The organism is Burkholderiaceae bacterium, from assembly GCA_024235995.1.
In the GTDB taxonomy this organism is placed as follows: domain Bacteria; phylum Pseudomonadota; class Gammaproteobacteria; order Burkholderiales; family Burkholderiaceae_C; genus Ottowia.
Genome location: JACKLI010000001.1, coordinates 3,087,467 through 3,144,429, shown reverse-complemented (window position 1 = coordinate 3,144,429; position 56,963 = coordinate 3,087,467). Strand labels below are relative to the sequence as shown.

Below are 56,963 nucleotides of genomic sequence, written 5' to 3'. Positions count from 1 at the left end.
TGGGTTGATTCAGATCTATAGCCGTAATACCACCGCTGGAGTTTCAGGTTGGACGTTGCAGGAAACCCAACAGTGCCCCAATACTGCAGTCTGGACGCAGTGCACCGTCGACTTCACGATCCCTGCAGACGCGCAGCAAGTGGCGTTTTTGCTGGCACCCGCACCGGACAGCGCCGCCGCAGGCTACATATCAGTTGATTTTGATGATGTCGACCTGTCTGGCTTGTTTCCTGTCATCGTCGCCAACGATGACAGCTACACCGTGCCCAATACCGGCTCCACCACCACCAGCGTGGTGGACAACGACACCGTCGATGGCGCTGCGGCCATTGTGGGCACCAACGTCAGCGTCCTGCCTGGTACCGCGCCGACACCGGCGGCCGGCTCGATCAGTATGGGTACCGACGGCACCATCACGGTCGCGGCAGGCACGACGCCGGGCAGCTACAGCTACCCTTACCAAGTCTGCGCGCTGCCAGCGCTGAACCCAGCTGTGTGCGCCAGCGCGGTGGCCACCATTGTCATAGCCGCTGCCGCGACACCTGCACCCGTTCCAACCCTCGGACAGTGGGCATTGTTGTTGCTCTCTTCGGTATTGCTGCTGCTCGGGATGCGTGCTTTTAGGCGCTGCGATTGAGGCTGACCGGATTGCAGAGCTGAAAAGCAACGCTTCTTCGAAGCCAATCTCTGGCGGGCGGAGCCGCTGCTGCACAAGCGCCGCCTCGGTAAGGTTTGGCTCTTGCCTAGTATAGACAGAGTGCCAGTCGTCGGTCGAGTCAGGTGCGGGCCTGTAGGCGCCACGCCTCGCCCACTCCCGCATCAGCGCCGGCCCTTCAGATCCATTCGACGTACAGCTACACCACCACGTCGGCGCTCGCGTTGATTCTGGCCTGCGCCTCGGCGCTGCTGAAGAGGCCGCCGACGCCGATGATCGGAAAGCCCGGCCCCAGCGCCGCGCGTAGCTGGTTGACGACGCGGTTGCCGGCTTCACGCGCCGACTTCCTATAAGGCCTTGAAACGCTGCGCGTACAGGCGGCTGACCACCAGCCGTTCCGGGTGGCCGCGCAGGGCCAGGTGCAGGCGCCCGGACTCGTCGCGCTGCACGGTGTCGATGGCGTCGGCGCTCACCACGGTGCCGCGGTGGATCTGCCAGAAGCGCTGGGCGTCCAACTGCGGCAGCAGCTCTTTCAGCGGCGTGCGCAGCAGGTGCTCGCCGGTGGCGGTGACCACGCGCACGTATTTGTCGGCGGCCTGGAAGAACAGCACCTCGGCCACCGGCACCATCCGGATCACGCTGCCGCCCGCGCCGGCGGGGCTGACGGGCAGCTGTTGCAAGGGCGGCTGCGCGGCGGCGCCGGGTTGCAGCGCGGCCAGCAGGCGGTGCAGCTGCTCGGCGGTGGCCTGCAGCCCGGCATCGTCGGTTGCTGCTTGATTGATAGCGCTTTGCGCGCGCCCAGCCAGCACGAGCTGCAGTTTTTGCACCGATTTCTGCAGGCGCTCGGGCTGCACGGGCTTGAGCACGTAGTCCAGCGCCTGCGTCTCGAAGGCCTGCAGCGCGTACTGGTCGTAGGCGGTGACGAAGGCCAGGGCCGGAAAGGGCTTGGCGCGGCTGTCCCAGGCGTCGGCCAGCTCGGCGGCCGCGTCCAGCCCGCTCAGGCCGGGCATGCGGATGTCCAGCAGCAGCACGTCGGGTTTGAGCCGCAGCGCCTCGCGCACCGCGCTGGCGCCATCGCCCACGGTGGCGACGACCTGCAGCTCGGGCCAGGCGCGCGCCAGCTCGGCCTGCAGCGCGGCGGCCAGCAAGGGTTCGTCTTCGGCGATCAGGGCGGTGGGCATGGCGGATCAGGCGATGGGAAGCGTGATGCGCACGGTGGTGCCGGCGCCGGGCTGCGACTGCACGGCCACGCGCCCCTGGCCGGCGGTGGCTGAGGCCACGCGCTCGCCCACCTGCGCCAGGCCGAAGTGGCCGGCGCGCGGCGGTGCCTGGGGGTCGAAGCCGGCGCCCGTGTCGCGCACCGTCAGGACCAGCTCGCCCGCCTCGCGCCGTGCCGCCACCTCGATGCGCCCGCCTTCCACGCGCGGCTCCAGCCCGTGGCGGATGGCGTTTTCCACCACCGGCTGCAGCAGCAGCGTGGGCACGGGCCGATCGCGCAGCGCCGCGGGCAGCTCGAGCGTGTACGCCAGCCGCGGGCCCATGCGCACGGCCATCAGCTCCAGGTAGTCGCGCAGGCGGTCGAATTCGTCGGCCAGCGGGTGCGCAGGCGCGCGCGAGGCGCCCAGCGTGGCGCGCAGGTAGCCGTCCAGCCGGTCGAGCATGTGCTGGGCGCGCGCCGGCTCGACGCCGATCAGCGCGCGCAGGTTGGCCAGGGTGTTGAACAGCATGTGCGGCTCCAGCTGGCTTTGCAGCAGCATCAGCCGCGCCTGCGCCGCGTCGCGCTCGGCGGCGGCGATGCTGGCCTGCAGGGCGGCCTGGCGCCCGCGCGTGAAGAAGTAGAAGCTGGCGACGAGGCCGGCGACGATGGCGATCGCCAGTCCAATCGCCTGGTCGCGCGCCGGGGAGGCCACGGTCTCGCCCAGCAGCGCCGCGGCCAGCCGGTTGCCGCCGGCATAGCCCACGCCGATGCCCACCACCGTCAGCAGCACGCCGCGCCAGCCCTTGGGCCAGCCGTGGCCGGGGCGGCTCGGGTCGCGGTGGCAGTGCTCGGCGGGTACCAGCAGGCGGCCGAACTCGATCACCGTCCAGATCAGCAGGCCGATCGACACCGAGTACACCAGTTGCGCGCCGTAGCCGGCCTGGGGCCAGATCAGGGTGGTGAACACCGCGATCAGGCAGCAGAAGACCAGCACCTGCAGGCCGTGGCGCAGCACGTCGAGCCAGAAGGCGCGGCTCATCCATTCAGCTCCTGCTCGCGCACCGGCGCCGGCGTCACGGCCTGGCCGGCCTGCCCCGAGCGCCCGCGCGCCGAGAACATGGCGCCGCGCGCCGGCCGCTGCGGGGCGAAGCGCGCCATGCCCACGTCCTGCGCCATGTCGATGTACACCGCCTCCATGCCGCCGCGCCTCAGGTAGCTCTCGTGCCAGAAGCCCGTGCCGCCCGAGTCGTGCAGAAACCGCTTCCACCAGATGCGGTGCGGGTCGGAGCGCGTCCAGGCCTCCAGCGAATCGAAGTCGCGCCAGTACTGGCGCATGCCGGCGTGGAGCGGCCAGAGCGAGAACAGAAAGTTTTCATGCAGCAGCAGTCCTTCGGGCCGGTCGGCCACGGACCGGGCGATTTTGGGGCCGAAGCCCCGCAGGGTCTTCAGGCCGGCCCAGGCGTTGACGCGCATGCCCAGGTAGACCACGACCAGGTCGGGCCAGGCGCCGAGGTCGACGCTGCGTCGGTTGGCGGTGGGTTTCATGGCGGTCAGCGAATCTCGCGCTGGAGTTTGTCACGCTCGGCCTGCAGCAGGCGCTCGTGCAGGCCGGCGCCGCCGGCAGACAGCCACACCACCAGCCCGTGGATGGCCAGGCCCAGGCCCCAGCCGGCCAGTGGAAAGAGGAACCAGGGCCGCCCGCTGCTCAGCGAGATCAGCGCCAGGCCGGCGTTGACGCACACATAAACCAGGGCGTGCACATACCAGCCCATCTTGGCGCCGGCACGCTTGCGCGCCAGGCGCTCGCGGGCGGCTTCGTCGTCCGCCGGATGGGCGGGCCGTGAATCGATATCGCGGTCGTGGCGAGACATGGCGCACTCCCTTCAGGCGGCAACCAGCGGGGCGGCGGATTTTTGCAGGCGCAGCACGCGCAGGGTGCGCGCGGCGATCCAGCCCGACAGCAGGCCGTACAGGCCGGTGACGGCCAGGGCAAAGCCGGCATCGCGTGCCAGCGCGGGCTCCAGCGCCAGCTGCACGCCGACGGTGTACTTGATGAGAAACACGCCCAGGATCAGCGCCATCGGCGCCCACGAGCCGGGCAGGTGAAAGCTGCGCGCGCCGGCGTTCCAGGTGGTGCCGGCAGGCGCCGCGCCGCGCAAACCCAGCGCCAGCATGGCGGCAAAGCAGGCGGCCCACAGCAGCAACAGCTCGGCCAGGCGCCCGCTGGCGGCAAAGGCCGACTGCACGCCCCACAGCGCCAGGCCCAGCATGGCCGCGGGCAGCAGCGCCAGGCGCGCCGGGCTGGCGCTGCGCTCGCGCGTGGCCGACAAGCCCAGCACGATCAGCGCGGCCAGCAGGGCGCCGACCCAGGCGGGGGTGCCGCGCACGATGTCGAGCGCGGCTTCGGGGTGTTGGCTGAGCAAGGTGGTGAGCAGCATGGGGTGTCCTGTGTCGAAGTGGATGAATGGCGCCATGGTGCAGGGCGCCGCCGTGCCGGGCCAGCGGCATGCGACCAAAGGCCGTGGGCGGGCGCGAAATGCAGCCGCGGCGGACGAAACGCGGCGCCGGCCCGCGCCCGCGCCTCGGGTGCCGGAATATGGACAAAACAAGCCTTTGGCGCGCATAGAATATGCGCCGCAAGCTACAAAACACGTAGCGATACGAGAGGTTTCAGTTGGATACCGCACTGATGATCAAGGCCGCCCTGATGGGCATCGTCGAAGGCCTGACCGAGTTCCTGCCCATCTCCAGCACCGGCCACCTGATCCTGGCCGGCAGTCTGCTGGGCTTTGCCGACGCCAAGGCCAAGGTGTTCGACATCGCGATCCAGACCGGCGCCATCCTGGCGGTGGTGATCGTCTACTGGCACAAGATCTGGGACACCCTGGTCGCGCTGCCCGGCAGCCGCGCGGCGCAGCGTTTTGCGCTGAACGTGCTGATTGCCTTTTTGCCCGCCGTGGTGCTGGGGCTGCTGCTGGGCCAGGCCATCAAGGCGCACCTGTTCACGGCGCCAGTGGTGGCCGCCACCTTCATCCTGGGCGCCTTCGTCATCCTGTGGGCCGAAAGCCGCCCGCAGAGCGCCGCCCGCGTGCAGAGCGTGGACGACATGACGGCGCTGGATGCGCTGAAGGTCGGACTGGCGCAGTGCGCGGCCATGATCCCGGGCACCAGCCGCTCGGGCGCCACCATCATCGGCGGCATGCTGCTGGGGCTGTCGCGCCAGGCGGCGACCGACTTTTCCTTCTTCCTGGCCATTCCCACGCTGATCGGCGCGGGCGCGTATTCGCTCTACAAGGAGCGCGCGCTGCTGTCCTGGGCCGACGCACCGCTGTTCGGCGTCGGCCTGCTGCTGTCCTTCGTCAGCGCCTGGGTGTGCGTGCGCTGGCTGCTGCGCTACATCGCCAGCCACAGCTTCGTGCCCTTTGCGTGGTACCGCATCGCGTTTGGCGCGGTGGTGCTGCTGACCTGGGCCATGGGCTGGGTGACCTGGGCCGATTGAAGCCCGGGCTTTACATTTCTTCATCGCCCATCGACCGGGCGGGCAAGGCGGGCCGCTACGATGGGGTTTGCACGGGCCCGACCGCCCGCGCAGTGCCGTGCCCTCGAACGATGGATTGCCCCGCATGACGCCCGACCCCAGCCTTGCCCCTTCGCCACCACCGCCCGCGCGCCGCCGCCGCTGGCTGGGGGTGGTGCTGACGCTGCTGCTGATCGCGGTCATGGTGGCCGGCGCGGTGGCCCTGGTGCAGCGGGCCCGCGCGCCGGCGGCCGGCGGCGCGCCCGGCGGCTTTGGTCCGGGGCCGGGCGGCGGTGGCGGAGGCGGCGGGGTGACGGTGGGCGCCACGCGCGCGGTGCAGGGCGATCTGCCGGTGCTGATCGATGCGCTGGGCACGGTCACGCCGCCCATCACGGCCACCCTGGTGCCGCAGGTGTCGGGCGTGCTGACCGAGGTGCTGTTCACCGAAGGGCAGATGGTGAGCAAGGGCCAGGTGCTGGCGCGCATCGACGTGCGCCCCTATGAGCAGACCCTGCTGCAGACCCGCGGCACCCGCGCCCGGGACGAGGCGCAGCTGGCCGCGGCCAAGGTGACGCTGGGGCGCTACCAGACGCTGCTGGCGCAGGACTCCATCGCCCGCCAGGACGTGGACACGCAGGCCGCGCTGGTCAAGCAGCTGGAGGGCGTGGTGGAGGCCGACCGCGCCAGCGAGCGCGCCGCCGCGCTGAACGTGGACTTTGCCAGCATCCGCGCGCCCATCAGCGGGCGCATCGGGCTGCGCGCGGTCGATCCGGGCAACCTGGTCAGCAGCAGCAGCGCCACCGGCATTGCCAACATCACGCAGATCACGCCTATTGACGTGGTCTTTACCGTGCCGCAGGACCGCGTGCCCGCCGTGCTGGCGGCGCAGCGCAAGGGCAGGTTGCCCGTGGTGGCGCTGGACCGCGGCCGCACCACGGTCCTGGCCGAGGGGCAGTTTCTGACGCTGGACAACCAGGTCAACACCACCACCGGCACGGTGCGCGCCAAGGCGCGTTTTGCCAATGCCGACGGCGCCCTGTTTCCCAACCAGTTCGTCAATGCGCGGCTGCAGCTGGGCACGGCGGCGGGCGTGCTGGTGCCGGTCACCGCCGTGCGCACCGGCCCGCAGGGCGACTACGTGTACGTGGTGGACGACGAGCGCATCGCCCACATGCGGCCCGTGACGCGCGGCATGGCCGCAGTCGATCAGGTGTTGATCGCGCAGGGCCTGCAGGCCGGCGAGCGCGTGGTGACAGAGGGCGGCGACCGGGTCAAGGACGGTGGCAAGGTGCAACTGCCCGCCGATGCGCCGGCGGGCGGCGGCAAGCGCGGCGGGGCCAGCGCGGCGGCGTCGGCATCGTCGGTGGCGGCGCCCGCGGCCAGCGCCGCCAGCCGCCCGGCCTGGCTCGACCGCCTGCCGCCCGAGCTGCGCCAGAAGGTGATGGCCATGCCGCCCGAGGAGCGGCGCGCCTATCTGGAGCAGCTGCGCGCGCGCCGGCAGGCCGGGCAGTAAGGGCGCGGCGAGGGTGCGCCCATGAACGTCTCGCGCCTGTTCATTCAGCGGCCCGTGGCCACGGCGCTGTTCATGCTGGCCATTGTGCTGGCCGGCCTGGTGGGCCTGCGTTTTTTGCCGCTGGCGGCGCTGCCGCAGGTGGACTACCCCACCATCCAGGTGCAGACGCTGTACCCCGGCGGCAGCCCCGACGTGATGAGCCGCACCGTGACCGCGCCGCTGGAGCGCCAGTTCGGCCAGATGCCCGGCCTGGCGCGCATGAGCAGCGTCAGCAGCGCGGGCGTGTCGATGATCACGCTGCAGTTCGCGCTCAGCCTGAAGATGGACGCCGCCGAGCAGCAGGTGCAGGCGGCCATGAACGCGGCCGGATCGCTGCTGCCGGCCGACCTGCCCGCGCCGCCGGTGTACGCCAAGGTCAACCCGGCGGATGCGCCCATCATGCAGTTGGCCGTTACCTCCGACAGCCTGCCGCTGACCGAGGTGCAGAACATGGTCAACACGCGGCTGGCGCTCAAGATCAGCCAGATCGACGGTGTGGGCCTGGTCACCCTGGCCGGCGGGCAGCGCCCCGCCGTGCGCGTGCAGGGCAATCTGGAGGCGCTGGCGGCCATGGGTCTGGGGCTGGACGCGCTCAGCAGCGCCATCAGTGCTGGTAATTCCAGCACCGCCAAGGGCAACTTCGATGGGCCGCAGCGCCAGTACAGCATCAACGCCAACGACCAGTTGATGACGGCCGATGACTACCGCGAGCTGATCGTGGCCTACGTGGGCGGCGCGCCGGTGCGGTTGAAAGACGTGGCGCGCGTCATCAACGGTTCGGAGAACGACCGCCTGGGCGCGTGGACGGGCGTGAAGGGCGCCGCCAGCGGGCTGGCACCGGCCATCATCCTGAACGTGCAGCGCCAGCCCGGCGCCAACGTCATCGCCACGGTGGACGCCATCAAGCGCCAGCTGCCCGCGCTGGGCCGCGGCCTGCCGCAAAGCGTGCAGCTGACGGTGCTGACCGACCGCACGCTGGGCATCCGCTCCTCGGTCGAGCACGTGGAGATGGAGCTGGTGCTGGCCGTGGTGATGGTGGTGCTGGTGATCTTCGCCTTCTTGCACAGCCTGCGCGCCACGCTGATTGCCTCCATCGCCGTGCCGATTTCGCTGCTGGGCACCACGGCGGCCATGTATCTGCTGGGCTACTCGCTCAACAACCTGAGCCTGATGGCGCTGACCATTGCCACCGGCTTCGTGGTGGATGACGCCATCGTGATGATCGAGAACATCTCGCGCCACCGCGAGCTGGGCAAGACCCCGCTGCAGGCGGCGCTGGCGGGCGCGGGCGAGATCGGCTTCACCATCATCTCGCTCACGGTGTCGCTGATCGCGGTGCTGATTCCGCTCTTGTTCATGCAGGAGGTGATCGGGCGGCTGTTCCGCGAATTCGCCGTCACGCTGGCCATCACCATTCTGTTCTCGGCGCTGGTGTCGCTCACCCTGGTGCCCATGATGTCGGCGCGCATGCTGGAGCCGCTGGGCGAGGCCCACAACCGCATCGGCGCCTGGATCCAGGCGCGCATGGACCGGGTCATCGCCCGCTACGACGGCGGCCTGCAATGGGTGCTGGCGCACCAGCCCTTCACGCTGCTCGTGGCGGTGCTGACGCTGGCCGTGACGGTGCTGCTGTACGTGGTCATCCCCAAGGATTTGTTCCCGGTGCAGAGCACGGGCCAGTTGCAGGGCCAGGTGCAGGCCGCGTCCGACGTGTCCTTCGAGCGCATGTCGGCGCTGCAGGGCGACGCCGCGCGCCTGGTGCTGCAGGACCCGGCCGTGCTCTCGCTCAGCTCGGTGGTGGGGGTGGATGCGGCCAACAACAGCCGGCTGTCCTCGGGCCGCATGGTCATCAACCTTAAGCCGCACGTGCTGTTTGGCGACTCCGAGGCCGCCATCATGCAGCGCCTGCGGCAAAAAGTGGCCGAGCAGGTGGCGGGCGCCACGTTGTTCCTGCAGCCCACGCAGGACTTGACCATCGACTCCGACACTGGCCCCACGCAATACCGGTTCGACCTAGAAGGCGTGGACACGGCCCTGGTCAACCAATGGGCGCAGCGCCTGGCCCAGCGCCTGCAAGGCGTGCCCCAGCTGCGTCACGCCACCACCGAATCGGGGGCCACCGGCCCAGCCGCCATGGTCAAGGTCGACCGCGACGCCGCCGCCCGCCTGGGCGTCACCACCAGCGCCCTGGACAGCGCGCTGTACAACGCCTTTGGCCAGCGCATCGTCTCCACCATCTTCACCGAGACCAACCAGTACCGCGTGATCCTGGAAGCCGCGCGCGGCGACGCCACCAGCCTGCAATCGCTGCGCGACATGCCGGTCAAGACGACAGGCGGCGGCACCACGCCGCTGGGCGCCATCGCGCAGATCGTCGAGGAGCCCGCGCCGCTGGCGGTGCAGCGCGTGGGCCAGTACCCGGCCGCCACCGTCGGCTTCGACACGGCGCCCGGCGTCAGCCTGGGCGCGGCCGTGCAGGCGGTGCGCGACGCAGCGCAGGCCGAGGGCTTGCCGGGCGCGATCACGCTGCGCTTCACCGGCGCCTCGGGAGCGTATCAAAGCTCGCTGGACAACCAGCTGTGGCTGATCCTGGCGGCGGTGGTGTGCGTGTACATCGTGCTGGGCGTGCTGTACGAGAGCTACGTGCACCCGCTCACCATCCTGTCCACCCTGCCCTCGGCGGGGGTGGGTGCGCTGCTGGCGCTGCTGCTGACCGGCCATGCGCTGGACGTGGTGGGCATCATCGGCCTGGTGCTCTTGATCGGCATCGTCAAGAAGAACGCCATCATGATGATCGACTTCGCCATCGAAGCCGAGCGCGGCCAGGGCAAGTCGGCGGTGGAGGCCATCCATCAGGCGGCGCTGCTGCGCTTTCGCCCCATCCTGATGACGACCTTGGCCGCGCTGGCCGCCGCCGTGCCCCTGATGCTGAGCTGGGGCGACGGGGCCGAGCTGCGGCGGCCTTTGGGCATTGCGATTTTTGGTGGCTTGGTGCTGTCGCAGCTGCTGACGCTGTTCACCACGCCGGTGATCTACCTGTGGTTCGACCGGCTGGGGCAGCGGCTGGGGTGGGGCAGGGCGATTGAAGACGATGAATCCGGTCTTGCTCCGGTGGGGCGCGAGGAGCCATCGCCATGATCGGGCCTGGCTTTGCTCCCTCGCCCCTTTGGGGAGAGGGTTGGGGTGAGGGGCTTGCGGCGTTGGATGGGTCGCTGTTGTTTGCTTCGCTGCTGACTCTGGATGCATCGGCTGGCCGGGATGTGCGCCCGGCGGCGCACCTACTTTCTTTTGCGTCGCCAAAAGAAAGTAGGCAAAGAAAAGGCGACCCCAAGTCTGCGACCCCTGCGCTGCGCTTCGGGGCAGACCTGCGTCACAGCGTTTGCGGGGTGCGCGGTGGAACTCGCTGCGCGCCAAGGCGCTTCGCTCAAACAACCCCCGCGAGTCAGAGCACGAACGCGTGCATCCTGCGGTGCACGCGCCACCCCGCAAACGCTGCGCCACAGGCGCAGCCACAGGGGGTTGAAAACCATACGGGCCATCGCTGTGCTCGGCCCCATTCCAGGCCGAGCGCAGCGATGGCCCGGATTGGATTTATCCACCCCTCTGGCCGTGCCGAGAAGCGCAGGGCGTGGGGCGGGCATGGGCAGCGCAGCATGCCCATGCTTCGTGCTCTGACTTGCTGCGGTTGTCTGAGCGAAGCGCGCCAGCGCGCAGCGAGTTCCGCAGCACCGCCCCATGACCGAGCATCGCAGGCTGCCCGCAGCGAAGCGGAGGGACACGGCCAGTGGGGTCGCCTTTCTTTTGCCTTCTTTTCTTTGGCGACGCAAAGAAAAGAAGGTGCGCTGCCGGGCGCACATCCCGGCCAGCGGAAGCTTGTAGCGTCAACGACGAAGCAATCGCCAACAACCCGTCCAACGCCCAGCCCCTCACCCCAGCCCTCTCCCCAGAGGGGCGAGGGAGTAAAACCCAAAGCGACGAGGGTGTGAAGTGAACCTCTCGCGCCCCTTCATCCAGCGCCCTATCGCCACCGTGCTGCTCACGCTCGGCCTGGCGCTGGCCGGCATCGCGGCGTTTTTCGCGCTGCCGGTGGCGCGTCTGCCGGCGGTGGACTTTCCGGTCATCTTCGTCAGTGCCAACATGGCCGGCGCCAGCTCGGCCGACATGGCGCGCACCGTGGCCACGCCGCTGGAGCGCACGCTGGGCACCATCGCCGGCGTCAACGAGATGACCAGCAGCTCCAGCACCGGCTCCTCGCGCGTGGTGCTGCAGTTCGACCTGGGCCGCAACATCGACAGCGCCGCGCGCGACGTGCAGGCCGCCATCAACGCCGCCCGCATCGACATGCCGGCCAACCTGCGCACCAACCCCACCTACCGCAAGGCCAACCCGGCGGCGCAGCCCTTCCTGATCCTGGCGCTCACGTCCAAGACCCGCACCCCGGGGCAGATCTACGACGCCGTCAACAACATCCTCAACCAGCGCCTGCTGCAGGTGCCGGGCGTGGGCGACGTCACGCTGGGCGGCGGCTCGCAGCCTGCCGTGCGGGTGGAGCTGGACCCGTTTGCGCTGTCCAACCTGGGCATCAGCGGCGACGACGTGCGCGCCGCGCTGCAGGCCAGCAGCGCGCTGCGGCCCAAGGGCGTGGTGGAGCTGGGCGACGCCGCCGATGGCCGCGCCCTGCAGGTGCTGACGCCCGCGCCGCGCCTGCGCGCCGCCGACTACCGCGACCTGATCATCGGCATGCGCAACGGCGCCGAGGTGCGCCTGTCGCAGGTGGCGCGCGTGACCGACGGCGTGCAGGACACGCGCACGCGCGGCATGTTCAACGGCCAGCCGGCCATCGTGGTCAACATCACGCAGCAGCCCGACGCCAACCTGATCGAAACCGCCGACGCCATCAACGATTTGCTGCCGCAACTGCGCGAGCAACTGCCGCCCGACATCGAGCTTCAGGTCGCCATCGACCGCACCGGCTCGGTGCGCTCCTCGGTGCGCGAGGTCGAGATCACGCTGGTGATCGCTGTGCTGCTGGTGGTGGCCGTGGTGGGCCTGTTCTTGCGCAACCTGCGCGCGGCGCTGATCCCGGCGGTGGCCACGGTGGTGTCGCTGCTGGGCACCTTCGGCGTGATGTTCGCGTTGGGCTTTTCGCTCAACAACCTGACTTTGATGGCGCTCACCGTGGCCACCGGCTTCGTGGTGGACGACGCCATCGTGGTACTCGAGAACATCTCGCGCCACCTCGAGATGGGCCGCCCGCGCAGGCGTGCCGCGCTGGAGGGCGCCAAGGAGGTGGGCTTCACGGTGCTGACCATCAGCGTGTCGCTGATCGCGGTGTTCATCCCGCTTTTGTTCATGGGCGGCCAGCCGGGGCGGTTGTTTCGCGAGTTTGCGGTCACGCTCTCGGCCGCGGTGATGATTTCGCTGGTGATTTCGCTCACCACCACGCCCATGCTGTGCGCGCTGCTGCTGCCCAAGGGCGGGCTCGAATCCGGCATGCCCGCCACGGCGCCGCGGCGCAGCCTGGCCGGCCGCCTGCGTGCGCGCATGGGCGGCTGGCTGCGCGGGGGCGAGCGGCAGATGGTGCGCGCCTACACCCATTCGCTGGACTGGGCCCTGGCCTCGCCCTGGCTGGTGATTGGGGTGCTGCTGGTGGTGATCGGCCTGAACGGCTATCTGTTTTCGGCCATCACCAAGGGCTTTTTCCCGGACCAGGACAACGGCCTGCTGATCGGCGGCCTGCGCGCCGACCAGAGCATTTCATCCACGGCGATGGCTGACAAGCTGCAGCAGGCGGTGGACATCATCCGCGCCGACCCGTCGGTGGGCACGGTGGTGGCGTTTGCCGGCGGGCGCACCTCGGGCGGGGGCTTTCTGTCGGCGGCGCTCAAGCCCGCCAAGGATCGGCCGGCAGGCGAGAAGACCCGTGCCGTCATCAACCGCCTGCGCCCGCAGCTGGGGCGCATCACCGGGCTGCGCGTGTTCCTCAGCCCGGTGCAGGAGCTGCGCATCGGCGGGCGCAGCAGCAACAGCGCCTACCAGTACACGCTCAAGGGCGACAACGCGGCCGACCTGAAGACCTGGACGCTCAAGCTGGCGGCGCAACTGCGGCAGGACGAGCGCGTGACCGACATCGACGACGACCAGAGCGACAACGGGGTGGAGAGCTTCGTCCAGGTCGACCGCAGCAAGGCCGCCAGCCTGGGCGTGTCGCTGGCCACCATCGACGCGGCGCTGTACAACGCCTTCGGCCAGCGCCAGGTCGCCAACGTCTACACCGACCTGAACCAGTACACCGTGGTGATGGAGTGGGCGCCGCGCCACGCGCGCTCGCCGCTGGCGCTGGCCGACGTGCAGGTGCCGGCGGCCAACCGCAAGGCCGCGGCCAGCACCGGGGGCAGCTCGGCCAACCCGGCCCTGCGCAGCGGCTCCACCGGCCAGCCCATCTCCATCAGCCCCAGCGCCATGGTGCCGCTGTCGGCCTTTGCCACGGTCAGCGAGCGCGCCGTGCCCACGGCGGTCTATCACGACGGCGGCGAGTTGTCGGCCACGCTGTCGTTCAACCTGGGCGACGGCGTGTCGATCGAGCAGGGGCGCCAGGCCGTGCTGGACGCGGTGGGCGCCATCGGCATGCCCAACAACGTGCGCGGTGATTTTTCGGGCGCGGCCGCCGCGGCGCAGCAAACCCAGTCGCAGCAGGGCCTGCTGATCCTGGCGGCCATCGTGGTCATCTACATCGTGCTGGGCATGCTGTACGAGAGCCTGATCCACCCCGTCACCGTGCTCACCACGCTGCCCAGTGCGGGCTTTGGCGCGGTGCTGGCGCTGCTTTTGCTCAAGATGGAGTTTTCGCTGATGGCGCTGATCGGGGTGTTCCTGCTGATCGGCATCGTCAAGAAGAACGCCATCCTGATCATCGATTTCGCGCTCGAGGCCGAGCGCGCGCGCGGTCTGACGGCGGTGCAGGCCGTGCGCGAGGCCTGCCTGCTGCGCTTTCGCCCCATCCTGATGACCACGCTGGCCGCCGGCCTGGGCGCGCTGCCGCTGGCCATCGGCTTTGGCCAGGGCGCCGAGCTGCGCCAGCCGCTGGGCGTGACCATCGTCGGCGGCCTGATCGCCAGCCAGCTGCTCACGCTGCTGACCACGCCGGTGGTCTACGTGCTGCTGGACAAGCTGCGCCGCCGCCGCGCCGGCGAGGCTGGGCTGGCGCACGCGGCGATGGGCTGATTACCGCACCCAGTGGCCGCCGCGCAACGCCCAGCCGCCGCGCGGGCCATGCTCCCAATGATGCGGTTCCCAGTGGTAGCCGGGCCGCGGTCGCACGTAGCGGCCGGGCACCCACACGTGGCGCCCGCCGTACCAATTCCAGTAGCCGCCGATCCACACCGCGCCGACGTAGGGGACAGCCGGCACCACCTCGTATGGCGGGGGCGGCGGCGCCACCGTGGCGTAGACGTCGCCGTCGGCCACCGCCACCGGCGCCGGCACCACGGCGCAGCCGCCGAGCAGGGCGCCGGCGGCCAGCAGGGCCGCTCCCCAGCGCAGGGTGGAACGGGACAAGGACGAATGGAAAGCGGGCATGAAGCGCTCCTGACGCAATCGGGTCCGCGAAGGCGGGCCCATGCTGACCCAACGGGGCCGTCGCGCGCAGCGCCGACGCGCTTTACGAAACTTTGCGCGCCCGACGGGGATCGTTGAATCCGTGTGTCCATGCTTGGGCCTGCTCCATCGGCGCGCTGCGCCGCGGCGAGCCAGACCGTCCTCCCGTCATGTCGTTCCGTACTTCCTTGGTGGCCGCGCCCGGCCCGCGCCCGGCACGGCCCTGGCGTGCCGTCACCTGGCGCAGCCTGCTGCTGCTGTTGCTGGCGCAGACGTTCACGCTGTTCGTGGCCGTGCCGCTGTCATCGTTCCGGGTCTCGGGCCTGGTGCTGGCCGACGTGTGTCGCCTGGCCTTCGCCGGCGTGTGCGTCCGCGTGTTCACGCGCAACCGCTGGGTGCGCGCGCTGCTGGTGGCGGGCCTGGTCGCCATCGTCGGCATTCCGGCGCTGGCGCGCCACGCCCATGGCCATCACGCCCTGGTGCACCAGCACGAATGGCTGACCTGGACGGTCGCGCTGTTCAACGCCACGGTGACGGTGCTGGTGGCGCGCTACGTCTTCGGGCCCGGCCGGGTGGGCGCCGACCGGGTGCTGGGCGCCATCCTGATCTACCTGAACCTGGCGGCGCTGTTCGCCAACGTCTACGAGCTGATGGTGCTGCTGCAGCCCGGCGCGATCAGCGGGCTGTCGGCGCTGTCGGCGGTGGGCATGCCCGACAAGCGCGCGGCCGAGCTGACCTATTTCAGCCTCAGCACCATCACCTCCACCGGCTGGGGCGACCTGACGCCGCTGCATCCGCTGGCGCGCGGCCTGGCCAATTTCGAGGCGGTCATCGGGCAGCTGTTTCCAGCCACCCTGGTGGCGCGGCTGATCGGCCTGCACCTGGCGCAGGGCGGGCGGCGCGCGCGCAGGCCGTCCGATCCGCCGCCACCATAATGACAACTGCCGATTCGCTCCCATCCGCCATGCCTTTCGCCCGCACCCAGCCACCTCGTTTTGGACGCGCGCCGCTCGCGCTTGCACTCACGCTGAGCGTGCTGCTGGCCGCCTGCGCCGCCCCGGCGCCCGAGCCGGCGCCCGGCACCCCGCTGCCCACGGGCTGGAAGAGCGCGCCGCCGCCCGGCTGGATCAGCACCGCCGACGCACCCGCGGCCTGGCAGGCGGGGCGGTGGTGGGCCTTGTTTGCCGACGCGCCGCTCGATGCGCTGATGCAGCGTGTCGAAGTGGGCAACCAGAACCTGGCGCAGGCCATGGCCAACGTGGCGCAGGCGCAGGCGCTGCTGCGCCAGGCCGAAGCGCAATGGGCCCCCACGCTGGGCGCGCAGCTGGGGGCGCAGCGCAGCGGCGATCCGGCGGGCGGCTCGGCGACGCTGGGGCTGACGGCCAGCTGGGCGCCCGACCTGTGGGGCCGGCTGGCGGCGGGCGTGCAGGCGCAGGGCGCGCGCGTGCAGGCCAGCCAGGCCGACCTGGCGGCCGCGCGCCTGGCCGCGCAGGGCAGCCTGGCCAGCGCCTACTTTCGTGTGCGCGAGGCCGACGTCGAGCTGCAGCTGCTGGACGAGATCATCACCGGCTACCGGCGTGCCGTCGGCATCACGCAAAACCGCTACCAGGCCGGCGTGGCGGCGCACACCGACCTGCTGCAGGCGCAAAGCACGCTGGAGAACACGCTGGGCAGCCGCGCCGCGCTGCAGGCCAGCCGCGACACCACCGAGCAGGCCATCGCCCTGCTGATCGGCCAGCCGCCGGCGCAGTTCACGCTGGCGCCCGCGCCCTGGCAGGCCACTGTGCCGGCCTTGCCGCTGGACATGCCTTCGGAGCTACTGCTGCGCCGCCCCGACGTGGCGTCCAGCGAGCGCGCGGTGGCCGCCGCCAACGCCAGCATCGGCGCCGCGCGCGCGGCCTACTTTCCCAGCCTCAACCTCTCGGCGGGCCTGGGCGGCAAGGCCGGCAGCCTGGCCACGCTGGCCTCGGCGCCCACGCTGGCCTGGTCGCTGGGCGCGGCGCTGGCGCAGACCTTGTTCGACGCCGGCGCGCGCGACGCCGCGGTGGAGCAGGCGCGCGCCGCGCATCGGGCGGCCACGGCCAGCTACCGGCAAAGCGTGCTGACGGCCCTGGGCCAGGTCGAAAACCAGCTGACCGCCATGGCCGCGCTGGCCAAGCAGATCGAGCATGCGCATGCGGCCGCGCTGGCCGCGCGCGGCGCCGAGCAGCGCATCCTGAACAGCTACCAGGCGGGGCTGTCGGCCTACACCGACGTGGTCACCGCGCAGGCCAACGCCCTGGGCGCGCGCCGCAGCGAGCTGCAGCTGCAGCTGCAGCGCCAGCAGGCGGCGGTGGGGCTGATCCAGGCCCTGGGCGGCGGCTGGCAGGCGCCGTGGGGCGAGGCCGCGGCCGCCAGCTGAGTGGCGACACCTGTGCCGGCCGTGGGTTGGCACGACGCTGCTATCCTGACCGGGCTGGCGTGGGGTAGGGGTGTGCGGGCGGCGCCCCGCCAAGCCTCAAGGCGCCGGCGTCTTGGGCTTGAAGTCGCAGCAGTCGGCCACCGCGCACTGCCAGCAGCGCGGCGTGCGCGCCACGCACACGTAGCGGCCGTGCAGGATCAGCCAGTGGTGCGCGTGCGTGAGGTACTGGGCCGGCACGCGCCGCAGCAGCGCCTGCTCCACCGCCAGCGGCGTCTTGCCCGGCGCCAGTCCGGTGCGGTTGGCCACGCGAAAGATGTGCGTGTCCACCGCCATGGTGGGCTCGCCGAAGGCCACGTTCAGCACCACGTTGGCGGTCTTGCGGCCCACGCCGGGCAAGGCCTCCAGCGCCTCGCGCGTGCGCGGCACCTCGCCGCCATGCTCGCGCAGCAGGATGGTGCAGGTCTGCATCAGGTGCCGCGCCTTGCTGCGGTACAGGCCGATGGTCTTGATGTGGCCCTCCAGCCCTTCCAGGCCCAGGTCGATGATCCGCTGCGGCGTGTTGGCCACCGGAAACAACCGCCGCGTGGCCTTGTTCACCCCCACGTCCGTGGCCTGCGCCGACAGCAGCACGGCCACCAGCAGCTCGAACACGCTGGTGTATTCGAGCTCGCTGGCGGGCAGCGGGTTGGCGGCCTGCAAGGTGGCGAAAAAGCGGTCGATCTGGCTCGGGGTCATGGCAGCGAAGCCTCCGGACATCAAAAACCTACGTTGTTTGCCAGCAAAAAAAAAACCAACCGGGAGCGGTTGGTTTTTTGAATGGTGGTGGCGGACATCGCCGCCACCAAATAGACGCGCATTGTATCAAATGGCAATGGAGCGGGCTGCCGAGGGAGTGCGGGTGGCTCAGGCCGAATCCCCGCCGGGATGCGCCTCCAGCCACTGTCGCCCGATGGCCGTCAGGCGGTAGCGTTGCAGGCGGCTGTTGGGTTTGTCGGGCAGGGTCATTTCGATCATCTGCGTGGCCAAGGCCGGTTTCAGATAGGCTTTCCGGAAGTGCTCCTCGCCTTTGAGGCCGAGCGCGGACTGAATTTGCTGCCGGGACATCTCGCCGCCCACGGCACGCAGCAGGCGCTCGACTTCCCCTGTGACTTCCCCTGTGACTTCCCCTGTGACTTCCCCTGCACCAGCCGTGGGGACGAGGGACAGCGGATGGCACGGCAGCCGGATCACGAACGAAAGCCGGTCGTCGTCCGTCTCGAACAGCGGCGCGGGCGAGCCGTTGGCTGCCATCTCCTTCAGGATTTTCGGGATACCTGTGGATCGGCCCTCGGTCATCTCCAGTTCCTTCAGGAACTCGCCGATGCGCCGGTTGCGGTAGCGGCGGCTGACGGCGCGGCCCGCCTTCAGGTCTTCCATCCGGATCGATCGATCCGGGCCGGGGAAGCTGAGAACGGTCAGTTCGTCATGGCTGATGCGCACCTCGATGGGTTCGCGTTCCTCGTAGGAACGGTGATACACGGCGTTGACCACGGCCTCTTCGATGGCGGCGTAAGGGAAGTTCCAGACCCGCGTGGCTTCGGCCCGGTCGGGATGCTTGATGACCGTTTCGTGCAGGTAGTTGCGCTGGATGTAGCCCAGCGCCTCGCGCGTCATCCGTGCCAACGGCCCCTTGAAAATCTTCTCGTCGAAACGGTCGCCGCCCGCGCCTTCGGGAAACCAGACCACGTCGATCTGCACGCCGGGGAAGAACCGCTCCGGTGTTTCGTTGAAGAACAGCAGGCCCACGTTCTTGGGCCACGGCGATTCGGCAGGGCCGCCCGCAACGTTCATCTGCCGCCCCAGCGCCTCGACGGAAAGCCCCGGCGCATCCGCCGCCAGCGCGCTGCCCACTTCCTCCAGGAAACCCTGCATCAAAGGCTTGGCAAGATCATCGACGCGCGCGAACTGGTTGTAGCGGTCGTCGAACGGCACTTTGGCAGCCAGGCTCAGCAGTTCCTTCTCGGTGTCGCCTTTGGCCTCGACCGTGCTGCTGTACCGGCGAATGAAGTACTTCCAGACCTTGTGCTTCGTCGTGACCGCTTCCGGCGCTTTGTAGGGTCGCGTTTGTCCACCCGGCGCTTGCAGCACGATCAGGTTGCGGCCCTCGACCACTTCCAGGCTCAACACCGGAAAATACGGCGGCTGTATCAACTGGCAGTGCGCCAGCAGTTCGCGCTGGATCTTGTCGAGCTGGTTGTCGGGCAGACCTACCGGCGGAAAGATGGGCCTGCCGTCGGCATCGCAGTCCTGCCCGATCACCACGTAGCCACCGCCCAGGTTCTCGAAGTCGTTGGCGAACGCGCACAGCGTGCGGATGATCGCGTCCGGGTTCCACCCGGCCTTGTATTCGATGCGCTCACCCTCGACCGTGCGCTGGCGCAGCAGATCGCTCAGGTTGATGGGGAGCTTGCTGCTCATGCTCCCTCCTCCTTGCCGGCAAATATGATGCCCGTCTGCACGGGTTGCGACAGCACGCGATTGAGTAACTGATCGGTTGCAATCCCTTCGTACCGGGTGGCCAGCACGTTGCGCAGCTTCAACAAGCGCGCATTGGCGGTATCGACGAGGGTGCCGAACGTGGTTGCGCGAACGCGTCCGAATTTCCTATTCCCGTCGCCCACTTCCTGCTCGCGTCCAACGCCTGCCGCCACTTTCTGGCCGACAACCCACGCATAGACGAAAGGTGATCCTGACATAGCCCCCGACAAGGCAATGTCCTGCACGTAACCATTCGCCTGATTCACTTCCTTCCGGGTCAGCTCAAAGCCGCCTTTTTTCAGTTCGATCACCAGAACCTGTTGCATCTGCGTGAGCGTGGTATCGGCGGGATCGAAGGATTCAATGCCCGTCATCTGCCATGTGGTGTTCTCCGGCAGCACCACAATGTCCGGGCGATTGCGGTCGTTGATGAACTGGGCTTCGGTGTTCTTGAACAATTCGCTGGCCACGGTTTTCAACGTGGCGTTGGAGCAGAACTCCTGCGATTCGAACTCCGGCCCGAATACCCAGCGCGAGCGCAGAATCAAGGGATGCAGGGTGTGCAATTCGTCGGTGGTGGAGTCATTGGCCAGCCGCTGGATGGTTTCGATTACGCCGATGCGGCTGTCGATTTCATCGAGAACGCGCAGCGCATCCTTGATCGACCATTCCGCCAGCAGCCTGTCCAGACCATCGATGTCATCGGCGGGCAGCGTCGATAGCTTTTGCAGCAATGCAGCGCCGCTTTTCGATTTCTCAAGATGGATAACGGCTTTGACGGCGGTAGCAAGGAACTCTGGCGACACCGTTGGATGCGCCTGCGCCACGACTTTGGTGAACTCGGCCACCTCGATGCGAGCACCTTGTCCAAGCGTGGCTAGTTCGCTGCGGTTCTGGGTCAGGGCGTCTTCGGATGTCGCCTCGACGATCTCGGCGGCGAGTTCTTGCGCCACCTTGCTGACGTGTTCGGCGACGGTGCGGTACAACGTGCGCACAGCATCTGTTGATCGGAATGACGTCCAGTCCTCTTCCACGTCGGCTTCATAGCCTTGTGTGTCAACGATCACGTTGTAGCGACGGGCAAAGCGAGTGCGGCCATCAATTTGCCCCACCGACCACGATGGCGTGCCGACCAGCCGTTTCTGTACCCAATAGGCAATGCCCTGATGCACGGAGGAATGGTTCAGCCGGGTCGAGTCGATCACGATGACCGTGGCGCTGTGGCCATTTCCAAGATCAAGCGTCTGCTCGTTGACCTTGCCCTCGATCTCCGAAAAGGTGCGCTGCACACCATTGACCCGAATCTCGAACTCTGGATCGTGGACGAAGCGCGCCGCCAGCACCGTCAGGATTTCATCGGCGTCCGGCAACTTGCGTGCAACCTGCACCGACAGTCGCGTGCCACTGCCGGTTTTCTTGCCGGAGGTTTCGCTACGCAGAACGAAGGGGCTGGGGCCGGACTCCGTGCCAACCGTGAACGTCGCTAGCACACCGTCGCGCCACGTCTGCACCTCGTATTCATCGGCAAAGCACAGCAGGCCGTGCCGGCCGACGCCATTGCGCCCGTAGGCCCGGCGTGGGCGTGCGGTGCGGCCTGCCGGGAATTCAACGTTCGTGCCCTGATGCCTTTCGCGGTCATAGCGCAGTGTCATCCACCGCTTCTTGAACTGGGCTGGCGTCATGCCATGCCCGTCATCTGTGACGGTCAAGGTTCCGCCGACTTCAGCGGGCAAGATCAATTCCACCTTCGACGCACCCGCATCCCAAGCGTTCGCCACCAGTTCGGTCAACGCCACCTGCGGAACATGGGCTACTTGACCAAGCTCACGCAGCAGGTAGTCGTCCTCGAATAGGGCTAGGGTCTGAGATGGCGTGCTGGACATGAGTGATCGGTCTCCGGATCAAGCCAACCCAAAGTACCGCTCGAAGAACGCCGCGAGCTTGTCCAGCACTGTCTGCTTCTTCGCCGAATGGTTGTTGTTCTTCGAGAACCGCGAGACTGGCGGCAAAATCTTCGTGATGGCCGTGCCCGTGGCCGGAATCGCGCCGTCGCGGAAGGCGTTGTCCACGAACGCCTTTGTCTCATCCGCGTTCAAGCCCTCATCGGCGATGATCCGGTCAAGCTCCTCGGCCTTCTTCCGAACGATGAAGGCTTGCCATTCCGCATCGACCTTGGCTTTGGGCGAAACGGAATCCACGAACGCCTCGATGAGGTCTTTCTTGTTGCGCAGGGACGGGCTGGAATTGATCGCGCGCTCGATGGTCGCGTGGATTTCCTTGTCCTTGCCGGTGCCTTTGGCCTTGAGGTACCGCTCGACCAGCATCAAGATGTAATCGACGTTGATCTCGACCTGCTTGATGAGTTCGATCTCGAACACCACGTCATCGTTGATCGTTTCCTTCTCGGCCTCGGACGCGCTGCGGAACTCGGCATAGAGGTTGAGATACAGGCTCTGGTAATCCTGAAAATCGCGGTCGCTAAGAATTTCGTTGCCCGCGAAGTCGTCGAAGGACGTGAGGATGTTCCGCAGCCGAAGAATGGAGCCGAACAGTTTGATGAACGCTTTCTGCGCCGCCTCGCCGGTGATCGCCTTGCCCAGCGGGAACAGCGCCACCAGCTCGGCAACCTTCTTCTGGTACTCGGCGTAGTAGTCACCGTAGGGCTTGAGCAGCACGATACCCTTGGCGTCCTTGTTACCGAACAGCGCCAGCGCATCGTTGGTCGCATCCTCCAGATTACGGAAGGAAACGATGTTGCCGTAGGTCTTGACCGAATTGAGGATGCGGTTGGTGCGCGAATACGCCTGGATCAGCCCGTGCGCACGTAGGTTCTTGTCCACCCATAGCGTGTTCAGCGTGGTGGCGTCGAAGCCGGTCAGGAACATGTTGATCACGATCACCAGGTCAAGCTCGCGGTTCTTGAGCCGCTGCGACAAATCTTTGTAGTAGTTCTGGAACTTGTCGGCGGAGGTGTCGAAGTTGGTGGCGAATAGGTCGTTGTAGTCCTTGATGGCCGCGTCGAGGAAGTCGCGCGAGCCTTGATCCAGTCCTTCGGTCTCAAACTCCTCTTCTTCCAGCAGGCCATCGACGTCTTCGTTGGCGGCAAAGCTGTAGATCAGCCCGATCTTCAGCCGTTGCGCCGGTGGGATGTCCTTCTGCTGGCTGGCGAACTCCGTGTAGTAGCGTTTGGCGGCGTCAATAGACGCCGTGGCGAATAGCGAATTGAAGCCGTTGAGCCGCTTGCCGCCATGCCGGTAGCTGGCGCTGCGCTTGGTTTTCTGGTCGAAGTGCTCGCGGATGTAGGCTGCGATCTGCGTGATGCGCTCCGGCGCGAGCAGCGCCCGTTCCGTGTCGATGGCCGACACCTGCTTGTCGCGCACGTTCGGCGCGGTCTTGATGGTGTTGATGTAGTCGATGCGGAACGGCAACACGTTCTTGTCGTTGATCGCGTCGACGATGGTGTAGGTGTGCAGCTTGTCGCCGAACGCCTGCTCCGTGGTGCGCAGCTTCGGGTTGCCGCCCGTGCCGGCGTTGTCGGCGAAGATCGGCGTGCCGGTGAATCCGAATAGGTGATAGCGCTTGAACGACCGGGTGATTTCCTCGTGCATATCGCCGAACTGGCTGCGGTGGCATTCGTCGAAGATCACCACTACATCCGCGTCGTAGACCGGATGCTTCTTGTTCTTGATGACGAAGCGGCTGAGCTTCTGGATCGTGGTGATGATGATGCGCGCGTTCGCATCCTCCAGTTGCTTTTGCAGCACCGCCGTCGAGGTATTGGAATTGGCCGCACCCTTCTCGAAGCGTTCGTATTCGCGCATGGTCTGGTAGTCCAGATCCTTGCGGTCCACCACGAACAGCACCTTGTCGATCTCCGGCAGCCCGCGAGCCAGTTGCGCTGCCTTGAAGCTGGTCAGCGTCTTGCCACTGCCCGTGGTGTGCCAGATGTAGCCACCCGCCGCCACCGTGCCCAGTTGCCGGTGATTGGTGGCCGTGGCGATGCGTTGCAGGATGCGCTCCGCCGCGACGATCTGGTAGGGACGCATCACCAGCAGTTTCCGATCCACGTCGAACACGCAGTAGCGCGTGAGCACGTTCAGCAGTGCGTGCTTGGCGAAGAAGGTCTTGGTGAAGTCGGCCAGTTCGGTGATGGGCTGGTTCTTCGCATCGGCCCACCACGAAGTGAAGGAAAAGCTGTTGGAGGTCTTCTTGCGGTCGCGCCGCCCGCGCTGTTCGGCCAGGTGGCCATCGCGCACGGTGTTGCTGTAGTACTTGGTCAGCGTGCCGTTGCTGATGACGAACAACTGCACATACTCGAACAGGCCGGAGCCGGCCCAGAAGCTGTCGCGCTGATAGCGGTCGATCTGGTTGAACGCCTCGCGGATATCCACGCCCCGGCGCTTCAACTCGATGTGCACCATCGGCAGACCGTTGACCAGCACGGTCACGTCGTAACGGTTGGCGCGCTTGCCCTCGACCTCGTACTGGTTGATGACCTGCAAGCGGTTGTTGTGGATGCTCTGCTTGTCGATCAGGTAAATGTTCTTGGTGCTGCCGTCGTCGCGCTTGAGCACCTGCACATGGTCTTCCTGGATACGCGCGGTTTTCTCGATGATGCCGTCGTTGGCTCCGGCGATCTTCTCGCCGAAGACCTGCTGCCATTCCTTATCGCTGAAGGTGATCCTGTTCAGCGCCTCCAACTGGCGGCGCAGGTTGGCGATCAGGTCGGCCTCGCTACCGATGCGAAGGTATTCGTAAGCCTGCACCTGCAACCGCGCGATGAAGTCGCGTTCAAGCTCCGCTTCGGACTGGTAGCGTTCTTCGCGTACTTCATCTGGGCGCACGAATTCCGCGACGACGGTGCTCTCGTTGGAAAGCGCAATCGGTTCGTAGCGGGAGGGCTTGAGGTCTTCGCTCACGCCGCCTCCCGGAAGGTGAGCAGGCGGTCGCGGTAATGTTCGTACTGCTGGCGGCGAGCCTTGATTTCGGCGGGCAGGCCGGAGGAGAGGTCGTTCACCAGCGCGTCGAACTTGTCGAGGATGGCGGCGATGCGTTCCTGTTCATCAAGCGGAGGGACAGGAATCGGATATGCCTTGATGATTCCGATGTTCAGGTCGGAGCGGTTCCCGTGGCCGTGAGACCGCAGGTCGTCGTACTGATTGACGAGCCAGTGATAGACGAACCTGTAGTGCGCCTGCGCGGGGTCAATTTCCATGTTGCAGCAGTGTTGGTTCGTCGTCAGTGGAACCTTGTTTACTGCAACGCGGCCCCGCGTGACGCCCGCACCGGAGATCGCAACGATGACGCTATTCGCAGGAACCCACTTCGCGGCCGAGTTTTTCAGCCCTGCGTCGGTGATTGTCACGCTGGTTGAATGGATGTCCGAGTAATCGACTTCCTGAGTGCGAAGCCATGGAATATCACCACCGTAGTAGTCGGCACGAGTGGACAGCGGTGTGCCGCCTGACGAAATATTTGAACTAATTTCACTCAACGTCGTCCACCTTGCTTGCTTGCTTGCTTGCTTGCTTGCTTGCTTGCTTGCTTGCTTGCTTGCTTGCGTCAGCGTTCGTGCGTTCGCCGAACGTCAAAAGCGCGTCGCGGTAGTACTTGTACTGCCGCCGATGCGCCTCCAGCTCCGCCTCCAGCTCCGCCTCCAGCTCCGCCTCCAGCTCCGCCTCCAGCTCCGCCTCCAGCTTGGTGAAAGTGTCAAGCACTTTCACGATTTCGCGCTGGACTGCCAGCGGCGGAACGGGAACACGAATCTTCGCAAGGCTCTTGGCCGACACGTCGATGACCTTTGTGCCCGTGGCCTGCCTCTTTTTCTGGGCGAGAAAATCAGGCGTCCGGAAGTAGTACGAAAGGTACTTCGGGTCTTGCCCGTGCTTGATCACCGTGGCGTGGCCGCCGGTGACGATCTGCGATTCACCGAGCCACGCGACCGCTTTGCACACGTCCTCGACGTTTTCGCTGGTATTGGTGATGATCAGATCGCCGGTAGCAACCTTGGCGAGTGGCGCGGCGGTTTCCGGCGCAACGAAGGAAATGGTTTCGGTCGCCCAGACGCCGTAGTGCGTGTAAATCTGTCCGTAGTGGATGCAACCGACGCCGGCCTCCGTGAAGTCTGATTTGGGCATCCCGTTGCCACGAACCAGCTCAGCGATGTCTCCGAGCGCCTTGAATTCGATGCCGTCCTGGCAGAGCTCGGCGATCAGGCGATCAACGCGGCTCATACCTGCTCTCCTTCAAGATCGGCGACGATGGCGTCGATCTGCGTTCGCAGTTCCGCCTGCCGCGCCACGATGCGGGCGATCTGGACGTTGAGCGCCTTGATGTCCACCGCCTCGGTGGTGTCCGGCTGATCGACGTAGGACGAAACCGTGATCTTGTAGCTGTTCCCGGCAATATCGCCGTTTTCTACCAGCTTGGCGAAGTGCTCGACATCCTTGCGATTGACAAAGGCCTTGAGAATCCTCTGCTGATTGCTGTCCGTGAGTTTGTTCTTGTTGCCGTTGCGCACGAATTCGCTGCCGGCATCGATGAACAACGTCCTGTTGTCGTGCTTGGACTTCTTCAGCACGATGATGCAGGTCTCTGTCGTCGTGCCGAAGAACAGGTCTGGCGGCAGCTGGATGACGGTGTCGAGGTAGTTGTTGTCGATCAGGTACTGACGAATCTTCTGCTCCGCACCGCCGCGATACAGCACCCCGGGATACTCGACGATGGCCGCCGTGCCGTTGACAGCAAGCCAACTGAGGATGTGCATCGTGAAGGCGAGGTCGGCGTAGCCTTTCGGTGCAAGCACGCCCGCAGGCGCGAAGCGCGGGTCGTTGATGAGCAGGGGATTACTGTCGCCCGCCCACTTGATGGAATACGGCGGATTGGAAACGATGGCTTCGAAGGGTTCGTCGTCCCAGTGCGCCGGGTCGGTGAGCGTGTCGCCGTGCGCGATGTCGAACTTCTCGTAGTTCACGTCGTGCAGGAACATGTTGATCCGGCATAGGTTGTAGGTGGTCAGGTTGATTTCCTGGCCGAAGAAGCCCTGCCGCACCTTGTCCTGCCCCAGCACCTTCGCAAATTTCAACAGTAGCGAACCTGACCCGCAGGCTGGGTCGTACACCTTGTTCACCTCGGTCTTGCCGCTGACGGCGATGCGCGCCAGCAGTTCGGAGACTTCCTGCGGAGTGTAGAACTCGCCGCCGGACTTGCCTGCCGTGCTGGCGTACATCTGCATCAGGTATTCGTAGGCGTCGCCGAACAGATCGATGGTGTTATCAGTGAAGCTGCCCAGCGGCAGGTCGCCGATGGCATCGAGCAGCTTGACCAGCTTCTCGTTGCGCTTGGCAACGGTGGGGCCGAGCTTGCTGCTGTTGACATCGAGATCGTCGAACAGGCCCTTGAAGTCGTCCTCGCTGTCCGCGCCGATGGCCGAGCCTTCGATGTCCTTGAACACACGGGACAGGGTTTCGTTGAGGTTGGCGTCGCCCCGCGCCTGCCTACGCACGTTGGCGAACAGGTGCGAGGGCAGGACGTAGAAGCCTTTCTCCTTCACCGTTTCGGCGCGGCCCTGTTCGGCGTCGGCGTCAGGCAGCGCGGCATAGTCGAAGCCCGCATCGCCCGCACTACGTTCCTGCGCGTTCAGGTAGGCGGTGAGGTTTTCCGAAATGAAGCGGTAGAACAGCATGCCGAGCACATAGCTTTTGAAGTCCCAGCCGTCCACGCTGCCGCGCAGGTCGTTGGCGATGCGCCAGATGGTCTTGTGCAGTTCCGCCCGTTCGGCTTCTTTGTTGTTGTTCACTGTCCGGGCCTTCAGTCGATCAGAATCTTGAAACTGGTTGCCAGCGCCACCGGCTCCACCCCGTGCCCGTCGCGCTTGAGCTTGACCAAGCCGTAGCCTTCCATCATCCGCAGCGAGCGCGACAAGTTGGGCACGCGTCGCCCGGAGAGCGCCGCCAGCGCCGTCAGCGACTTGGGCCGCTGATCGCGGATCAGGCGCAGTAGCGCCCGGTTGTCCTCGGACAGCACCGCCGCCATCGTCGACATCGACGGGAACCAGACCGAAGGCTGGCCCCGGCCAGTGGCCGGACGGCTTCGTTCTTCGGGGCGGCGGATGCCAACGGTGCAGCGCTTCATCTCGGTTCGGTCGGGCGGTCGATGGAAGATGAACAGCAGTTTATCAGGCTGGCATACAAGCATGGCAATCCCGCATCACCTTTTGCTTGGCTTCTGCGCCGAACAGCGCGTTCATCGTGCTCCCAATCACCATCCCTGAAGGAGCGTCCATGACCGCAATCAAGTTGACCCCGGCACAGCACGCCATCCTCGCCCACGCCATCGATCACGCCGAAGGCCGGATCGAATGGTTCCCGCCCAACATCAATGGCGGCGCGCGCCAGAAGTTGCTGGAAGGCCTCGCCAAACGCGGGCTCGTCCGGCAGGTGCGCAAGCGGTGGCTGGTCGCGGCCGAAGGCTACGACGCCCTCGGTGTCCCGCGCCCCGGCATCAGCAAGCAGCGCATCAACAAGTTCGAGGCCAAGCTCGACCAGATCATCACCAATGCCGAAGGCGCGCTGCCCACGCCGAAAGACGCGGAACTGGAGGCCGCCGTCACCGCCGCCGAAGCAACGTGGGCCAAGCCGCGCACGCGGACGGACAGCAAGCAGGCCGAGGTCGTGCGGATGCTGCAACGGCCCGAAGGCGCGACCGTCCGCCAGATTTGCGCCGCCACCGGCTGGCAGGCCCACACCGTGCGCGGCGCGTTCGCCGGGGCGTTCAAGAAGAAGCTTGGCCTGACGTTGGTGTCCGACAAGCAGCCCGGCGGCGAGCGCATCTACCGCGTGGCCTGAAGAAAGATGGAGCCGGAGGCCAGAAAGAGCTTGGCTTCCGGCTCCGGCAGCGCGTTACTTCCATCATCGCCAATCACCACGGAGGACAGCATGAGCAGCACCACCATCCCCGCCACCCGCAACGACGCATGGGGCTTTTGGGGCACGATGAACGAACACGCCGCCACCGCGTGGCCGATGGCGATGGCCGCCATCGCGGATGCCACGGGCGAGGATTTCGACACCGTCCGCGCCTTCCTCGACAGCCGGCACGGACGCCACTTCGCCGACGACGTCCACAACGCACTCCACGACGGCCACGCCCTCCCGGTCGCCATCGCCGTCGCCACGCAGAAGTGGATGGACTGGACAATTGGCCGCCAGACCAGCAAGGACTACGGCATCCCGCGCGGGCTGCCTTACCTCTCGGGGTTCGTGATCCAGAGCGGCATCGACGCGGAACTGCAGGCCGCCTGATTCCGAATCCTCCGACGTGGTGACCTCCAGCCATTGGAGGCCACCCGGGGTGTCCAGTTTCCGGATACCCTTTCGGCGCTGGCCGAAGGGGTTGATCGTTTGCCGTCACGGCCCACCGCCACGTTCACCGATTGGGCGTGATCGGGCGTCGAAATGAGCCGCAAGGCCGCGCGGGTGCTGCGTTCCCGACCATCACCGTTTTTCGGGACGTCAGCCCGCGAACCCCGGCCACGGGTGCGAACCGCGAACCGTGCGAACCTCGGTTCGCACCCTGACAGTAGCGAAGCGCCGCGCTCGCGCCCCCCGTATTGCTCTTTCCGCAGGAGGACCCGTTTCGCCTCGGGCGACCTTCGTTTTTTCCGACCACAACAATAAGGAGTGACCATCACCATCGTCACGACCATCACCGGCAGGCGGGCAACGTGATGATGGTGATGGTCGTGACGATCACCGCCTATTGTTATGGCTCGCCGGAAACAGGCTGCGGGGTCGCCAAGCCTGCATTGCACCGCAGCCGACGACCGTGCCCATTCTCGGACGGCGCTGGACGACCTTCGCCGGTAGACTGATCGGCGATGAATCCCGAACTCCTCGCCCTGGCTCTGCGCACGTCGCTGGAACAATTGCTGGCGCTGCCGAATGCCATCCGCATCGTCGTGCTGGCGAAGGAGGAATTGGTTCGTTTCGACGACGACCAGTTGCGGGAATTGCTGGCGTGGATCGATGCGACGATTCAGCAGGCCGTGGCATTGGGCGAGGACAGTTCCGCGCGCGACGACGAACGCGATCTGGACTGGCTGATGCGGGCCATCGAACACCACAAGATGTTCGCGCTGGAGGACGGCACGCCGTTCGGCTTCCGCGACTGCTACCGCGTGCTGGCACTCTACAAGCTCGGTGTGGTCATCGATGCCGTGGGCGATCAATCGGCGGGTGTCCTCGGTGTGCCCGTGGCCGCCGCGCTGATGGAATCGTGGGAAGCCGTGCTGCTCGCGGATTTGCTGCCGGACGTGGAGTCGGTGGAAGCGGTCGTCGAGCGTGCATGGCGCGAGGGATTGACGCCGCCCGCCGATGTCGCGCACGAGGTCAAGCGCGCCCAATCCCAAGGCGGGCGCAAAGCCGCCGACATCCGGCACGCCACGAACCGTGAAGCCAAGGCCCGCGCGCTGGAACTGTATTGGAACGGGAAATACAACAGCATTGATGCAGCGGCCAAGATCATTGGTGCGCAGGTATTCCGATCTTCGGCCACGGTGCGGAACTGGATATTCGAGGATCGCCGGCAGCGCGACAGCGGATAACGACCGTCACGCTGCGCGCAGCGTGATTCCTGTGCGCGCAGCGGTTCTACCGCCACGGCGAATCGTGGCATTGAATAGCGAGCATCCCGAAACGACCACGGATGCTCGCCATGAAACTCTCCCGTCCGCTTCTGCCCGATACCGGCTTTCTCCGGCTGCCGCAGATCCTTTCCCTGATCCCGATCAGCCGCTCCGCGTGGTGGGCCGGGGTGCGCGAAGGAAAATTCCCCAAGGGTGTCAAGCTCGGCAGCAAGACCACGGTCTGGCGCGCCGAGGACATCCGCGCCTTGATCGACCAGTCGCGCTGACGAGGGCTGGTCATGGCACCTTCGTTTTCGGCGACCTCAACAATAGAGGGCGACCGTCACCACCATCACGACCGTCACATCGGTGATGGTGGTGACGATTGTGATGCTGCTGGCGCACCTGACGCGCTCGCCGTCGTCGAAGCGGCGCTCGCCCGCCTGCCGGAAGATGTCGGTGCGATCTTCGAACCGGAGGTGATCGCCGCGCTCTGCGCGCTGCGTTGCCGCGACGTCGCCGCCTACCAGCGACTGCGCCAGCAGGCCAAGAAGCTCAATCCCGCCTGTTCCATCACGGCACTGGACGCCGCCGTGCGCGGGGAATCGGAGGGTACCGAAGAATCTTCGACGCTGGACGAACTGGTGGCGCTGGCCCGCGCCCAGTGCCAACTGCACCATGACGCCGACCGTCGGGCCGTGGCCGTCATCCCGATGCCGGATCGCCGTGAGGTCTGGCGTGTTCAATCCTCCGGCTTCGAAGATTGGTTGCGCGCCGCCTACTGGTGCGCCCGGCAGGCCGGTGTCACCGACACCACGATGAAGGCGGCGCTGGCCACGTTGTCGGCGGCCGGCATCAACGACGGCGACTCCATCGAGGTCCACGTCCGTGCCGTGCGCTGGCAGGACGGCTACGTCATCGACCTGTGCGATGAACGTTGGCAGGCGGTCGAAGTGAACCCGCGCGGCTGGCGGGTGGTCGCCGCATCCCCGGTGCTGTTCACCCGCCCGCCCTCGATGCGGCCGCTGCCGATGCCTGCGGCCAACGGCGACATCAGCCTGCTCTGGCGGCACACCAATATCCCGCCGAACCGCCGCGTGCTGGTGTTGGCGTGGCTGCTGGACGGCTGGCGTCCCGACACGCCGTTTCCGGTGCTGGAACTGGTCGGCGAGCAGGGGTCAGCGAAGTCCACCACGCAAACCGTGCTGCGCAGCCTGATCGACCCGAACAAGGTGATGCTGCGCGGACGACCCAAGACGGTCGAGGACATCTTCGTTGCCGCCGCCAACAACTGGCTCGTCTCCTACGAAAACCTCTCTGGTCTGACGCCGGAGCAGCAGGATGCGCTCTGCACCCTGTCCACGGGCGGCGGCTTCGCGGCGCGACAGCTTTACACCAACGGCGAGGAGCACGTCATGGAGACGAAGCGACCGGTGGCCTTGAACGGCATCGCCGTGGTCGCCACGCGGCCCGACCTGATCGACCGGGTGATTCACGTCGATCTGCCGACCATTGCGCCGGAGGCCCGGCGTGACGACGCCGATGCGCAGGCGCAATGGGAGCGCGACCGTCCCCGCGTGTTCGCCGGACTGCTCGACCTGTTCGCTTCGGCGTTGGCGATCCTGCCGACGGTCACCTTGGCGCGCAAGCAGCGCATGGCGGATTTCGAACGGCTGGGCGAAGCGGTGGCGCGGGCCTTGGGCTTCGAGGCGGGCGAGTTCCAGCGGCAATACGCCGAACTGGTGCGTGCGGGCATCGACCGGGCGCTGGAGAGCAACGCCGTCGCGCAGGCCTTGGACAAGTACATCGCCGAGCGCCTGACGCCGCTGAACTGGCAGGGTACGGCCGGGCAGCTTTACGACCTGCTTGGCAACTTCGGTATCCCCGACCGTAGTACCTGGCCGCGCTCGCCGAAGGGTCTGGCCGACCAGCTTCGGCGCATTGCTCCGGCGTATCGCGCCAAGGGCATCGACATCAGCCATCTGGGCCACGGGCGCGATGGCGCGCTGTGGCGCATCGCGCAGACCACCCAACACGCCACACCGCCCGGTGTTCCTTCATCCATGGGCGGTATTCGATACGGAGAACACCGTGGATAGCTCCGGCCTGCATCCCGTCCAGCTTCTGGACATCACCCGTTTCCCGCAACCCTGATCAGGAGATCACCACCATGAAACTCAACCCCTTCAGCAAGAAGTCCGGCTGTTGATTCATCAGCACAACTGAGCCAGTGATCACGTTGAATATTGAGCCACTGGGTTGATGGATTCTTTGACTATTCGGTTGTGGATAAGTCTATCGGGTCTGCTGTTTTTCGATCTCCTTTCTGGCTCTTTGGGCGTTGCTTTGGGGGAGCCGCGCCAGCGGCACTGGAGTGCTTGAATCGCCAGCTCTCGTTGCCCGTCTCGACGATGTGGCAATGGTGCGTGAGCCGGTCAAGCAAGGCCGTGGTCATCTTGGCGTCTCCAAAGACGCTGCTCCACTCCGAGAAGGTGAGGTTGGTGGTGATCACCACGCTCGTTCGCTCATAGAGTTTGGAGAGCAGGTGGAACAGCATCGCGCCGCCCGACTGCGTGAATGGCAGGTAGCCCAGTTCATCCAGGATCACCAGATCGACGTACATCAGGCGGTGCGCCATTTGCCCGGCCTTGTTCTGCGCCTTCTCCAGCTCCAGGGCGTTGACCAGCTCCACCGTTGAGAAGAAGCGCACCCGCTTGCCATGCATGCGAATGGCCTCGATCCCCAGGCTCGTGGCCAGGTGGGTTTTACCCGTGCCGGGGCCACCAACCAGCACCACGTTGTGCGCCGACTCCACGAAGCGAAGGGTGTGCAACTGGCGCACCAGTGCTTCGTCGAGCTGCGCGTGGGCGAAGTCAAAGCCGGCGAGGTCACGGTGCGAAGGGAAGCGCGCCACGCGCATCTGGTAAGCCATGGAACGCACCTCACGCTGAGCGGTCTCGGCCTTGATGAGCTGGTGCAGCACGGCCTCATGATCCAGCGACTTCATGCGGGCGGTGCCCAGTACCTCCGGCCAGGCACTGGCCATGCCGTGCAGGCCCAGCGCTTTGAGGGCATCAATGACGTCATGCATGGTCGGACTCCGGTGATGCCTCATGAGGCTGGACGTTGCGCAGTGCGTCGTAGCGCTGCAGGTTGGCCAGTGGCGGCGTGTTGAGCTTGAGCATCGTGGCCACCGGTGGCTCGGGCACGCGCTGCTCCTTCAGACGCGAGAGCACGTTGAGCACGTGCTCGGCACTCACCCGCCCGGACTGCAGCGCCAGCTCTACCGCCACCACCACGGCCTCCAGTCCATGCAGGCTCACCCCCATGAGCACCTGCGCCATCACCCTGTCGCCACCGCTGTGGCGCAGCAACTGGCGCTGCATTTCCTGCAGTGGCTCGGGCATGGTCTTGAAGGGCGCGCCGTTGCGCAGCGCGCCGGGCTTTCGCTCGATGAGCGCGATGTAATGCATCCAGTCGTAGAGCGTCTGATCACGTTCGAAGCTGCGCGCCAGGCGCACCTGTCGCCCATCGGGCCCGACCACCAGCAGGCCATCCGCGTAGGCCCGCAGACTGACCACCGCATGAATCCATTCACACGGCACGCTGTAGCGGTTGCGCTGGAAGTGGATCAGTGCGGTCGCAGAGACCCGTACCGGCTGCTCCACGTAGCCATCAAACGCACGGGGGTTGGGCATGAGACGAGCACGTTCGTCCTGCCAGACATCGGCCACCGTGAGCTGAGTCCATTCCGGGTGACTCATCTCAGCCCAGGCCTTCACGCAGGCCTGCTGCAACCAGTCGTTGAGTTCACCAAGCGTCCCCCAGCGCCGCTCGCTGGCCTCACGCCAGATGTCCTTGCGCCGATCCTGAACGTTCTTCTCCACGACCCCCTTCTCCCAGCCGGCGGCCCGGTTGCAGAACTCCGGCTCGAACAGGTAGTGCCCGGTCATCGCCTCGAAGCGTGCATTGACGCTGCGCTGTTTGCCATGGCCGACCTTGTCCACAGCGGTCTTCATGTTGTCGTAGATGCCCCGCCGGGGCACGCCACCGAAGAGGGCGAACGCCCGTGCGTGCGCATCGAACAGCATCTCGTGCGCTTGGCTGTAGTACGCCACCAGGCAGAAGGCGCGACTGGCCGCCAGCTTGGTGTGTGCCACTTCCAGGCGGCGGCGCAGCCCGCCGATGAACAGGTACTCGCAGCTCCAGTCGAACTGGAACGCCTCGCCCAACTCGAAGCTCAGCGGCACGAACCCCGCACCACGCGCAGCGTTGCCTTGCTCTTGCTGCCAGCGCTGGGCAAAGGCGTAGACCGGCCCTCGGCTGCCGCTGTAGCCCTGCGCGCGCAGCGCCTCAAACATGGCCTTGATCCCGCGTCGATCGCGTTTGCTGCGATGGCTATCGGCCTTGAGCCATTGGCTCAACTGCTCCTTGTACGGATCCAGGATGCTGGGGCCCGACACCCGCTGCGGGTATCGGGGTTCGGCCATCTGCCCGTCTTTGAGCCACTTGGTGGCTGTGTTGCGCGAGATGCCCAGGCGCCGGCTGGCCTCGCGCACCGACACGTCCTGCCTCAGCACGAGGCGGCGTAACTTGCTCAATGTGCTCACGTTGATCACTCCTGCTCCCCCGTGCTGAAAAATTCAGCAGGATAGAGCGGCAACGTGGCTCAAATTTCAACGTGAATGCGTCCCGAAATGGCCCAGCTTTGGAAATGAATCAACAGCTGGCCTGATCGCGCAGCGCCATGCCCACGTCGGCCAGACGGCCCAGCAGCACGCCTTGGGCGCGGCTGACCTCGGTCAACGGTCCAGTGAGCGCCGACAGGTCATAGCGCCATTTCGGCCAGTCGTCGGCCTTCCAGATGTAGAGTTTTTCTCCGCTATCCATGCGGAGATTAAACACCTTATTCGCCGCAAGAGCAAGTCATTCTCCGCGTGATGTGCGGCGAATGTGTCGGCTAATCACCGCATCCAGCCGTGCGATGTTCCCAATTTTCTCCAAAATGCTACATTGAGAGAATATATGGAACATGCCCCTGCCATGTCTGCCGACACCCACAGCCAGCGCGTGCTCGATCTGGCCAGCCAGAAGGGGCTGCTGCGCGCCAGCGATCTGGACGCCATCGACGCACCACGGGTCATCCTGACGCGCCTGATCGCCGCCGGCGTGCTGGACCGGGTCGGGCGCGGCCTCTACCGCCTACCCGGCCATCCGGTCTCGGAACACGAAAGCCTCGTGGTGGTGGCGGCCAAAGCGCCGCAGGCCGTGTTCTGCCTGCTGACCGCGCTGCAATTCCACGGGCTGACCACCCAACTGCCACGCCAGGTCTGGATCGCCATGCCGCGCGGCTGCCACGCGCCGCGCATCGATTGGCCGCCGATCAGGATGGTGCAGATGACGGGCGATGCCCACGCAGCAGGCATCGAGGAACACCGGGGTGACGGCGTGACGCTGCGGGTCTACAGCGCGGCCAAGACGGTCGTGGACTGCTTCAAGCACCGCAACAAGATCGGCCTGGATGTGGCGATGGAGGCGCTGAAAGATGCCTGGAGGGCGCGCAAGGCGTCGGCGGACGATCTGTGGCGGTACGCCAAGGTGTGCCGGGTCGCCAACGTGATGCGGCCCTATATGGAAGTGGTCGCCCATGAGTAATCGCGCGGCCTCGCTCCCATGAGCGCCTGATCGCCCGCGTGATCATCCGGCGACGGTGATCGGTTGCGGCTTCCGTGCGGATTTGCATGGAGACCCGACGATGACCCGACACTGCACCTGCTGCGGCAAGCCCTTCGAACCCCGCCCGCAAGTTCCCGATCAAGCCTTCTGTTCCGCGCCCGACTGCCAGCGCGCCCGCAAGCGCCAATGGCAGCGGGCCAAGCTCCAGTCCGATTCCGACTACCGGATCAACCAGCGCGCCGCGCAGCAGGCGTGGTCGCAGCGCAATCAGGACTACTGGCGCGACTACCGCGACGCCCGGCCCGAGTACGCGCAGCGTAACCGCGAGCAGCAGCGGTCGCGGGATCAGGGCCGAAACGCCGATCTTGCAAAGATGGACGCGTGCGACCTGCCGAGCGGCCTGTACCGCATCACGCGGCATCCGGCATTGCCGAGGGAAAACGGCGACTCGTGGGTCGTCGAGATCACACCGGTCTGCGTGACGTGTCCGTGCAAGATGGACGTGTCAAGAGAGGACGTGATCGACGCCTCGTCGATTCGCCCGTAACTTTGCTTCCAAAACGGGTTCTCTCGAACATCCTGCATGGCAACGATTCCAACCGTGTGCGTTGCCGCCGTGCGGCGGCGGCGCGTCCATTGAAGGGGCGGCAGACCCGAGATCGCCAATCACGGAGTGACCGGGTCTATGCAATCGAACGAATCGCCCATGAGCCCGCCGGGGCCGGTGTTCCGCGCCGCGCAGTACGTGCGCATGTCCACCGAGCACCAGCAATACTCGACGGAGAACCAGGCCGACAAAATCCGCGAGTACGCCGCCCGGCGCAACATTGAGATCGTCCGCACCTACGCCGACGAGGGCAAGAGCGGTCTGCGCATCGACGGTCGGCAGGCGCTCCAGCAACTGATCGGCGACGTCCAGGCGGGCAAGGCCGACTTCCAGATCATCCTCGTCTACGACGTCAGCCGCTGGGGCCGGTTCCAGGACGCCGACGAAAGCGCCTACTACGAATACATCTGCCGCCGCGCCGGAATTCAGGTCGCCTACTGCGCCGAGCAGTTCGAGAACGACGGCTCGCCGGTGTCCACCATCGTCAAAGGCGTCAAGCGTGCGATGGCGGGCGAATACAGCCGCGAGCTCTCGGCCAAGGTGTTCGCCGGGCAGTGCCGTCTGATCGAACTCGGCTTCCGGCAAGGCGGGCCAGCGGGCTACGGTCTGCGCCGCGTGCTGATCGACCAGTCCGGTGCGGTGAAGGGGCAGCTGTTGATTCATCAGCACAACTGAGCCAGTGATCACGTTGAATATTGAGCCACTGGGTTGATGGATTCTTTGACTATTCGGTTGTGGATAAGTCTATCGGGTCTGCTGTTTTTCGATCTCCTTTCTGGCTCTTTGGGCGTTGCTTTGGGGGAGCCGCGCCAGCGGCACTGGAGTGCTTGAATCGCCAGCTCTCGTTGCCCGTCTCGACGATGTGGCAATGGTGCGTGAGCCGGTCAAGCAAGGCCGTGGTCATCTTGGCGTCTCCAAAGACGCTGCTCCACTCCGAGAAGGTGAGGTTGGTGGTGATCACCACGCTCGTTCGCTCATAGAGTTTGGAGAGCAGGTGGAACAGCATCGCGCCGCCCGACTGCGTGAATGGCAGGTAGCCCAGTTCATCCAGGATCACCAGATCGACGTACATCAGGCGGTGCGCCATTTGCCCGGCCTTGTTCTGCGCCTTCTCCAGCTCCAGGGCGTTGACCAGCTCCACCGTTGAGAAGAAGCGCACCCGCTTGCCATGCATGCGAATGGCCTCGATCCCCAGGCTCGTGGCCAGGTGGGTTTTACCCGTGCCGGGGCCACCAACCAGCACCACGTTGTGCGCCGACTCCACGAAGCGAAGGGTGTGCAACTGGCGCACCAGTGCTTCGTCGAGCTGCGCGTGGGCGAAGTCAAAGCCGGCGAGGTCACGGTGCGAAGGGAAGCGCGCCACGCGCATCTGGTAAGCCATGGAACGCACCTCACGCTGAGCGGTCTCGGCCTTGATGAGCTGGTGCAGCACGGCCTCATGATCCAGCGACTTCATGCGGGCGGTGCCCAGTACCTCCGGCCAGGCACTGGCCATGCCGTGCAGGCCCAGCGCTTTGAGGGCATCAATGACGTCATGCATGGTCGGACTCCGGTGATGCCTCATGAGGCTGGACGTTGCGCAGTGCGTCGTAGCGCTGCAGGTTGGCCAGTGGCGGCGTGTTGAGCTTGAGCATCGTGGCCACCGGTGGCTCGGGCACGCGCTGCTCCTTCAGACGCGAGAGCACGTTGAGCACGTGCTCGGCACTCACCCGCCCGGACTGCAGCGCCAGCTCTACCGCCACCACCACGGCCTCCAGTCCATGCAGGCTCACCCCCATGAGCACCTGCGCCATCACCCTGTCGCCACCGCTGTGGCGCAGCAACTGGCGCTGCATTTCCTGCAGTGGCTCGGGCATGGTCTTGAAGGGCGCGCCGTTGCGCAGCGCGCCGGGCTTTCGCTCGATGAGCGCGATGTAATGCATCCAGTCGTAGAGCGTCTGATCACGTTCGAAGCTGCGCGCCAGGCGCACCTGTCGCCCATCGGGCCCGACCACCAGCAGGCCATCCGCGTAGGCCCGCAGACTGACCACCGCATGAATCCATTCACACGGCACGCTGTAGCGGTTGCGCTGGAAGTGGATCAGTGCGGTCGCAGAGACCCGTACCGGCTGCTCCACGTAGCCATCAAACGCACGGGGGTTGGGCATGAGACGAGCACGTTCGTCCTGCCAGACATCGGCCACCGTGAGCTGAGTCCATTCCGGGTGACTCATCTCAGCCCAGGCCTTCACGCAGGCCTGCTGCAACCAGTCGTTGAGTTCACCAAGCGTCCCCCAGCGCCGCTCGCTGGCCTCACGCCAGATGTCCTTGCGCCGATCCTGAACGTTCTTCTCCACGACCCCCTTCTCCCAGCCGGCGGCCCGGTTGCAGAACTCCGGCTCGAACAGGTAGTGCCCGGTCATCGCCTCGAAGCGTGCATTGACGCTGCGCTGTTTGCCATGGCCGACCTTGTCCACAGCGGTCTTCATGTTGTCGTAGATGCCCCGCCGGGGCACGCCACCGAAGAGGGCGAACGCCCGTGCGTGCGCATCGAACAGCATCTCGTGCGCTTGGCTGTAGTACGCCACCAGGCAGAAGGCGCGACTGGCCGCCAGCTTGGTGTGTGCCACTTCCAGGCGGCGGCGCAGCCCGCCGATGAACAGGTACTCGCAGCTCCAGTCGAACTGGAACGCCTCGCCCAACTCGAAGCTCAGCGGCACGAACCCCGCACCACGCGCAGCGTTGCCTTGCTCTTGCTGCCAGCGCTGGGCAAAGGCGTAGACCGGCCCTCGGCTGCCGCTGTAGCCCTGCGCGCGCAGCGCCTCAAACATGGCCTTGATCCCGCGTCGATCGCGTTTGCTGCGATGGCTATCGGCCTTGAGCCATTGGCTCAACTGCTCCTTGTACGGATCCAGGATGCTGGGGCCCGACACCCGCTGCGGGTATCGGGGTTCGGCCATCTGCCCGTCTTTGAGCCACTTGGTGGCTGTGTTGCGCGAGATGCCCAGGCGCCGGCTGGCCTCGCGCACCGACACGTCCTGCCTCAGCACGAGGCGGCGTAACTTGCTCAATGTGCTCACGTTGATCACTCCTGCTCCCCCGTGCTGAAAAATTCAGCAGGATAGAGCGGCAACGTGGCTCAAATTTCAACGTGAATGCGTCCCGAAATGGCCCAGCTTTGGAAATGAATCAACATACGGCCTGCATTTCGCGTTTCTCGATCCCTTCGATCTGGCGGCGCTGAACTTCGACATCATCGTCGCCCTGTCAGCGCTCAAGCGCATCGACATGCTGGTTCACATCAGCCAGATGGACTTGCAGCGCAACGTCGTGACCTACGCGACCACGGACAACTCGCCGTTCGACACCTTCGCGCCCGGATGGCGTGAGAAGGTGTCGATCATTCAGGGCCAGCAGGAACTCCGGCAGCAGATTTTCCAGTTCTGGCGCGACAAGGTCGCAGGCCTTGGCGTGTGGCCTTCCACCGACATGCGCTTACTCACGGGCAGTAATAACCAGCCGCTGTACTGGTTGCTGATGGCGGCCAAGCATTCTCTGCCGCACAAGTTCTGGGCCACGGCCTCCAACGTCGAGGGCCAAGGCGCGTTCAATTTCTAGGGTTGCACCACCGCTTCCGGGTAGTCGTCCCATGTGCGGCCACGGAAGATGCGACCGTTCGCCTTCTTGTGGCGCTTGACGCCGTCAGCGCCCCAGCCGCCCCACTGCTTGAAGAAGAACGCCGCGCCAGCGGCCTCGGCCTGCGCCTGCACGTTTGCCACCCACTCCTCGCGCATCGGTCGGGCCTTGTGACCTGATTCGCCGCCGACGATTACCCAGTGGATGTCGCGCAGGTTGATGCGGCCCAAGTCCTCCAGCAACGGCTCGACCGAGAGGAAGCGGATGTGCGCATCCACCTTGCGCAGATGGTCGATGCGCGGCACGCCGTACTTCTTGTCCTCCACCGAGACGCCCAGCCACACGTTCTGTGGGCAGGCCCGCCGCGCGAAATACTCCGGTAGGCGCTCTGCGCGCTTGGTGAGGATTTGGTAGGTGTGCTGCGGCGTGGCCTCGATGATCGAGAACACGCGGTCGAGGAACTTGTCCGGCACGGCCTCGTGGAACAGGTCGCTCATGCTGTTCACGAAGTACGTGGTCGGCTTCTTGCGCAACAACGGCTGCTCCAGCCGGTTCTCATGCACGGTGAGCTTGAACTCGTTTTCGTAGCCGGGCGCGCCCATCGCGTGCAACCGTCGCGCCATCACCTCGGCGTAACAGTGCTTGCACCCCGGAGAGACTTTGGTGCAGCCGGTGGTCGGATTCCAGGTCTGCTCCGTCCATTCGATGGTCGATTGCGTCGCCATACGACCTCCTATGTCATTTCGGCGCAGCGCCCGTCGTGTGGGTCTGCGCATGTTCGGACGCGAAGGCGTCCACCAAGCGGGATAGCGCCGAGCGCACTTGTCCCAAGTCCGGGTCTGCCAAGGTCACGCGCACCCGTTCGGCGAGCTGTTCCGCCGACGGAGCCGTTTCGCCTTCCGCCGTATGCACCAGACGCATACAGCGATTGATGACGCTGATCGGCGGGCTGGCCTTGCCCCGTTCGTACTTGCTCACCATCGACTGATCGACCTCCAGCAGGTCGGCGAATTCCTTCTGGCTGCGCCCATTGCGCGCCGCCCGGATGAGTTCTTCAACGCTCTCGAAGGCCACGATCTTGCCATCCACAAAATGCACTTAACGCCTATTTTATCTTGAATATGCTTTTTGTGCCTAGTTTGAGCCGATCAGCTAGCCGTGGATCGCAGGATCAGGGGCACTTCGGCTTCACGCCGGGCTACGAGGCCCGGCAACACGCGCCCGCCACCGTACACCCAGCGCCGCAGCTCCATCGCTGCAGCGGCCCAGTCCCGCTGGTTCACCCGCCGCCGCAGCGTCGAGGTCTGCAAGCGCCCGCCGCCGAGGTTGAATGTGAAGTCCACGATGGCCGCCAGACGTCCTTCGGGTTCGGTGGCCAGCACCGGGCAGTAGCGCAGCGCGGCGGCCAGCGCCGTGCTCAGGTCGCGGGCGAGATAGGCTTCCGCTTCCGTCTCGATGATCGGCGGGTGCTGGGCGTCGCAGAGGTGGCCGTAGCCAATCGTCCAGAAGCCTGCCGGGCAGATGTACGGATGAGCACGACCCGGATCGGTCTTCGGCACGCGGTGGAAGCCCTCGAAGCGCTTGGCCAAGTCGATGGCCATTTGCGGCACCTCGATCACGGCCGCACCCGGTCGAACACGCGCCCGAGGAACCAGAAGTTCAGCACCCCGGCCCACAGCGCCTGATCGGCCTCCGTCCAGGCGTGCAGGATGGCGACGCCCCATCCCACGCCGGCAGTCACGGCGGCTGCGAACGCCGCCGTCTTGGCCGCGCAGTACAGCGCCATGAACCAGTAGGTGATGATGGGACGAACGCTGCTGGACAGCGCATCGGCCCAGCGCACGCCGGTTTTCTCTCCCTGCGTGCGCACGGCTTCGCGCAGCGTATCGATGGCACCGACGTTCCACGCCGCATCCGCGCTCGCGCCGATCTCGGCCATCCGCTGCGCGCCGCGCAGCTTCTCGAACTCCAGCGCCTTGTCCTGCATCGCCAGCTCGTGGCCGCGCTCGCCCTTGCGGTCGAGCCATTTCAGGATTTCCGGCGCGAGACGGAAGGCCCCGCCGAGGAGGCCACCGAGCAAGGTCTCAATCATTGCGAGCCTCCCATCAGCTTGAGCTTGATGGCGGCACCCACCAGCAGCGCGGCCAGGATGCCGGTCGTGACGACCTTGATGGTGGTCTGCCACGCGGTGCGCCGGGCGTCGCGCCACGCATCCAGCAGATCGCGCAGTTCGCGGATGTCGCGGGCGGCGCTGCCGTTCTCCAAGCCAAGATGGGCGAGGCAACGCTCGGCTCCGCGTTGGGCGGCGCGGTCGAGCAGCTCGTCGAAGTCTTCGCGGCGCAAGAGCAGCATGTTCTCGACGAGCGCGGGCTGTTGTTGTTCAGGTTCGGTCATTGGCTTTCTCCAGAAATGCGAAACCCGCCTGATGCGTCGGCATCGAGGCGGGTCTCAGGGGTGAATCGGTGAAACGGCGGTGCTTTAGATTTCGATGATCTCCAGGGTCAGACTGGGCGCGATGCCTTCGACGACGTCATCGCGCACGAACACTTTCTGGCCGACGGCCGCGTTGCCACGCGCCTTGATCAGGCCGCCACCCGGCAACGCGACGGTGACCACGCCGGAGCCGACGTCGATCGCCGTGCCCGCCTGCAGCGGCGGGTCGGGGATTAGCTGGCGGAACTGCTCGTAGAGGTTATGCATAGCCCTGCACCCCCAGCGTCTGCCAGACCTCGGGCATGCCCGCCTCGATTTGCGTCGAGCGCACGAGGCCCAGCCGGGTGACGCTGCCGTCCTGGTACTCGACGAACGCCCCCGGCTCGATGATCCCGGTCTCGGCGAGCACCGGCAGGCGCAGGCTGACCTCGGTCTGATGCCCGGTGTCGGCCAGCACGGCGATGCCACGCTGACGTGCGGCGGCGGCCTCGGTGATGAGGGCATCGACGACCATCGGTGCCAGCACGTCTCCGGCGGTACCGGCCCGCGTCACCTGCCCGAGCACGCCCACGCCCTGCCCGGACACGAACACGCGGTTGTAGGTGGGCTTCTCCAGCCAGCGCAGCGATTCGCGGGCAACGGCATCGACGGGCAGCACGAAATCAGGCGTGACGGTGTTCCATTCCCAAGGGGCAACCGGATAGCGGTGGCGCACGCGGATGCTCTGGTCGGAGGGATGCGGGATCAGGTAGCCCCCGACCGCACTGGCGATGGCGGTCAGAGCCTCGATCCACGTTCCCTGTCGGGCGAACACTCCGTCTGGGACGTTCCAGTCCGTGAGGCCCCAATCGACCGTCCAGCCCAGCGGGATGCCGTTGAGCGTGAGGACGTCGTCCATCAGCTGCCGCGCGGTGCGTGCCTCGGCGTTGCCGAAGGTCATCACCGGTGCATAGGGCGCGGCCAGCACGGCGTTGCGTCCACGACCGGAGATGCGGATGCTCGCGTCACCGAAGATGCGCTCGCGGCTGATGCTCTCAGCCAAGACGCGGAATGCCGTGCCATTGATGGTGGCGACCAGTTCGACCGGGCCGGTGGCGCTGCCGGGTGCCACCAAGCTTTCCGCCTTGGCGGGCAGTTGCGCCTCGAAGCCCCACGTCCAGGATGCGGTGTCGAGCGAGAGCGAGAGGTTGAACACCGGCACCGGCAAACCATCAGGCAGCCGGTGCAGGGTCACGTTGTTGATCACGAAGTACACCCTCCGGACGGGAACGACCACCGTCTCTCCATCCGGAGGCGGCGGGTCGGTGTGGTTTTCACAGACGAACAGCAAGTGGCCGTCCGCTGGGGGCAGCGCGGCGAACAGCAGATGCGCGCTCGGCGTGTAGCAAGGTTGCGGCGCGGGCGGTTCGGGAACCACCCAGACGCTGATCCCTGGCGGTGGCGGTACGGCTTCCTGAAACCTGCCACGCCAACCTTTCGGCGCAAGGCTGGCGCTCTGGAAGTCGGTGCCTTGATGCTGGGTGAGCAGCCGCGCGACTTGCCAGAAAGCGACTCGACCGGCGCGCTTGGTGCGATCACCATCCTGATGCCGGAAGCGCGTGGCGTCCCGCATCGGAACAGCGTTCTGGAACGAGCCCTGTCGGGCCAGTTCGCCGTGAGTGCCATCCTGGTGGGCGAACCACGTCGCCTCAATCAGACGCGTGGCCTGCTGCTGAGCCGTGCGGCGTTGCTCCGGCGCGGCCGCCAAGACCGGGGGCAATCGATGCTCGATGCCTTGTGGCGAAGCGAGCGTGCGCCGCCAGAATGTCTCCCAGCCAGCGGGCGTCGCGGCCGCATCCTGCTGGCCGTGATCCGCGCCGTCCTCCGTCTGCTGCGCCACCTGCCAGTGGTGCGAGGTCTGACCGACCGTGGGCCGTTGCGTGTGCGAGGCGTACCTGACCTCGCCGGTGAACACCACGCCGGGCAGGCTCGCGCCCGCGCCAGTCCCCACGTTCAACGGCACGCTTGGGCGCAAGACCAGCGAGCGCACCGTCAGGCCCGGCAATTCGGCCAACAGCTCGGCCCGGGCCGGGGGAATGAACTTGATCGCAATGACCGGCAGCGGCAGCGTGGCCCGTACCGTCACGTCGTCGCGCGGGGCGACGTAGTTGGCCCCGAACACCAAGTTGGCGTCGGTGGCTGCGGGTTGATCGAACAGCAGATCGACCAGAGGCGGCCCGACCGCCACGCCCGCAGTGGGCACGGGCAACGCGGCGACCAAGGTCACCTCGTTGGGAATGGCAGGCACGGCTTACCCCAGGATCGCCGACACCATCCGGGCGTCGCCGCCCAGATAGAGATTGGTGCTGGCCAGCTTCACGTCTCCGCTGCCGTCGGTGCCGCTGCAGTCCAGATCCAGGGCGTTCACCTCGTTGCCGTTCACGAGCCGCGCCCAGGTGGCGATGCCGGTCGCCGTGATCAGCCCGTCCTCCTGCTGCGTGAGCGTCAGCAGACCGCCCGAGATCGCGCCTGCGGGCTTGGTCAGCTTGATCTCAACCAGCATCGCACTGGTCGGCGTCGCGGACGGCGTTGCTGGCCTCGTCCCGCCGTAGATGCGCAATCGGGCCGGATTGGGTCCCGCGTCGAGGAAGGCCAAGGTTCCAGCGAGCCGCGCCTCGTTGTGTTCGACGGTGATGGCGACGGTCATGGCATCGGTTCTGGCTTGAGGTTGTCCGCGATCACGGCGCGGTACATCTGCTTGTAGTCGTAGCTGACCACGGTGTATCGCTGCGCCGGGTCCAGCAGTTCGAATCGGTAGTTGCCGCTGGCATCAGACCAGGTCTCGGCGACCAGGACACGGGCGTTCTCGCTGATGAGCTGCACCCGTCGCACCAGCGGCTGGTCGGGCTGCCCCTTCTCTTTCACCGTCCCGGCGATCACGCCGTGACCGCTGAAGTGAATGTCCTTGCGCGCACTGGGAAACGTGCGCAAGCGCCAGTCGTAGCCGCCATCCCGGCTCCACAACTCGCTCGATGGGCTGTTGCGGCGGATCAGGTCGACGTGGGCGTTGACGCCGATGTCGGCAGCGGGATCGGGCAACACCGAGGTCGAACCACCGGCTAGCCGCACCAGCTCGTCGTCGGCGTTCACGCCCACGGTCGCGGGAAACGCGGGCAAACCCGACGGCGTGTCACCTGCGATGGCGTGGACGCGCACCGTGGCCCCGTACAGGAACACGCCCGGAATCAGCTTGCCCCGGTAGGCCGCATCGCCGACCTGGAACATCAGCACGCCGCCGGCCTTGAACTGGATCAGGCGCGCCCACGGCACCCCATTCGCATCGAACGCGCCGACGATGACTTCGCAGCGCAGGATCATCCGCTGACCGACGTTGAAGGCCGGGGCCGCGTCGGGCATCCCGGCGACGGGTTTCGCGCCGTCATTGACGCCGCCCGTCACCGCCGCCCCGTCGCCGAAGCCGCTGTTCCAGCGGGAAACGCTCCAGGCACCGTCGAGATGTGCGAACCGGTAGCCTTCGGCTCCATTGCCCGTCGTCATCCACAGGCCGATGTGCTTGCGGGCGCTCGGGTCGGTCAGAAACTCGACATCGGCCTCGAACCAGAAATCGCCGTGTGCCGTTTCATTGAAACGCAGGATCGACTGTCCATTGGGTGCAGAGATGTCGATGGCCTGCTGCGCGCCGTTGTAGCTGGCGGACATGCTGCCGAGCACCGTGGTGTAGCCGTTCGCCGGTGCCGTGGCGAAGGTGTCGTTGAGCGGGTAGCTCACGGATCACCTCCACGGGCCGGTAATGTCAAATGCGATCTGCGCCCCCTCGGTTTCCGAGCTGTACTGCGTCCTGACCAGCAGGAACCTCTTGCCCGCCTGGCCGACGACGTTGTCGACGATGGTCTGGTCGCTGTACGGACGATCCTGTGGCATCCATAGCATCCCGGGCATCAGGCCCCGCATGTGGCCGTCCTCCTGCCGCACGTAGGTCGGCAGCAGCCACAGGCTGTAGTCCGCCCCATTCGGGAACGGCGTCGGGCCACGACCGCAGATCTGTTGGCCGTTGTTCGTGTTCAGCGACGTGGTCGCCCAGCGCACCGGGTTGCCGAGCTGGGTGTGATTGCGCAGCAGTACCTTGCCGGTGAAGTCGAGCGAAGAGACCAGGCCATAGCCACTGAACTGTCCTGGATAGCTCCAGTAATTGCTCATGCCCGAGTAGTTGTCGTCGGCGGCCAGCACCGTGGCGTAGTTGTCCCCAGGCTTGAAGCTGATGAGGTCGCCGAAGCAGTAGCAGTTGCGGCCATACCAGCCGTAGCCCGCTGCATTGGTGCAGAAGAGGAAGAACAGCCGGTCATCGCCGATGAGCACCCAGTTGCGGCTACCCCCGCCGCTGTCGCCATTGCTTTCGTACTGGCTGCTTCGGGCGTGGAACCACTTGTACCACCCCCACTGGCTGGCCGTGACCTGCTTCCAGTTCTGCGTCGGATTGTTCGGGTCGTAGGGAGCCTGCGCGCCGACGATGGTGTCGATGTCCGACAGGTCTTCGACGATGCCGACGTTGGCCCATTTCGCCCAGCCCGTCGTGTAGTTCGGCGTCTTGAGGCTGTTGTCGATCAGCAAAATGTTCTGCGGCGAAGCCGGGTTCTTGCTTCGGTACGCCGCCTTGTTCGTGCCCGAGAAGGGCTTTTCCCAGCCCAGCGGTGCGACCTTGGCGGAGAGGCTGGCGGCGGTGGTCGCGGGCGACACCGGCGTGCCGGTCACCGCGTAGGTGAAGGTGGTCGTGGTTGTCGAGATCACCCGGAACAGCCCGTTGTACTCGGGCTGATCGGCCCCCGCGATCAACACCACCTGATCGCGCAGGTAAGCGTGTCCGGAGGTGATCGTCGCCGTCGCGATGCCGTTGGCGAAGGTCAACGAGTCGATGGCTTTCAGGGCGAAGCCGTTGACGAGACAGGCATCGAGCATCGTCACCAGATCGCCCCAGTTGTTGGCGATCTGCGGCGCACCCGTCATGCCGCTGCTGAAGTATTTGACGGTCAGGTCGGTCATAGGAATTCCTGGGAGAAGGTTTCAGAAATCAGGGGGTGTCGACGTCGCCGCGAATCAGCAGCGTGAAGTTGTCGTCGGGCACGGACTCCGGCCCCTGCTGGACGGTGCGCACCACCCAGACGGGGAACTGCGCGCCGATGGTGTTGAAGCGCAGCACGTTGCCGGTGGCCCAGCCGTTGCCCCACCCGAGCGCAGGAAGATGGAAATACGGCACGCCGGTCGCCGGGTTGTTGGGGGCGCAATCGGCGCTGGTGTTGCCGGTCGCGATCACGCCGACGTTCTCGCCGATGACCTCGAACGAGGTGCTGTTGGTGAGGCGCACGATCCAGCGTTCGGTCAACGCGCCCCGGTTGGTCACGCGGATCGGGTACTGCGTGTTGTTGAAAGTGGCGGTTGCCGAGCTGCCCGACAGCGCGTCCGACCACGCGCCGCTCCAGGTCGCCTGATCGAACACGAGGCTGACGCGGGCGAACAGGTCACCGGCCACCAGAGCGCTGGAAACGAAACTGCCCGAGGCGGGATCGCCGGGGCTGGCCAGCGGGTACTCGTGGGTCAGCGCGCGGGTGAAGCTGATCTCGCCGCTGATCTGCACGTCGCGCACGACGGCCATGTCCTCGATGCGGTGCTCGATGGTCACGGGCTGGCTGTAGCCCGTCACGTTGGTGAAGGTGACAGTGCCCGCTTCCAGATCGGCGGTGTAGCCGCTGTGGATCACCGCGCCGTCGTGACCGACAACGCGCACGCGCGACAGGCGCACCCGGGCGCAATCGATGGTCTGGCCGTTGCTGACCGAGGTGGTGATCTTGCCGGTGTGGCCGACGACGGCGAAGCCACCCGGACGGAAGATCGGCACTCGCCCATCGCTGGGCAGCCGCACGGGATCGATGCCGAGCAGATCGGCATCCAGCGGCAGATAGCTGTAGGCCACTGCGCTGTAGCGCACACTGGAGGCAGCCACCGGCTCGGGCCGGAAAATCTTGCCGTCGGTACCCACGCGGTCGGCGGCGTACCACGGCTCGCTCTCGTTGCCTGCCGCCGTGACCGTCGTGCCGAAGCGCACGCGCACCAGGCCGGTCTCGTAGTCGACGCTGCCGTTGATGCCGGTCGCCTCGATCTTGCCGTCGATGCCTGCCGTCACGTTCTGCGTGCCGCCGACCGCGCGGGCGTACTGGATCGAGAGCGATCCCGGTCGCAGCGGGGCCGCGCCGGTACGGAACACGAATTCGCTGGAGATGTTCTCGCCGACCGTGGTCACGCAACTGGCGCGCGTGATCGCATTGGTCACACCCGCCGTCCAGGACGTGAGAGTGACGTCGCCCGAGAGGTAGTTGATCGTGCCGCGCGTCACCCAGCCGCTGGGCGTGAACTCGCGCAACGTGCCCTGACCATTGTCGCCCCAGGGCTGCGCGCCACTGGTCGTGAGCAGCACCGTGCCCGTTACCACCTGGGCGTTCACGCCCGGCACCAGCTTGAAGCTGGGCGCGAACTGAAATGTTTCCGTTTGATTATTGGTCGCGCCCGCGCTGTTGTAGCGCAGCTTCACGTAGCCTGATTCGTCGTTCGGGTACAGCGACGGCGCGGTGACGTAGCTGATGCCACCGTAATTGAGACGCCAGCGCCCGGTGCCGGCGATGGCCGCGCCGAGGCTGTAGTTCGGGCGTGGAATCCGGATCGTCACGTCCGGGTTGAAGATCACTTCACCGGTCGCGTAGTTGACCGTGCCGATGCTCGCGCCGTTGAGGACGACGTTGCCGCCACCATCGTCGCGGGCGATCTGCGTCGGGTCGCGCCAGATCGAGATGGCAATCCCCATCTCTTGCAACTGCGCGAAGGTGTACGCGCCCAGCCCCGCCGTGTCGGTCAGCGTGTTCCACTCGACCTCCAGCGAACCCGGTTCGATGGCACCGAGCGTCGCCGTCACCGGCAACGTCCCCGCAACATTGCGGGAGGGGTGCGCGAAGGCATCCTCCTGCTTGGGGCCCGCCACATAGCTCACGGTGATCTGGGTGCCGACCGACGGCAGCACGTTGGGCGCGAAGTCGAGGCGGTTCTGCGCGACGCTCAGGCTGCCGGTTGTTGATTCATTTCCAAAGCTGGGCCATTTCGGGACGCATTCACGTTGAAATTTGAGCCACGTTGCCGCTCTATCCTGCTGAATTTTTCAGCACGGGGGAGCAGGAGTGATCAACGTGAGCACATTGAGCAAGTTACGCCGCCTCGTGCTGAGGCAGGACGTGTCGGTGCGCGAGGCCAGCCGGCGCCTGGGCATCTCGCGCAACACAGCCACCAAGTGGCTCAAAGACGGGCAGATGGCCGAACCCCGATACCCGCAGCGGGTGTCGGGCCCCAGCATCCTGGATCCGTACAAGGAGCAGTTGAGCCAATGGCTCAAGGCCGATAGCCATCGCAGCAAACGCGATCGACGCGGGATCAAGGCCATGTTTGAGGCGCTGCGCGCGCAGGGCTACAGCGGCAGCCGAGGGCCGGTCTACGCCTTTGCCCAGCGCTGGCAGCAAGAGCAAGGCAACGCTGCGCGTGGTGCGGGGTTCGTGCCGCTGAGCTTCGAGTTGGGCGAGGCGTTCCAGTTCGACTGGAGCTGCGAGTACCTGTTCATCGGCGGGCTGCGCCGCCGCCTGGAAGTGGCACACACCAAGCTGGCGGCCAGTCGCGCCTTCTGCCTGGTGGCGTACTACAGCCAAGCGCACGAGATGCTGTTCGATGCGCACGCACGGGCGTTCGCCCTCTTCGGTGGCGTGCCCCGGCGGGGCATCTACGACAACATGAAGACCGCTGTGGACAAGGTCGGCCATGGCAAACAGCGCAGCGTCAATGCACGCTTCGAGGCGATGACCGGGCACTACCTGTTCGAGCCGGAGTTCTGCAACCGGGCCGCCGGCTGGGAGAAGGGGGTCGTGGAGAAGAACGTTCAGGATCGGCGCAAGGACATCTGGCGTGAGGCCAGCGAGCGGCGCTGGGGGACGCTTGGTGAACTCAACGACTGGTTGCAGCAGGCCTGCGTGAAGGCCTGGGCTGAGATGAGTCACCCGGAATGGACTCAGCTCACGGTGGCCGATGTCTGGCAGGACGAACGTGCTCGTCTCATGCCCAACCCCCGTGCGTTTGATGGCTACGTGGAGCAGCCGGTACGGGTCTCTGCGACCGCACTGATCCACTTCCAGCGCAACCGCTACAGCGTGCCGTGTGAATGGATTCATGCGGTGGTCAGTCTGCGGGCCTACGCGGATGGCCTGCTGGTGGTCGGGCCCGATGGGCGACAGGTGCGCCTGGCGCGCAGCTTCGAACGTGATCAGACGCTCTACGACTGGATGCATTACATCGCGCTCATCGAGCGAAAGCCCGGCGCGCTGCGCAACGGCGCGCCCTTCAAGACCATGCCCGAGCCACTGCAGGAAATGCAGCGCCAGTTGCTGCGCCACAGCGGTGGCGACAGGGTGATGGCGCAGGTGCTCATGGGGGTGAGCCTGCATGGACTGGAGGCCGTGGTGGTGGCGGTAGAGCTGGCGCTGCAGTCCGGGCGGGTGAGTGCCGAGCACGTGCTCAACGTGCTCTCGCGTCTGAAGGAGCAGCGCGTGCCCGAGCCACCGGTGGCCACGATGCTCAAGCTCAACACGCCGCCACTGGCCAACCTGCAGCGCTACGACGCACTGCGCAACGTCCAGCCTCATGAGGCATCACCGGAGTCCGACCATGCATGACGTCATTGATGCCCTCAAAGCGCTGGGCCTGCACGGCATGGCCAGTGCCTGGCCGGAGGTACTGGGCACCGCCCGCATGAAGTCGCTGGATCATGAGGCCGTGCTGCACCAGCTCATCAAGGCCGAGACCGCTCAGCGTGAGGTGCGTTCCATGGCTTACCAGATGCGCGTGGCGCGCTTCCCTTCGCACCGTGACCTCGCCGGCTTTGACTTCGCCCACGCGCAGCTCGACGAAGCACTGGTGCGCCAGTTGCACACCCTTCGCTTCGTGGAGTCGGCGCACAACGTGGTGCTGGTTGGTGGCCCCGGCACGGGTAAAACCCACCTGGCCACGAGCCTGGGGATCGAGGCCATTCGCATGCATGGCAAGCGGGTGCGCTTCTTCTCAACGGTGGAGCTGGTCAACGCCCTGGAGCTGGAGAAGGCGCAGAACAAGGCCGGGCAAATGGCGCACCGCCTGATGTACGTCGATCTGGTGATCCTGGATGAACTGGGCTACCTGCCATTCACGCAGTCGGGCGGCGCGATGCTGTTCCACCTGCTCTCCAAACTCTATGAGCGAACGAGCGTGGTGATCACCACCAACCTCACCTTCTCGGAGTGGAGCAGCGTCTTTGGAGACGCCAAGATGACCACGGCCTTGCTTGACCGGCTCACGCACCATTGCCACATCGTCGAGACGGGCAACGAGAGCTGGCGATTCAAGCACTCCAGTGCCGCTGGCGCGGCTCCCCCAAAGCAACGCCCAAAGAGCCAGAAAGGAGATCGAAAAACAGCAGACCCGATAGACTTATCCACAACCGAATAGTCAAAGAATCCATCAACCCAGTGGCTCAATATTCAACGTGATCACTGGCTCAGTTGTGCTGATGAATCAACACTTGCGCTTGCCGCGCACGCCGACCGTGCCGGGCGAACCCGGCGGCAGCGTGGGCAGCAGGTTGAGCACGCCGTTCATTTCCTCGACGACGATCTGGCGCTGACGCACCGGCTTCGCCGGCATCAGGTTCAGTTCTTCCAGACGCCCGTAGCGGTTGGGTAGGATGTTGATGGCGGCGGTCAGCGCGGCCATCGAGAAGGCGGGATTGCTGAAGGGGTTGTTCATGGTCAGGCTCCTTGGCGGACGAGCACGCCCAGCGCCTTCAGTTGCGCGATGGCGGCGAGTTTTTCGGCGTTGGTGATGGCGTCGGGCCAGGCGAGTGCGTGGTGGGCGACGATGGCGTGGCGCGCGACGACGAGGCCGTCATCGCGGTCGATCAAGGTGGCATCGCAGGCTTGCAGCAGCACGCCTGCGGCGACCTGCGTGCCGTCCTCGGCGGACGGGTCGATCTGCTTGTACTTGCCAGTGGCAGTGACGATGCCGACGACTGTGCCCAGCGGCAGGTTCTGGCCGGAAGCGACCGAGACGCGGTCGCGCGAGTAGAGGTTGGGCGCCTCGTACTTGAGCAGGTCGCCCAGGTTCAGCGGTTCGGCGAGAACGGACATTTCAGAACTCCTTCTTGGTGGACTGCGCCGCGATCTGCTTGGCGGCGTCGATCAGGGGATTGCTGGCCGCAGGGCGCGCGGCATCGGGCGCGATGCGGCTGGTGATTTCGGGACTGGCTTCGGCCTGCGCCGCGAGCAGTTGGCTGCGCACTTTCGCGGGCGAGTCGTTGGCTTCGAGGAAGCCCGCGATCAGGTCGGTGCGCCCGGCCAAGGTGCAGGTCTGAGCGATTTCGACGGCGTCGGCCACGGTCATTGCCGTGGTGGTGGCCGATTGAGAAGGACTGCCAGCAGGATCAGCAAGAGGCCGATCAGCAGCAGCGGGGTTGGTTCGATCATTCATGGAAGACTCCATCTGGTGGGTGCGAAGAAAGCCCGCTTGGCTGGCCGGAGCCACCTGTGTCGGGAGCGGGTAAAGCGATTGCGTGAGTTGTGTGAGCGCGTCGTCGAAGCCGCCGACGGCATCGGCCAGACCGGCGGCGACGGCGTTCGAGCCGAAGAACAGGCCCGCTTCGGTGGCGCGAACGGCGTCCGCGTCGAGGCCGCGATGGCGCGCGACCGTCTCGACGAACAGGTCATAGACGCGATCCACCTCGGCCTTGAGGACGGCGTGGGCCTCGTCGGAGATCGGCTCGTGCGGGTTGAGGTCGTTCTTGCGCTCGCCCGCGAACACGGCGGTGTAGCGAACGCCGTCTTTGGCGTCCTTGACGGACTGATCGACGTGCATGGCGATGACGCCAATCGAACCGACGCCGCCGGTGCGCGCGACGAACACGCGGGTGGCGGCGGACGCCAGCGCGTAGGCCGCCGAGAACGCCATGTCGTTGGCCACGGCCCAGACGGGCTTCGCTTGCGACGCCGCGCGGATGCGGTCGGCCAGATCGAACACGCCGCCCGACTCGCCGCCCGGTGAATCGATGTCGAGCAAGATCGCAGCGACCTCGGGGCTGGCCAGAGCGGCGTCCAGTTGCGCCGCGATGCCGGTGTAGCTGGCGAGACCCGATTCGGCTTCGAGGCCCGAGGTGCGGCGCACCAGCGTGCCGTAGATCGGGATGACAGCGACCTTGCCGCTGACCGGCGCCGGCGCGCGCGCCGCTGGCGTGTAGCCCACAGGCGCGGCGAGATCGGCGAGGCCGATGCGTGCGCCGAGCACGGAGAGGATGACGTCGAGTTTCGGGCGATGGATCGCCAGCGGCACGCCGAACAGGCGCGCCGCCAGATGAGGCAGCACGGTCATGTGAATCCTTCGGGGAAAGCGGTCAGGCGATGGAGTCGCCGCCGGTGGCGTCGGGCGCGACGGCGTTGCGGTTGGGTTCCGCGCTGCCGCCATCCTTCGATGTGTAGCGAGGGTCGGAATCCAAGATCAGGCCGAGGTCGTCGGCGCGCTGGTTGTCGGCGGCGATCTCGCGGTCGACGTCTTCGGCGTCGTAGCCGTTGGCCGAGATCGCTTCCGAACGGCTCATCAGGCCCGCGCGGATGGCCAGCAACATCGCCTTGAATTCCTTCTCGGGATCGACCCACTGCCAGCCCTGCGGAATCCACTTCACCTGCAGGTACTGGCGGCGACGCGCCGGCCCGCCACGCGCGAAGCCCGGCGCTTCGAGCGCACCGGCGAGCACGGCCTGCTTCATCCACGCGGCCCACACTGGGCGGCACATCTGATGCACCAGCACGCCGTGCTGCACCATCTCGCAGCGACGCCGGAACTCCAGCATCCCGGCGCGGATGGACGAGTAGTTCACGCCGGTCAAGTCGCCGGTGAGTTGCTCGTAGGTGATGCCGATGGCGGCGGCGACCGCGCGGAACTGGGTGCGCAGGAACTCGGAATACGAGCCGCCGACGTCCGCCGGATCGGAGAACTTGATGTCCTCACCCGGTTCCAGAATCTGCAGCGTTCCGGGCTCCAGCCCGGCGAGTGCGATGCCGTCGCCATCGGCCGCCCCTTCGCCCATCAGGTTGTCCTCGGGGTTCTGGCGCGTGACGAAGCCCGCGAACATCGCGGCGGTCTTCTTGCGCACCAGCTCGGCGTCGTCGTACTGGTCGAGCTCATTGAGCTTGACCAGCGCCCGCGACAGCCACGGTTCGCCCCGGATCTGGCCGGGACGCAGAACACGGAACAGGTGGATGATTTCCTTCGCATCGATGCGCACCGTGTCCATGCCGCCCTGGCCCGACATCGGGGCCAGACGCCCGTCTTCGGGGTGCGAGCGGTACAGGTGGTAGGCGACGCGCCGCCCCAGGCTGTCGAACTCGATGCCGGAGCGCACGACGTTGCCCGAGGGCAAATCGGTGTTCAGATTGATGGGCAGGTGCTCGGGCTCCAGCAACTGGAGCTGCAGCGGCACGACCAGCCCGTCTTCCGGGCGGCGCGGCCGCAACCGAATCAGGCATTCGCCGCCTTCGAGCATCGCGCGGCAGGCCAGCGCCTGCAGGCCATAGAAGTCGGTCTGCCCGGCCGCGTCGGCTTCCGCCGTCCAGTCGCGCCACAGCGCCTGCACCTCGGCCTTGAACGAGTCGTCGGGCGACAGGCTCTGCGGCTTGATGCCGGTGCCGACGGCGTTGGCAACGAAGGCTTCGATCCCGGCCTGCGCCCATGCATTGCGGCGAACGACGTCACGGCTCTTGCCACGCAGTTCCGTATTGGTCGCCAGCATCGCCGCGACCGCGCCGGGGTTGCCGGGCATCCACGCCAGCGAGCGACGGCCACGGCCCGCCGCTTCGTGAACGGGAGGCTGGCCGAAGAGGCTTCGGAGTTTCGAATACCAGGCCATCAGAACCCCTTCGAGGTCGTGACCCGGATCTGGCGCGGCGCGCCCGGCAACAGGCCTGTTTCGGCTGCCTGCTGCAGCAGTCCGCGCCTGACCTCGCGGATCGCGGCCATCAGTTCATCGACCGAGCGGTACTCGACCGTCTTGTCGCCGAAGGAGACGCGGCGTTCGCCCTTGGCGAGCGCCGTCTCCAAGGCCTGGAGTTGGGCTTCTGTGTAGGCCATCAGCGGTACACCACGAGGTTGATTTCGGAGGAGTCGTCAAAGGACGCCTGTGCGGTCGCACAGGAGATGTCGACGTACTGAGGGGTCTTCAGATCGGAACTGGCGCGCACGATGGCCACGCGCTGGGTGCCGCTGTTGGTGCTGCTGCGGGCGAGCGCCAACCAGCAGTAATTCGCGTCCGGCATCGCCACGGCGAAATGCACGCGGTAACGGCCCGCAGCGGTGCGCACGACGCTGGCGACGTTGCGCGCGCTCGCGATCACGACCTGACCATTGACGTAGCCGAAGCTGACCCACACCCGGGCGATGCCGGGATGTGTGGCGTCGATCTTGGTCTTGACCTCGAAGCCGATGCGCGCCGCCAGCGCGGCGATGCTGGACGCGAGGTTCATCAGGCCAGCGCTCCGTCGAAGATCACGACGAAGTCGGTGTCGGTGTTGCCGACATCGGCGGCAGCCACCGCACCAATGTTGGTGCGCGCCTGCAGTTGCTCAGCCACCGTCAGGGTCTGCGCCGCGTCGAAGCGCACACGCAGATTGACTGCGGCTAGGAGCGCATCCAGTCCGCTGGTGCCGTTCTGCAGCAGCTGCTGGATTTCCACCAAGGTGTCGTAGGCGGCATCCGCTCCACCCAAAATGTCGGCCTTGAGCGCATCGAGCAGCGACACGATCTTGTTCGACGAATAGGTGGTGGAGGTGGCGATCTGGTTGTCGTCGATGGCCGTCGCGGACAGCACCGCCGCCTTCAACTCGTTGATCGCCGCGACCAGACTCGACTTGTCGGTGGTGGACAGGCTGGCGAGATTGCCTGCCGTCGCCCGAACGTCGTTGAACTCCTGGGCGACCCGGATGACCAGGCTCTCGATGCGCGTGGCAAGACTCATGAAAACTCCTTTGCAGATCAGGACAACCAGCGGGGATCAGCGAAGCCATCGGCTTCGGATGACGCGCCGGCGTGATGGGGTTGCAGAAACAGCGAGGCCACCGCGTTGGGTGGCCTCGTCTGGGTCAAATGTTTGAATCGGGGGCGGCTCATCCGGTGGCCGCTCCATCCCGAGTTGGCGCTCCAGTTCCCGCCAGTGGCGCTCCTCGAAGCGATCCAGTCCCGCGCTTGACGCGGCCGCGCGGGCGTACACGTAGCAGTCGAGCGCCTCATTGCGCTCGCGCATCTTTTGCCACTCGCGCACCGGGAAGCCGTTGCGGTCGCGGCGGGTGATCAGTTGCTCGGCGCAGAGCTGCTGGATGAACTCCGCATCGATCTTGGGCAGGTGGACGAAGCCGGTCGGGTAGACCGTGGTCACGCCGTCCTCGCTGACGTCCGCGTTCTTGCGCAGGTTGTTGTAGAA

Annotated in this window: 50 protein-coding genes and 5 pseudogenes (2 of these 55 running past the window's edge); 18 read left to right on the top strand and 37 right to left on the bottom strand. The window is 66.2% G+C overall.

Features of this window, described 5'->3' with window-relative positions; genetic code table 11:
• Nucleotides 1-637 carry the 3' portion of an IPTL-CTERM sorting domain-containing protein gene (locus H6927_15070; GenBank protein MCP5219413.1) on the top strand. Its footprint begins 545 nt before the window's first position, so 637 of the gene's 1,182 nt are visible here — the last part of the coding sequence; its start codon lies off the left edge, out of view; its stop codon occupies nucleotides 635-637.
• 365 nt (nucleotides 638-1,002) lie between these two features.
• On the opposite strand, the gene H6927_15065 is transcribed toward H6927_15070, so the two are convergent.
• From H6927_15065 to H6927_15045, 5 genes are read right to left on the bottom strand one after another with little or no spacing between them, the layout of a single operon-like run.
• Complete coding sequence (locus H6927_15065) at nucleotides 1,003-1,836, bottom strand: response regulator transcription factor (protein MCP5219412.1); 834 nt, start codon at nucleotides 1,834-1,836, stop codon at nucleotides 1,003-1,005.
• A gap of 6 nt (nucleotides 1,837-1,842) precedes the next feature.
• Nucleotides 1,843-2,892, bottom strand: a complete 1,050-nt coding sequence (locus tag H6927_15060; protein ID MCP5219411.1) for a histidine kinase — start codon at nucleotides 2,890-2,892, stop codon at nucleotides 1,843-1,845.
• The gene (locus H6927_15055) at nucleotides 2,889-3,398 is read right to left on the bottom strand and encodes a DUF4188 domain-containing protein (protein ID MCP5219410.1); all 510 of its coding nucleotides are present in this window, start codon (nucleotides 3,396-3,398) and stop codon (nucleotides 2,889-2,891) included. Before H6927_15055 ends, H6927_15060 begins: the two co-directional genes overlap by 4 nt.
• A 5-nt stretch (nucleotides 3,399-3,403) precedes the next feature.
• The gene (locus H6927_15050; protein MCP5219409.1) at nucleotides 3,404-3,724 is read right to left on the bottom strand and encodes a 2TM domain-containing protein; all 321 of its coding nucleotides are present in this window, start codon (nucleotides 3,722-3,724) and stop codon (nucleotides 3,404-3,406) included.
• Between the two features lie 12 nt (nucleotides 3,725-3,736).
• Complete coding sequence (locus tag H6927_15045; GenBank protein ID MCP5219408.1) at nucleotides 3,737-4,291, bottom strand: hypothetical protein; 555 nt, start codon at nucleotides 4,289-4,291, stop codon at nucleotides 3,737-3,739.
• A gap of 236 nt (nucleotides 4,292-4,527) precedes the next feature.
• Here H6927_15045 and H6927_15040 point away from each other — a divergent pair, with 236 nt between their 5' ends.
• From H6927_15040 to H6927_15025, 4 genes are all read left to right on the top strand, one after another.
• Nucleotides 4,528-5,352, top strand: coding sequence for an undecaprenyl-diphosphate phosphatase (locus H6927_15040; protein ID MCP5219407.1), 825 nt, complete (start codon nucleotides 4,528-4,530; stop codon nucleotides 5,350-5,352).
• Between the two features lie 124 nt (nucleotides 5,353-5,476).
• Nucleotides 5,477-6,883: an efflux RND transporter periplasmic adaptor subunit gene (locus H6927_15035; GenBank protein ID MCP5219406.1), complete on the top strand. Its 1,407-nt coding sequence runs from the start codon at nucleotides 5,477-5,479 to the stop codon at nucleotides 6,881-6,883.
• Between the two features lie 21 nt (nucleotides 6,884-6,904).
• On the top strand, nucleotides 6,905-10,060 hold the full coding sequence (locus H6927_15030; GenBank protein ID MCP5219405.1) for an efflux RND transporter permease subunit: 3,156 nt from the start codon (nucleotides 6,905-6,907) through the stop codon (nucleotides 10,058-10,060).
• A gap of 849 nt (nucleotides 10,061-10,909) precedes the next feature.
• Complete coding sequence (locus H6927_15025) at nucleotides 10,910-14,146, top strand: efflux RND transporter permease subunit (GenBank protein MCP5219404.1); 3,237 nt, start codon at nucleotides 10,910-10,912, stop codon at nucleotides 14,144-14,146.
• On the opposite strand, the gene H6927_15020 is transcribed toward H6927_15025, so the two are convergent.
• Entirely contained in the window at nucleotides 14,147-14,500 is a 354-nt protein-coding gene (locus H6927_15020; protein ID MCP5219403.1) for a YXWGXW repeat-containing protein, read from the bottom strand.
• A gap of 188 nt (nucleotides 14,501-14,688) precedes the next feature.
• Between H6927_15020 and H6927_15015 the strand changes: the two genes are divergently transcribed.
• Both H6927_15015 and H6927_15010 read left to right on the top strand, forming a co-directional pair.
• On the top strand, nucleotides 14,689-15,453 hold the full coding sequence (locus H6927_15015) for a two pore domain potassium channel family protein (protein MCP5219402.1): 765 nt from the start codon (nucleotides 14,689-14,691) through the stop codon (nucleotides 15,451-15,453).
• Nucleotides 15,453-16,919: an efflux transporter outer membrane subunit gene (locus tag H6927_15010; GenBank protein ID MCP5219401.1), complete on the top strand. Its 1,467-nt coding sequence runs from the start codon at nucleotides 15,453-15,455 to the stop codon at nucleotides 16,917-16,919. The genes H6927_15015 and H6927_15010 overlap by 1 nt, the downstream gene beginning before the upstream one ends.
• 96 nt (nucleotides 16,920-17,015) lie before the next feature.
• Here H6927_15010 and nth read toward each other — a convergent pair whose 3' ends face one another.
• The 7 genes and pseudogenes from nth to H6927_14975 all read right to left on the bottom strand — a co-directional run bounded on the left by nth (nucleotide 17,016) and on the right by H6927_14975 (nucleotide 27,569).
• Nucleotides 17,016-17,654, bottom strand: a complete 639-nt coding sequence (gene nth / locus H6927_15005; GenBank protein MCP5219400.1) for an endonuclease III — start codon at nucleotides 17,652-17,654, stop codon at nucleotides 17,016-17,018.
• 168 nt (nucleotides 17,655-17,822) lie between these two features.
• Nucleotides 17,823-19,376 (bottom strand): putative DNA binding domain-containing protein, encoded by a 1,554-nt coding sequence (locus H6927_15000; GenBank protein MCP5219399.1) that lies wholly within the window; start codon nucleotides 19,374-19,376, stop codon nucleotides 17,823-17,825.
• A complete protein-coding gene (locus tag H6927_14995) occupies nucleotides 19,373-21,319 on the bottom strand; it encodes an ATP-binding protein (protein ID MCP5219398.1) in 1,947 nt (648 codons plus the stop codon). Before H6927_14995 ends, H6927_15000 begins: the two co-directional genes overlap by 4 nt.
• Before the next feature lie 18 nt (nucleotides 21,320-21,337).
• Nucleotides 21,338-24,355: a type I restriction endonuclease subunit R gene (locus H6927_14990; protein ID MCP5219397.1), complete on the bottom strand. Its 3,018-nt coding sequence runs from the start codon at nucleotides 24,353-24,355 to the stop codon at nucleotides 21,338-21,340.
• Nucleotides 24,352-25,669: pseudogene (locus H6927_14985) on the bottom strand (restriction endonuclease subunit S). The gene H6927_14990 and the pseudogene H6927_14985 overlap by 4 nt, the downstream one beginning before the upstream one ends.
• Nucleotides 25,666-27,234, bottom strand: a complete 1,569-nt coding sequence (locus H6927_14980) for a type I restriction-modification system subunit M (GenBank protein MCP5219396.1) — start codon at nucleotides 27,232-27,234, stop codon at nucleotides 25,666-25,668. Before H6927_14980 ends, H6927_14985 begins: the two are co-directional and overlap by 4 nt.
• An 11-nt stretch (nucleotides 27,235-27,245) precedes the next feature.
• Nucleotides 27,246-27,569 (bottom strand): transcriptional regulator, encoded by a 324-nt coding sequence (locus H6927_14975; protein MCP5219395.1) that lies wholly within the window; start codon nucleotides 27,567-27,569, stop codon nucleotides 27,246-27,248.
• 149 nt (nucleotides 27,570-27,718) lie between these two features.
• Here H6927_14975 and H6927_14970 point away from each other — a divergent pair, with 149 nt between their 5' ends.
• From H6927_14970 to H6927_14950, 5 genes are all read left to right on the top strand, one after another.
• Entirely contained in the window at nucleotides 27,719-28,282 is a 564-nt protein-coding gene (locus tag H6927_14970) for a DUF3489 domain-containing protein (GenBank protein MCP5219394.1), read from the top strand.
• A gap of 90 nt (nucleotides 28,283-28,372) precedes the next feature.
• Entirely contained in the window at nucleotides 28,373-28,738 is a 366-nt protein-coding gene (locus H6927_14965) for a hypothetical protein (protein ID MCP5219393.1), read from the top strand.
• A gap of 575 nt (nucleotides 28,739-29,313) precedes the next feature.
• Complete coding sequence (locus H6927_14960) at nucleotides 29,314-30,039, top strand: hypothetical protein (GenBank protein ID MCP5219392.1); 726 nt, start codon at nucleotides 29,314-29,316, stop codon at nucleotides 30,037-30,039.
• Nucleotides 30,040-30,149: 110 nt separating this feature from the next.
• Nucleotides 30,150-30,347 (top strand): AlpA family phage regulatory protein, encoded by a 198-nt coding sequence (locus tag H6927_14955; GenBank protein ID MCP5219391.1) that lies wholly within the window; start codon nucleotides 30,150-30,152, stop codon nucleotides 30,345-30,347.
• A 78-nt stretch (nucleotides 30,348-30,425) separates the two neighbouring features.
• Entirely contained in the window at nucleotides 30,426-32,159 is a 1,734-nt protein-coding gene (locus H6927_14950) for a hypothetical protein (protein MCP5219390.1), read from the top strand.
• A 176-nt stretch (nucleotides 32,160-32,335) separates the two neighbouring features.
• Here the strand turns inward: H6927_14950 and H6927_14945 are convergent, their stop codons facing one another.
• From H6927_14945 to H6927_14935, 3 genes and pseudogenes are all read right to left on the bottom strand, one after another.
• Nucleotides 32,336-33,175 (bottom strand): ATP-binding protein, encoded by an 840-nt coding sequence (locus tag H6927_14945; GenBank protein MCP5219389.1) that lies wholly within the window; start codon nucleotides 33,173-33,175, stop codon nucleotides 32,336-32,338.
• Nucleotides 33,144-34,670 carry an IS21 family transposase gene (locus H6927_14940; GenBank protein ID MCP5219388.1) on the bottom strand — a complete coding sequence of 509 codons (1,527 nt, stop codon included), beginning with the start codon at nucleotides 34,668-34,670 and terminating at the stop codon, nucleotides 33,144-33,146. The genes H6927_14945 and H6927_14940 overlap by 32 nt, the downstream gene beginning before the upstream one ends.
• Before the next feature lie 115 nt (nucleotides 34,671-34,785).
• Nucleotides 34,786-34,950, bottom strand: a pseudogene (locus H6927_14935) (DUF4172 domain-containing protein).
• A 153-nt stretch (nucleotides 34,951-35,103) separates the two neighbouring features.
• On the opposite strand from H6927_14935, the gene H6927_14930 reads away from it, so the two are divergent.
• From H6927_14930 to H6927_14920, 3 genes and pseudogenes are all read left to right on the top strand, one after another.
• The gene (locus H6927_14930) at nucleotides 35,104-35,715 is read left to right on the top strand and encodes a type IV toxin-antitoxin system AbiEi family antitoxin domain-containing protein (protein ID MCP5219387.1); all 612 of its coding nucleotides are present in this window, start codon (nucleotides 35,104-35,106) and stop codon (nucleotides 35,713-35,715) included.
• 100 nt (nucleotides 35,716-35,815) lie between these two features.
• Nucleotides 35,816-36,283 carry a hypothetical protein gene (locus H6927_14925; GenBank protein MCP5219386.1) on the top strand — a complete coding sequence of 156 codons (468 nt, stop codon included), beginning with the start codon at nucleotides 35,816-35,818 and terminating at the stop codon, nucleotides 36,281-36,283.
• Nucleotides 36,284-36,442: 159 nt separating this feature from the next.
• Nucleotides 36,443-36,997, top strand: a pseudogene (locus H6927_14920) (recombinase family protein).
• A gap of 70 nt (nucleotides 36,998-37,067) precedes the next feature.
• Here the strand turns inward: H6927_14920 and H6927_14915 are convergent.
• Both H6927_14915 and H6927_14910 read right to left on the bottom strand, forming a co-directional pair.
• Complete coding sequence (locus H6927_14915) at nucleotides 37,068-37,907, bottom strand: ATP-binding protein (protein ID MCP5219385.1); 840 nt, start codon at nucleotides 37,905-37,907, stop codon at nucleotides 37,068-37,070.
• Nucleotides 37,876-39,402: an IS21 family transposase gene (locus tag H6927_14910; protein ID MCP5219384.1), complete on the bottom strand. Its 1,527-nt coding sequence runs from the start codon at nucleotides 39,400-39,402 to the stop codon at nucleotides 37,876-37,878. Before H6927_14910 ends, H6927_14915 begins: the two co-directional genes overlap by 32 nt.
• Nucleotides 39,403-39,433: 31 nt before the next feature.
• On the opposite strand from H6927_14910, the gene tcmP reads away from it, so the two are divergent.
• Nucleotides 39,434-39,940, top strand: a complete 507-nt coding sequence (gene tcmP / locus H6927_14905; GenBank protein ID MCP5219383.1) for a three-Cys-motif partner protein TcmP — start codon at nucleotides 39,434-39,436, stop codon at nucleotides 39,938-39,940.
• Here the strand turns inward: tcmP and H6927_14900 are convergent.
• The 11 genes and pseudogenes from H6927_14900 to H6927_14850 form a co-directional block, all read right to left on the bottom strand.
• Nucleotides 39,937-40,683, bottom strand: coding sequence for a phage Gp37/Gp68 family protein (locus tag H6927_14900; GenBank protein MCP5219382.1), 747 nt, complete (start codon nucleotides 40,681-40,683; stop codon nucleotides 39,937-39,939). The genes tcmP and H6927_14900 overlap by 4 nt on opposite strands.
• A 13-nt stretch (nucleotides 40,684-40,696) precedes the next feature.
• The gene (locus tag H6927_14895) at nucleotides 40,697-41,032 is read right to left on the bottom strand and encodes a helix-turn-helix transcriptional regulator (protein MCP5219381.1); all 336 of its coding nucleotides are present in this window, start codon (nucleotides 41,030-41,032) and stop codon (nucleotides 40,697-40,699) included.
• Between the two features lie 74 nt (nucleotides 41,033-41,106).
• Nucleotides 41,107-41,577, bottom strand: a complete 471-nt coding sequence (locus tag H6927_14890; protein ID MCP5219380.1) for a lysozyme — start codon at nucleotides 41,575-41,577, stop codon at nucleotides 41,107-41,109.
• Nucleotides 41,574-42,050, bottom strand: coding sequence for a hypothetical protein (locus H6927_14885; protein ID MCP5219379.1), 477 nt, complete (start codon nucleotides 42,048-42,050; stop codon nucleotides 41,574-41,576). The genes H6927_14890 and H6927_14885 overlap by 4 nt, the downstream gene beginning before the upstream one ends.
• The gene (locus tag H6927_14880; GenBank protein MCP5219378.1) at nucleotides 42,047-42,352 is read right to left on the bottom strand and encodes a hypothetical protein; all 306 of its coding nucleotides are present in this window, start codon (nucleotides 42,350-42,352) and stop codon (nucleotides 42,047-42,049) included. Before H6927_14880 ends, H6927_14885 begins: the two co-directional genes overlap by 4 nt.
• A gap of 84 nt (nucleotides 42,353-42,436) precedes the next feature.
• Nucleotides 42,437-42,658 (bottom strand): hypothetical protein, encoded by a 222-nt coding sequence (locus H6927_14875; GenBank protein MCP5219377.1) that lies wholly within the window; start codon nucleotides 42,656-42,658, stop codon nucleotides 42,437-42,439.
• A complete protein-coding gene (locus H6927_14870; GenBank protein MCP5219376.1) occupies nucleotides 42,651-44,678 on the bottom strand; it encodes a hypothetical protein in 2,028 nt (675 codons plus the stop codon). The genes H6927_14875 and H6927_14870 overlap by 8 nt, the downstream gene beginning before the upstream one ends.
• Before the next feature lie 3 nt (nucleotides 44,679-44,681).
• Entirely contained in the window at nucleotides 44,682-45,077 is a 396-nt protein-coding gene (locus H6927_14865) for a hypothetical protein (GenBank protein MCP5219375.1), read from the bottom strand.
• The gene (locus H6927_14860) at nucleotides 45,074-46,159 is read right to left on the bottom strand and encodes a hypothetical protein (GenBank protein MCP5219374.1); all 1,086 of its coding nucleotides are present in this window, start codon (nucleotides 46,157-46,159) and stop codon (nucleotides 45,074-45,076) included. The genes H6927_14865 and H6927_14860 overlap by 4 nt, the downstream gene beginning before the upstream one ends.
• 3 nt (nucleotides 46,160-46,162) lie before the next feature.
• The gene (locus H6927_14855) at nucleotides 46,163-47,428 is read right to left on the bottom strand and encodes a hypothetical protein (protein MCP5219373.1); all 1,266 of its coding nucleotides are present in this window, start codon (nucleotides 47,426-47,428) and stop codon (nucleotides 46,163-46,165) included.
• A gap of 28 nt (nucleotides 47,429-47,456) precedes the next feature.
• Nucleotides 47,457-49,502: pseudogene (locus H6927_14850) on the bottom strand (hypothetical protein).
• A gap of 115 nt (nucleotides 49,503-49,617) precedes the next feature.
• Here H6927_14850 and H6927_14845 point away from each other — a divergent pair.
• Together H6927_14845 and H6927_14840 are read left to right on the top strand one after the other, a co-directional pair.
• Entirely contained in the window at nucleotides 49,618-51,144 is a 1,527-nt protein-coding gene (locus tag H6927_14845; GenBank protein ID MCP5219372.1) for an IS21 family transposase, read from the top strand.
• On the top strand, nucleotides 51,113-51,952 hold the full coding sequence (locus H6927_14840; protein ID MCP5219371.1) for an ATP-binding protein: 840 nt from the start codon (nucleotides 51,113-51,115) through the stop codon (nucleotides 51,950-51,952). Before H6927_14845 ends, H6927_14840 begins: the two co-directional genes overlap by 32 nt.
• 72 nt (nucleotides 51,953-52,024) lie before the next feature.
• Here the strand turns inward: H6927_14840 and H6927_14835 are convergent.
• From H6927_14835 to H6927_14800, 8 genes and pseudogenes are all read right to left on the bottom strand, one after another.
• Nucleotides 52,025-52,249 (bottom strand): annotated as a pseudogene (locus tag H6927_14835) (major capsid protein).
• Between the two features lie 2 nt (nucleotides 52,250-52,251).
• Nucleotides 52,252-52,629 carry a head decoration protein gene (locus H6927_14830; GenBank protein MCP5219370.1) on the bottom strand — a complete coding sequence of 126 codons (378 nt, stop codon included), beginning with the start codon at nucleotides 52,627-52,629 and terminating at the stop codon, nucleotides 52,252-52,254.
• Between the two features lies 1 nt (nucleotide 52,630).
• On the bottom strand, nucleotides 52,631-53,863 hold the full coding sequence (locus tag H6927_14825; GenBank protein MCP5219369.1) for a S49 family peptidase: 1,233 nt from the start codon (nucleotides 53,861-53,863) through the stop codon (nucleotides 52,631-52,633).
• A gap of 22 nt (nucleotides 53,864-53,885) precedes the next feature.
• Complete coding sequence (locus tag H6927_14820) at nucleotides 53,886-55,397, bottom strand: phage portal protein (GenBank protein MCP5219368.1); 1,512 nt, start codon at nucleotides 55,395-55,397, stop codon at nucleotides 53,886-53,888.
• A complete protein-coding gene (locus H6927_14815; protein MCP5219367.1) occupies nucleotides 55,397-55,618 on the bottom strand; it encodes a hypothetical protein in 222 nt (73 codons plus the stop codon). Before H6927_14815 ends, H6927_14820 begins: the two co-directional genes overlap by 1 nt.
• Nucleotides 55,618-56,010: a hypothetical protein gene (locus H6927_14810; GenBank protein ID MCP5219366.1), complete on the bottom strand. Its 393-nt coding sequence runs from the start codon at nucleotides 56,008-56,010 to the stop codon at nucleotides 55,618-55,620. The genes H6927_14815 and H6927_14810 overlap by 1 nt, the downstream gene beginning before the upstream one ends.
• Entirely contained in the window at nucleotides 56,010-56,501 is a 492-nt protein-coding gene (locus H6927_14805; GenBank protein ID MCP5219365.1) for a hypothetical protein, read from the bottom strand. The genes H6927_14810 and H6927_14805 overlap by 1 nt, the downstream gene beginning before the upstream one ends.
• 36 nt (nucleotides 56,502-56,537) lie before the next feature.
• Nucleotides 56,538-56,963, bottom strand: partial view of a phage terminase large subunit family protein gene (locus tag H6927_14800; protein ID MCP5219364.1) — the end only. Its footprint extends 1,539 nt past the window's final position; only the last 426 of its 1,965 coding nucleotides appear in the window; its start codon lies off the right edge, out of view; the stop codon is at nucleotides 56,538-56,540.

Excerpts from the sequence above, each read along its gene's own strand:
- H6927_15065 (MCP5219412.1), bottom strand. The coding sequence starts at position 1,836 with ATGCCCACCGCCCTGATCGCCGAAGACGAACCCTTGCTGGCCGCCGCG.
- H6927_15060 (MCP5219411.1), bottom strand. The coding sequence starts at position 2,892 with ATGAGCCGCGCCTTCTGGCTCGACGTGCTGCGCCACGGCCTGCAGGTG.
- H6927_15055 (MCP5219410.1), bottom strand. The coding sequence starts at position 3,398 with ATGAAACCCACCGCCAACCGACGCAGCGTCGACCTCGGCGCCTGGCCC.
- H6927_15050 (MCP5219409.1), bottom strand. The coding sequence starts at position 3,724 with ATGTCTCGCCACGACCGCGATATCGATTCACGGCCCGCCCATCCGGCG.
- H6927_15045 (MCP5219408.1), bottom strand. The coding sequence starts at position 4,291 with ATGCTGCTCACCACCTTGCTCAGCCAACACCCCGAAGCCGCGCTCGAC.
- H6927_15035 (MCP5219406.1), top strand. The coding sequence starts at position 5,477 with ATGACGCCCGACCCCAGCCTTGCCCCTTCGCCACCACCGCCCGCGCGC.
- H6927_15030 (MCP5219405.1), top strand. The coding sequence starts at position 6,905 with ATGAACGTCTCGCGCCTGTTCATTCAGCGGCCCGTGGCCACGGCGCTG.
- H6927_15020 (MCP5219403.1), bottom strand. The coding sequence starts at position 14,500 with ATGCCCGCTTTCCATTCGTCCTTGTCCCGTTCCACCCTGCGCTGGGGA.
- H6927_15015 (MCP5219402.1), top strand. The coding sequence starts at position 14,689 with ATGTCGTTCCGTACTTCCTTGGTGGCCGCGCCCGGCCCGCGCCCGGCA.
- H6927_15010 (MCP5219401.1), top strand. The coding sequence starts at position 15,453 with ATGACAACTGCCGATTCGCTCCCATCCGCCATGCCTTTCGCCCGCACC.
- nth (MCP5219400.1), bottom strand. The coding sequence starts at position 17,654 with ATGACCCCGAGCCAGATCGACCGCTTTTTCGCCACCTTGCAGGCCGCC.
- H6927_15000 (MCP5219399.1), bottom strand. The coding sequence starts at position 19,376 with ATGAGCAGCAAGCTCCCCATCAACCTGAGCGATCTGCTGCGCCAGCGC.
- H6927_14995 (MCP5219398.1), bottom strand. The coding sequence starts at position 21,319 with ATGTCCAGCACGCCATCTCAGACCCTAGCCCTATTCGAGGACGACTAC.
- H6927_14975 (MCP5219395.1), bottom strand. The coding sequence starts at position 27,569 with ATGAAGCGCTGCACCGTTGGCATCCGCCGCCCCGAAGAACGAAGCCGT.
- H6927_14970 (MCP5219394.1), top strand. The coding sequence starts at position 27,719 with ATGACCGCAATCAAGTTGACCCCGGCACAGCACGCCATCCTCGCCCAC.
- H6927_14965 (MCP5219393.1), top strand. The coding sequence starts at position 28,373 with ATGAGCAGCACCACCATCCCCGCCACCCGCAACGACGCATGGGGCTTT.
- H6927_14960 (MCP5219392.1), top strand. The coding sequence starts at position 29,314 with ATGAATCCCGAACTCCTCGCCCTGGCTCTGCGCACGTCGCTGGAACAA.
- H6927_14955 (MCP5219391.1), top strand. The coding sequence starts at position 30,150 with ATGAAACTCTCCCGTCCGCTTCTGCCCGATACCGGCTTTCTCCGGCTG.
- H6927_14945 (MCP5219389.1), bottom strand. The coding sequence starts at position 33,175 with ATGAGGCATCACCGGAGTCCGACCATGCATGACGTCATTGATGCCCTC.
- H6927_14930 (MCP5219387.1), top strand. The coding sequence starts at position 35,104 with ATGTCTGCCGACACCCACAGCCAGCGCGTGCTCGATCTGGCCAGCCAG.
- H6927_14925 (MCP5219386.1), top strand. The coding sequence starts at position 35,816 with ATGACCCGACACTGCACCTGCTGCGGCAAGCCCTTCGAACCCCGCCCG.
- H6927_14915 (MCP5219385.1), bottom strand. The coding sequence starts at position 37,907 with ATGAGGCATCACCGGAGTCCGACCATGCATGACGTCATTGATGCCCTC.
- H6927_14900 (MCP5219382.1), bottom strand. The coding sequence starts at position 40,683 with ATGGCGACGCAATCGACCATCGAATGGACGGAGCAGACCTGGAATCCG.
- H6927_14885 (MCP5219379.1), bottom strand. The coding sequence starts at position 42,050 with ATGATTGAGACCTTGCTCGGTGGCCTCCTCGGCGGGGCCTTCCGTCTC.
- H6927_14880 (MCP5219378.1), bottom strand. The coding sequence starts at position 42,352 with ATGACCGAACCTGAACAACAACAGCCCGCGCTCGTCGAGAACATGCTG.
- H6927_14875 (MCP5219377.1), bottom strand. The coding sequence starts at position 42,658 with ATGCATAACCTCTACGAGCAGTTCCGCCAGCTAATCCCCGACCCGCCG.
- H6927_14865 (MCP5219375.1), bottom strand. The coding sequence starts at position 45,077 with ATGACCGTCGCCATCACCGTCGAACACAACGAGGCGCGGCTCGCTGGA.
- H6927_14855 (MCP5219373.1), bottom strand. The coding sequence starts at position 47,428 with ATGACCGACCTGACCGTCAAATACTTCAGCAGCGGCATGACGGGTGCG.
- H6927_14840 (MCP5219371.1), top strand. The coding sequence starts at position 51,113 with ATGAGGCATCACCGGAGTCCGACCATGCATGACGTCATTGATGCCCTC.
- H6927_14830 (MCP5219370.1), bottom strand. The coding sequence starts at position 52,629 with ATGTCCGTTCTCGCCGAACCGCTGAACCTGGGCGACCTGCTCAAGTAC.
- H6927_14825 (MCP5219369.1), bottom strand. The coding sequence starts at position 53,863 with ATGACCGTGCTGCCTCATCTGGCGGCGCGCCTGTTCGGCGTGCCGCTG.
- H6927_14820 (MCP5219368.1), bottom strand. The coding sequence starts at position 55,397 with ATGGCCTGGTATTCGAAACTCCGAAGCCTCTTCGGCCAGCCTCCCGTT.
- H6927_14815 (MCP5219367.1), bottom strand. The coding sequence starts at position 55,618 with ATGGCCTACACAGAAGCCCAACTCCAGGCCTTGGAGACGGCGCTCGCC.
- H6927_14810 (MCP5219366.1), bottom strand. The coding sequence starts at position 56,010 with ATGAACCTCGCGTCCAGCATCGCCGCGCTGGCGGCGCGCATCGGCTTC.
- H6927_14805 (MCP5219365.1), bottom strand. The coding sequence starts at position 56,501 with ATGAGTCTTGCCACGCGCATCGAGAGCCTGGTCATCCGGGTCGCCCAG.